This window comes from Paenisporosarcina indica (assembly GCF_001939075.1).
Classification (GTDB): domain Bacteria; phylum Bacillota; class Bacilli; order Bacillales_A; family Planococcaceae; genus Paenisporosarcina; species Paenisporosarcina indica.
On the sequence record NZ_MPTA01000001.1, the window covers coordinates 173,015 to 230,685 of the forward strand.

62 protein-coding genes, 1 tRNA gene, 1 pseudogene and 1 other annotated feature (2 of these 65 running past the window's edge) are annotated in these 57,671 nt (G+C 37.6%); of the genes and pseudogenes, 46 read left to right on the top strand and 18 right to left on the bottom strand.

The annotated features are described in order from the left end of the window. The 4 genes from GY23_RS00725 to GY23_RS00740 form a co-directional block, all read left to right on the top strand. Nucleotides 1-18, top strand: partial view of a DUF418 domain-containing protein gene (locus GY23_RS00725; protein ID WP_075617289.1) — the end only. 1,158 nt of this gene lie to the left of the window's left edge; 18 of the gene's 1,176 nt are visible here — the last part of the coding sequence; its start codon lies off the left edge, out of view; the stop codon is at nucleotides 16-18. 56 nt (nucleotides 19-74) lie between these two features. After that, entirely contained in the window at nucleotides 75-977 is a 903-nt protein-coding gene (locus tag GY23_RS00730) for a fumarylacetoacetate hydrolase family protein (RefSeq protein WP_075617290.1), read from the top strand. A gap of 105 nt (nucleotides 978-1,082) precedes the next feature. Beyond that, nucleotides 1,083-1,454 (top strand): YisL family protein, encoded by a 372-nt coding sequence (locus GY23_RS00735; protein WP_075617291.1) that lies wholly within the window; start codon nucleotides 1,083-1,085, stop codon nucleotides 1,452-1,454. A gap of 223 nt (nucleotides 1,455-1,677) precedes the next feature. Next, entirely contained in the window at nucleotides 1,678-3,132 is a 1,455-nt protein-coding gene (locus tag GY23_RS00740; protein ID WP_075617292.1) for an alpha-amylase family glycosyl hydrolase, read from the top strand. Nucleotides 3,133-3,192: 60 nt separating this feature from the next. Here the strand turns inward: GY23_RS00740 and GY23_RS00745 are convergent, their stop codons facing one another. From GY23_RS00745 to GY23_RS00755, 3 genes are read right to left on the bottom strand one after another with little or no spacing between them, the layout of a single operon-like run. Further along, nucleotides 3,193-4,521 carry a CoA-disulfide reductase gene (locus GY23_RS00745; RefSeq protein WP_075617293.1) on the bottom strand — a complete coding sequence of 443 codons (1,329 nt, stop codon included), beginning with the start codon at nucleotides 4,519-4,521 and terminating at the stop codon, nucleotides 3,193-3,195. Nucleotides 4,522-4,539: 18 nt separating this feature from the next. Then, nucleotides 4,540-5,394, bottom strand: a complete 855-nt coding sequence (locus GY23_RS00750; protein ID WP_075617294.1) for a DegV family protein — start codon at nucleotides 5,392-5,394, stop codon at nucleotides 4,540-4,542. Nucleotides 5,395-5,418: 24 nt separating this feature from the next. Further along, entirely contained in the window at nucleotides 5,419-6,225 is an 807-nt protein-coding gene (locus GY23_RS00755) for a Cof-type HAD-IIB family hydrolase (protein ID WP_075617295.1), read from the bottom strand. 137 nt (nucleotides 6,226-6,362) lie between these two features. Here GY23_RS00755 and GY23_RS00760 point away from each other — a divergent pair, with 137 nt between their 5' ends. The 3 genes from GY23_RS00760 to GY23_RS00770 all read left to right on the top strand — a co-directional run bounded on the left by GY23_RS00760 (nucleotide 6,363) and on the right by GY23_RS00770 (nucleotide 10,332). Further along, complete coding sequence (locus GY23_RS00760) at nucleotides 6,363-7,136, top strand: prolyl oligopeptidase family serine peptidase (RefSeq protein ID WP_075617296.1); 774 nt, start codon at nucleotides 6,363-6,365, stop codon at nucleotides 7,134-7,136. Between the two features lie 46 nt (nucleotides 7,137-7,182). Further along, nucleotides 7,183-7,491 carry a metal-sulfur cluster assembly factor gene (locus GY23_RS00765; RefSeq protein ID WP_075617297.1) on the top strand — a complete coding sequence of 103 codons (309 nt, stop codon included), beginning with the start codon at nucleotides 7,183-7,185 and terminating at the stop codon, nucleotides 7,489-7,491. Between the two features lie 726 nt (nucleotides 7,492-8,217). Beyond that, nucleotides 8,218-10,332 (top strand): ATP-dependent Clp protease ATP-binding subunit, encoded by a 2,115-nt coding sequence (locus tag GY23_RS00770; RefSeq protein ID WP_075617298.1) that lies wholly within the window; start codon nucleotides 8,218-8,220, stop codon nucleotides 10,330-10,332. A gap of 85 nt (nucleotides 10,333-10,417) precedes the next feature. On the opposite strand, the gene GY23_RS00775 is transcribed toward GY23_RS00770, so the two are convergent. Beyond that, the gene (locus GY23_RS00775) at nucleotides 10,418-10,606 is read right to left on the bottom strand and encodes a YjzD family protein (protein WP_075617299.1); all 189 of its coding nucleotides are present in this window, start codon (nucleotides 10,604-10,606) and stop codon (nucleotides 10,418-10,420) included. Nucleotides 10,607-10,797: 191 nt separating this feature from the next. Between GY23_RS00775 and GY23_RS00780 the strand changes: the two genes are divergently transcribed. From GY23_RS00780 to opp4A, 7 genes and pseudogenes are all read left to right on the top strand, one after another. Beyond that, complete coding sequence (locus GY23_RS00780; protein ID WP_075617300.1) at nucleotides 10,798-11,733, top strand: beta-ketoacyl-ACP synthase III; 936 nt, start codon at nucleotides 10,798-10,800, stop codon at nucleotides 11,731-11,733. A 125-nt stretch (nucleotides 11,734-11,858) separates the two neighbouring features. Continuing rightward, on the top strand, nucleotides 11,859-13,100 hold the full coding sequence (gene fabF / locus GY23_RS00785) for a beta-ketoacyl-ACP synthase II (protein ID WP_075617301.1): 1,242 nt from the start codon (nucleotides 11,859-11,861) through the stop codon (nucleotides 13,098-13,100). Between the two features lie 241 nt (nucleotides 13,101-13,341). Then, the gene (locus GY23_RS00790) at nucleotides 13,342-14,361 is read left to right on the top strand and encodes an ABC transporter ATP-binding protein (protein WP_075617302.1); all 1,020 of its coding nucleotides are present in this window, start codon (nucleotides 13,342-13,344) and stop codon (nucleotides 14,359-14,361) included. Continuing rightward, nucleotides 14,348-15,274 carry an ABC transporter ATP-binding protein gene (locus GY23_RS00795; protein WP_075617303.1) on the top strand — a complete coding sequence of 309 codons (927 nt, stop codon included), beginning with the start codon at nucleotides 14,348-14,350 and terminating at the stop codon, nucleotides 15,272-15,274. Before GY23_RS00790 ends, GY23_RS00795 begins: the two co-directional genes overlap by 14 nt. Nucleotides 15,275-15,287: 13 nt before the next feature. Then, entirely contained in the window at nucleotides 15,288-16,250 is a 963-nt protein-coding gene (gene opp4B, locus GY23_RS00800) for an oligopeptide ABC transporter permease (protein ID WP_075617304.1), read from the top strand. Between the two features lie 106 nt (nucleotides 16,251-16,356). Further along, a pseudogene (locus tag GY23_RS00805) lies at nucleotides 16,357-17,193 on the top strand (ABC transporter permease); the annotation flags it as partial. Between the two features lie 16 nt (nucleotides 17,194-17,209). Continuing rightward, the gene (opp4A, locus tag GY23_RS00810) at nucleotides 17,210-18,955 is read left to right on the top strand and encodes an oligopeptide ABC transporter substrate-binding protein (RefSeq protein ID WP_075617306.1); all 1,746 of its coding nucleotides are present in this window, start codon (nucleotides 17,210-17,212) and stop codon (nucleotides 18,953-18,955) included. Between the two features lie 293 nt (nucleotides 18,956-19,248). Here the strand turns inward: opp4A and trpS are convergent, their stop codons facing one another. Both trpS and GY23_RS00825 read right to left on the bottom strand, forming a co-directional pair. Continuing rightward, the gene (gene trpS, locus GY23_RS00820) at nucleotides 19,249-20,235 is read right to left on the bottom strand and encodes a tryptophan--tRNA ligase (RefSeq protein WP_075617307.1); all 987 of its coding nucleotides are present in this window, start codon (nucleotides 20,233-20,235) and stop codon (nucleotides 19,249-19,251) included. Nucleotides 20,236-20,280: 45 nt separating this feature from the next. Then, nucleotides 20,281-20,504: a binding site (T-box leader), on the bottom strand. A 54-nt stretch (nucleotides 20,505-20,558) separates the two neighbouring features. After that, nucleotides 20,559-20,906, bottom strand: coding sequence for a DUF3899 domain-containing protein (locus tag GY23_RS00825; protein ID WP_075617308.1), 348 nt, complete (start codon nucleotides 20,904-20,906; stop codon nucleotides 20,559-20,561). A 242-nt stretch (nucleotides 20,907-21,148) separates the two neighbouring features. On the opposite strand from GY23_RS00825, the gene GY23_RS00830 reads away from it, so the two are divergent. From GY23_RS00830 to GY23_RS18985, 11 genes are all read left to right on the top strand, one after another. After that, on the top strand, nucleotides 21,149-22,861 hold the full coding sequence (locus GY23_RS00830) for a peptide ABC transporter substrate-binding protein (protein ID WP_075617309.1): 1,713 nt from the start codon (nucleotides 21,149-21,151) through the stop codon (nucleotides 22,859-22,861). Between the two features lie 192 nt (nucleotides 22,862-23,053). Continuing rightward, on the top strand, nucleotides 23,054-23,986 hold the full coding sequence (gene opp3b, locus GY23_RS00835) for an oligopeptide ABC transporter permease (protein ID WP_075617310.1): 933 nt from the start codon (nucleotides 23,054-23,056) through the stop codon (nucleotides 23,984-23,986). Beyond that, the gene (gene opp3C / locus GY23_RS00840; RefSeq protein ID WP_075617311.1) at nucleotides 23,986-25,005 is read left to right on the top strand and encodes an oligopeptide ABC transporter permease; all 1,020 of its coding nucleotides are present in this window, start codon (nucleotides 23,986-23,988) and stop codon (nucleotides 25,003-25,005) included. Before opp3b ends, opp3C begins: the two co-directional genes overlap by 1 nt. A 17-nt stretch (nucleotides 25,006-25,022) precedes the next feature. Continuing rightward, nucleotides 25,023-26,078, top strand: a complete 1,056-nt coding sequence (locus tag GY23_RS00845; RefSeq protein WP_075617312.1) for an ABC transporter ATP-binding protein — start codon at nucleotides 25,023-25,025, stop codon at nucleotides 26,076-26,078. Next, nucleotides 26,078-27,019: an ABC transporter ATP-binding protein gene (locus GY23_RS00850; protein ID WP_075617313.1), complete on the top strand. Its 942-nt coding sequence runs from the start codon at nucleotides 26,078-26,080 to the stop codon at nucleotides 27,017-27,019. The genes GY23_RS00845 and GY23_RS00850 overlap by 1 nt, the downstream gene beginning before the upstream one ends. Nucleotides 27,020-27,184: 165 nt before the next feature. After that, the gene (locus tag GY23_RS00855; RefSeq protein WP_075617314.1) at nucleotides 27,185-28,393 is read left to right on the top strand and encodes a putative glycoside hydrolase; all 1,209 of its coding nucleotides are present in this window, start codon (nucleotides 27,185-27,187) and stop codon (nucleotides 28,391-28,393) included. An 808-nt stretch (nucleotides 28,394-29,201) separates the two neighbouring features. Further along, a complete protein-coding gene (spxA, locus tag GY23_RS00860) occupies nucleotides 29,202-29,597 on the top strand; it encodes a transcriptional regulator SpxA (RefSeq protein ID WP_169834549.1) in 396 nt (131 codons plus the stop codon). 272 nt (nucleotides 29,598-29,869) lie between these two features. Then, nucleotides 29,870-30,538 (top strand): adaptor protein MecA, encoded by a 669-nt coding sequence (gene mecA, locus GY23_RS00865; protein WP_075617316.1) that lies wholly within the window; start codon nucleotides 29,870-29,872, stop codon nucleotides 30,536-30,538. Nucleotides 30,539-30,609: 71 nt separating this feature from the next. Further along, on the top strand, nucleotides 30,610-31,773 hold the full coding sequence (locus GY23_RS00870; RefSeq protein ID WP_075617317.1) for a competence protein CoiA: 1,164 nt from the start codon (nucleotides 30,610-30,612) through the stop codon (nucleotides 31,771-31,773). Nucleotides 31,774-31,828: 55 nt separating this feature from the next. After that, a complete protein-coding gene (gene pepF / locus GY23_RS00875) occupies nucleotides 31,829-33,646 on the top strand; it encodes an oligoendopeptidase F (protein ID WP_075617318.1) in 1,818 nt (605 codons plus the stop codon). Nucleotides 33,647-33,811: 165 nt separating this feature from the next. After that, nucleotides 33,812-33,913: a transposase gene (locus GY23_RS18985; RefSeq protein ID WP_161487550.1), complete on the top strand. Its 102-nt coding sequence runs from the start codon at nucleotides 33,812-33,814 to the stop codon at nucleotides 33,911-33,913. A gap of 723 nt (nucleotides 33,914-34,636) precedes the next feature. Here the strand turns inward: GY23_RS18985 and GY23_RS00885 are convergent. The 3 genes from GY23_RS00885 to GY23_RS00895 all read right to left on the bottom strand — a co-directional run bounded on the left by GY23_RS00885 (nucleotide 34,637) and on the right by GY23_RS00895 (nucleotide 36,567). After that, entirely contained in the window at nucleotides 34,637-35,443 is an 807-nt protein-coding gene (locus GY23_RS00885; RefSeq protein WP_075617319.1) for a ClpXP adapter SpxH family protein, read from the bottom strand. Beyond that, the gene (locus GY23_RS00890) at nucleotides 35,440-35,838 is read right to left on the bottom strand and encodes a globin domain-containing protein (RefSeq protein WP_075617320.1); all 399 of its coding nucleotides are present in this window, start codon (nucleotides 35,836-35,838) and stop codon (nucleotides 35,440-35,442) included. The genes GY23_RS00885 and GY23_RS00890 overlap by 4 nt, the downstream gene beginning before the upstream one ends. Nucleotides 35,839-35,994: 156 nt before the next feature. Next, nucleotides 35,995-36,567, bottom strand: coding sequence for a CYTH domain-containing protein (locus GY23_RS00895; RefSeq protein WP_075617321.1), 573 nt, complete (start codon nucleotides 36,565-36,567; stop codon nucleotides 35,995-35,997). 111 nt (nucleotides 36,568-36,678) lie between these two features. Here GY23_RS00895 and GY23_RS00900 point away from each other — a divergent pair, with 111 nt between their 5' ends. The 4 genes from GY23_RS00900 to GY23_RS00915 are packed head-to-tail and all read left to right on the top strand — an operon-like array spanning nucleotide 36,679 to nucleotide 39,438. Continuing rightward, a complete protein-coding gene (locus tag GY23_RS00900) occupies nucleotides 36,679-37,065 on the top strand; it encodes a UPF0738 family protein (RefSeq protein WP_075617322.1) in 387 nt (128 codons plus the stop codon). 30 nt (nucleotides 37,066-37,095) lie between these two features. Further along, the gene (yjbM, locus tag GY23_RS00905) at nucleotides 37,096-37,776 is read left to right on the top strand and encodes a GTP diphosphokinase (RefSeq protein WP_075617323.1); all 681 of its coding nucleotides are present in this window, start codon (nucleotides 37,096-37,098) and stop codon (nucleotides 37,774-37,776) included. Further along, complete coding sequence (locus GY23_RS00910) at nucleotides 37,773-38,573, top strand: NAD kinase (protein ID WP_075617324.1); 801 nt, start codon at nucleotides 37,773-37,775, stop codon at nucleotides 38,571-38,573. Before yjbM ends, GY23_RS00910 begins: the two co-directional genes overlap by 4 nt. Continuing rightward, nucleotides 38,566-39,438, top strand: coding sequence for an RluA family pseudouridine synthase (locus GY23_RS00915; protein ID WP_075617325.1), 873 nt, complete (start codon nucleotides 38,566-38,568; stop codon nucleotides 39,436-39,438). The genes GY23_RS00910 and GY23_RS00915 overlap by 8 nt, the downstream gene beginning before the upstream one ends. Here the strand turns inward: GY23_RS00915 and prpE are convergent. Continuing rightward, on the bottom strand, nucleotides 39,435-40,178 hold the full coding sequence (prpE, locus tag GY23_RS00920; protein ID WP_139311057.1) for a bis(5'-nucleosyl)-tetraphosphatase PrpE: 744 nt from the start codon (nucleotides 40,176-40,178) through the stop codon (nucleotides 39,435-39,437). The two genes, GY23_RS00915 and prpE, sit on opposite strands and share 4 nt — an antisense overlap. Before the next feature lie 100 nt (nucleotides 40,179-40,278). Between prpE and mgtE the strand changes: the two genes are divergently transcribed. Together mgtE and GY23_RS00930 are read left to right on the top strand one after the other, a co-directional pair. Continuing rightward, nucleotides 40,279-41,652 (top strand): magnesium transporter, encoded by a 1,374-nt coding sequence (gene mgtE / locus GY23_RS00925; protein WP_075617327.1) that lies wholly within the window; start codon nucleotides 40,279-40,281, stop codon nucleotides 41,650-41,652. A 200-nt stretch (nucleotides 41,653-41,852) separates the two neighbouring features. After that, complete coding sequence (locus GY23_RS00930; RefSeq protein WP_245827532.1) at nucleotides 41,853-42,233, top strand: hypothetical protein; 381 nt, start codon at nucleotides 41,853-41,855, stop codon at nucleotides 42,231-42,233. A gap of 196 nt (nucleotides 42,234-42,429) precedes the next feature. Here GY23_RS00930 and GY23_RS00935 read toward each other — a convergent pair whose 3' ends face one another. Continuing rightward, a complete protein-coding gene (locus GY23_RS00935; RefSeq protein ID WP_075617329.1) occupies nucleotides 42,430-43,005 on the bottom strand; it encodes a CotY/CotZ family spore coat protein in 576 nt (191 codons plus the stop codon). Between the two features lie 126 nt (nucleotides 43,006-43,131). Here GY23_RS00935 and GY23_RS00940 point away from each other — a divergent pair, with 126 nt between their 5' ends. The 6 genes from GY23_RS00940 to GY23_RS00965 all read left to right on the top strand — a co-directional run bounded on the left by GY23_RS00940 (nucleotide 43,132) and on the right by GY23_RS00965 (nucleotide 45,841). After that, nucleotides 43,132-43,536, top strand: coding sequence for a hypothetical protein (locus tag GY23_RS00940; protein ID WP_075617330.1), 405 nt, complete (start codon nucleotides 43,132-43,134; stop codon nucleotides 43,534-43,536). Continuing rightward, nucleotides 43,536-43,991 carry a stage V sporulation protein AC gene (spoVAC, locus tag GY23_RS00945; protein WP_075617331.1) on the top strand — a complete coding sequence of 152 codons (456 nt, stop codon included), beginning with the start codon at nucleotides 43,536-43,538 and terminating at the stop codon, nucleotides 43,989-43,991. Before GY23_RS00940 ends, spoVAC begins: the two co-directional genes overlap by 1 nt. Next, nucleotides 43,985-44,989 carry a beta-ketoacyl-[acyl-carrier-protein] synthase family protein gene (locus GY23_RS00950; RefSeq protein WP_075617332.1) on the top strand — a complete coding sequence of 335 codons (1,005 nt, stop codon included), beginning with the start codon at nucleotides 43,985-43,987 and terminating at the stop codon, nucleotides 44,987-44,989. The genes spoVAC and GY23_RS00950 overlap by 7 nt, the downstream gene beginning before the upstream one ends. A 9-nt stretch (nucleotides 44,990-44,998) precedes the next feature. Then, complete coding sequence (spoVAE, locus tag GY23_RS00955) at nucleotides 44,999-45,364, top strand: stage V sporulation protein AE (RefSeq protein ID WP_075617333.1); 366 nt, start codon at nucleotides 44,999-45,001, stop codon at nucleotides 45,362-45,364. A 67-nt stretch (nucleotides 45,365-45,431) separates the two neighbouring features. Then, on the top strand, nucleotides 45,432-45,566 hold the full coding sequence (locus GY23_RS00960) for a YjcZ family sporulation protein (protein WP_075617334.1): 135 nt from the start codon (nucleotides 45,432-45,434) through the stop codon (nucleotides 45,564-45,566). A gap of 14 nt (nucleotides 45,567-45,580) precedes the next feature. Continuing rightward, nucleotides 45,581-45,841 (top strand): stage VI sporulation protein F, encoded by a 261-nt coding sequence (locus tag GY23_RS00965; RefSeq protein ID WP_075617335.1) that lies wholly within the window; start codon nucleotides 45,581-45,583, stop codon nucleotides 45,839-45,841. 35 nt (nucleotides 45,842-45,876) lie between these two features. Here the strand turns inward: GY23_RS00965 and GY23_RS00970 are convergent, their stop codons facing one another. The 3 genes from GY23_RS00970 to GY23_RS00980 form a co-directional block, all read right to left on the bottom strand. Continuing rightward, a complete protein-coding gene (locus GY23_RS00970) occupies nucleotides 45,877-46,305 on the bottom strand; it encodes a GNAT family N-acetyltransferase (RefSeq protein ID WP_075617336.1) in 429 nt (142 codons plus the stop codon). Then, nucleotides 46,306-46,824, bottom strand: a complete 519-nt coding sequence (locus GY23_RS00975) for a YjcG family protein (RefSeq protein WP_075617337.1) — start codon at nucleotides 46,822-46,824, stop codon at nucleotides 46,306-46,308. It abuts the gene before it with no gap. A gap of 164 nt (nucleotides 46,825-46,988) precedes the next feature. Further along, the gene (locus tag GY23_RS00980; RefSeq protein WP_075617338.1) at nucleotides 46,989-47,711 is read right to left on the bottom strand and encodes an alpha/beta hydrolase; all 723 of its coding nucleotides are present in this window, start codon (nucleotides 47,709-47,711) and stop codon (nucleotides 46,989-46,991) included. Nucleotides 47,712-47,818: 107 nt separating this feature from the next. On the opposite strand from GY23_RS00980, the gene GY23_RS00985 reads away from it, so the two are divergent. The 3 genes from GY23_RS00985 to GY23_RS00990 all read left to right on the top strand — a co-directional run bounded on the left by GY23_RS00985 (nucleotide 47,819) and on the right by GY23_RS00990 (nucleotide 50,421). Then, nucleotides 47,819-48,403: a phosphatidylglycerophosphatase A family protein gene (locus GY23_RS00985; protein WP_075617339.1), complete on the top strand. Its 585-nt coding sequence runs from the start codon at nucleotides 47,819-47,821 to the stop codon at nucleotides 48,401-48,403. A gap of 449 nt (nucleotides 48,404-48,852) precedes the next feature. Continuing rightward, nucleotides 48,853-48,975, top strand: coding sequence for a hypothetical protein (locus GY23_RS18900; protein WP_281251477.1), 123 nt, complete (start codon nucleotides 48,853-48,855; stop codon nucleotides 48,973-48,975). 363 nt (nucleotides 48,976-49,338) lie between these two features. Next, a complete protein-coding gene (locus tag GY23_RS00990) occupies nucleotides 49,339-50,421 on the top strand; it encodes an FAD-dependent monooxygenase (RefSeq protein WP_139311058.1) in 1,083 nt (360 codons plus the stop codon). A 279-nt stretch (nucleotides 50,422-50,700) separates the two neighbouring features. On the opposite strand, the gene GY23_RS18625 is transcribed toward GY23_RS00990, so the two are convergent. After that, complete coding sequence (locus tag GY23_RS18625) at nucleotides 50,701-50,937, bottom strand: FAD-dependent oxidoreductase (RefSeq protein WP_075617341.1); 237 nt, start codon at nucleotides 50,935-50,937, stop codon at nucleotides 50,701-50,703. A 331-nt stretch (nucleotides 50,938-51,268) separates the two neighbouring features. Between GY23_RS18625 and GY23_RS01000 the strand changes: the two genes are divergently transcribed. The 3 genes from GY23_RS01000 (at nucleotide 51,269) to GY23_RS18130 (ending at nucleotide 53,379) form a co-directional block, all read left to right on the top strand. Further along, nucleotides 51,269-51,511 (top strand): hypothetical protein, encoded by a 243-nt coding sequence (locus GY23_RS01000; RefSeq protein ID WP_075617342.1) that lies wholly within the window; start codon nucleotides 51,269-51,271, stop codon nucleotides 51,509-51,511. A gap of 17 nt (nucleotides 51,512-51,528) precedes the next feature. After that, nucleotides 51,529-52,098 carry a dihydrofolate reductase family protein gene (locus tag GY23_RS01005; RefSeq protein WP_075617343.1) on the top strand — a complete coding sequence of 190 codons (570 nt, stop codon included), beginning with the start codon at nucleotides 51,529-51,531 and terminating at the stop codon, nucleotides 52,096-52,098. 1,089 nt (nucleotides 52,099-53,187) lie between these two features. Beyond that, the gene (locus GY23_RS18130; RefSeq protein ID WP_075617345.1) at nucleotides 53,188-53,379 is read left to right on the top strand and encodes a hypothetical protein; all 192 of its coding nucleotides are present in this window, start codon (nucleotides 53,188-53,190) and stop codon (nucleotides 53,377-53,379) included. Between the two features lie 170 nt (nucleotides 53,380-53,549). Here GY23_RS18130 and GY23_RS01020 read toward each other — a convergent pair. Next, a tRNA-Val gene (locus GY23_RS01020) sits at nucleotides 53,550-53,622 on the bottom strand. Nucleotides 53,623-53,697: 75 nt separating this feature from the next. Continuing rightward, a complete protein-coding gene (locus tag GY23_RS01025; RefSeq protein WP_075617346.1) occupies nucleotides 53,698-54,222 on the bottom strand; it encodes a 2'-5' RNA ligase family protein in 525 nt (174 codons plus the stop codon). Between the two features lie 155 nt (nucleotides 54,223-54,377). Between GY23_RS01025 and GY23_RS01030 the strand changes: the two genes are divergently transcribed. Together GY23_RS01030 and GY23_RS01035 are read left to right on the top strand one after the other, a co-directional pair. After that, entirely contained in the window at nucleotides 54,378-55,223 is an 846-nt protein-coding gene (locus tag GY23_RS01030; RefSeq protein WP_075617347.1) for a DNA-3-methyladenine glycosylase family protein, read from the top strand. Between the two features lie 166 nt (nucleotides 55,224-55,389). Continuing rightward, on the top strand, nucleotides 55,390-56,667 hold the full coding sequence (locus GY23_RS01035) for an MDR family MFS transporter (RefSeq protein ID WP_075617348.1): 1,278 nt from the start codon (nucleotides 55,390-55,392) through the stop codon (nucleotides 56,665-56,667). 48 nt (nucleotides 56,668-56,715) lie between these two features. On the opposite strand, the gene GY23_RS18400 is transcribed toward GY23_RS01035, so the two are convergent. After that, nucleotides 56,716-56,859: a hypothetical protein gene (locus GY23_RS18400; RefSeq protein WP_169834544.1), complete on the bottom strand. Its 144-nt coding sequence runs from the start codon at nucleotides 56,857-56,859 to the stop codon at nucleotides 56,716-56,718. A gap of 148 nt (nucleotides 56,860-57,007) precedes the next feature. Between GY23_RS18400 and GY23_RS01040 the strand changes: the two genes are divergently transcribed. Further along, nucleotides 57,008-57,671 carry the 5' portion of a Gfo/Idh/MocA family protein gene (locus GY23_RS01040; protein ID WP_075617349.1) on the top strand. Its footprint extends 275 nt past the window's final position, so the window shows 664 of its 939 coding nt (coding positions 1-664); the start codon lies at nucleotides 57,008-57,010; its stop codon lies off the right edge, out of view.

The following is a 57,671-nucleotide window of genomic DNA, read 5'->3' on the forward strand; positions in this document are numbered from 1 at the left end:
AAAATGGATGAAAAATAAGTCGAAGTAAAGTAGACTGAATAAAACAAATTCTAAATTCTGAGGAGTGTCAGAGAATGAAAATTCTATCTTATCGCTATGAAGGGCAAGTTCGTTTTGGTCCAAAGGTCAAAAAAGAAGAAGCAGTTTGGGATGTATTAGCGATACAAGAGACGCTCCAAGTGTTTCCAAGTTTCCCTCAAAAGATTGTTGAAGGAATTGAAGAAGGAATGGATTTTGTCGAACAAATGCGTAAGCTGGCAGAGACTGCATTGAATTCTGAAGAACCAGAACAGTTCAAGCTTTCGTTCTCAAGCATTGAATGGCTATCGCCAATTCCTCGTACCCCGAAAAATATTCTTGCAATTGGTCGTAATTATTCAGAGCATGCAAAAGAAATGGGTTCACAGGAAGCTCCTGAAAACATAATGATATTTACGAAGTCTCCTACATCGATTGCTGCGGATGAAGAAACGTTGCCAATACATGCGGATGTGACATCATCATATGATTACGAAGGTGAATTAGCTGTAGTGATTGGTAAAAAAGGCGATAATATTCCGAAGAAATTAGCATATGACCATGTATTTGGCTATACCATTGCCAATGATTTAACAGCACGTGATCTACAATCAAAACATCAACAATATTTTCTTGGGAAAAGTTTAAGAGGTTCATGTCCGATGGGACCATATTTGGTAACAAAAGATGAATTGCCAGATCCACAAAACTTGACCATTGTGACAAAGGTGAATGATGAAGTTCGTCAAAATGGCCAGACAAATGATATGATTTTTACGGTTGAAGAACTAATTGCACAAATCTCTGCTCTTGTTACGCTTGAATCTGGAGATGTGATTTTGACAGGCACGCCATCAGGAGTGGGGAAAGGTTTTAATCCACCTAAGTTCTTATCAGCTGGAGACACAGTGAAAGTGGCGGTCGAGGGAATTGGTACATTAGTTAATCGCTTTGAATAACAAGTTCATCGAATGGTCAACATCTCTTATCTTAATAGTTCTTATAAGAATGCAAGATATGTTACGATATAGTAGATTAAGTAATAATTAGAAGAGGTGACGATTTTGGATTTTTTAGCTAACATTGATTTACACATTGCAACTTGGGCAATTGGCATCATTTTATTTTTTGTCGCAGTTATCATGGCTAAAGGCAGTAAAGGACAAAAAATCACACACATGATTTTACGTTTGTTCTACGTTTTCATTATTTTAACAGGTGTAGCACTATTCATTGATGGAATGAAATTAGATATGGGTATGCAGTATGGATTTAAATTCTTAGGCGGTATTTTAGTCATCGGAATGATGGAAATGATCTTGACACGAATGAAAAAACAAAAACCAACAACAATGTTCTGGGTATTACTGTTTGTCTTCTTGTTCATTACCATGTTCTTAGGTTTCTTCATATTGCCAATGGGCACGAACTTATAAGACTAAACCAAAAACCATTTCATCTGAATTTTAGATGAAATGGTTTTTTCTTTGGGTTCAGTTTAATGTTTGTTTCTTATTTAATGGCAATTCTATGTTGATTGTAAAAAACTTGAATTTCACACTTTAGACGTAAATTTAAGGTATTTCCCTATTATTCATGGCTAGTCTTAGCTCTGTTTGGTAAAATTACGATTGAAGATTCGTTAGAGGAGGACCTCACGTGAAGATAGGAATATGGATAAAAACAGCTATTACTTTAGCGTTAAGTATAAGTTTGATCCCACCGATTGCAACACAAGCTGCGGAAAAACAAACCATACAAGACGAAAGTATATATGACTTATTAGTCGATCGATACTTTAATACAACAATTGAAAATGATTTCGAAGTGGATACGAGGAAACCGAATGCATTTGCAGGTGGAGATTTATTGGGAGTAGCAGATAAATTGGACCACATTCAAAAACTTGGTTTTACAATGATTTCTCTCGGACCCATATTTTCAACAGAAACATATGATGGCAAAAGAGTTTTGGATTACTCCACGATTGAACGTCATTTTGGAACATCTGAAGAAATGAACACCTTGCTCGAAAAAACTCATGATAACCAAATGAAAGTGATTGTAGACTTTCCTATGCAAAATGTCAGTGCTGACCATGTGTGGGCAGTTGATTCAGCAAAATCATCTTGGGTGATTAACAATGAAGATGGGTCCATTTCATGGGATTACTCCAATGAAGATGTACAAAAAGCTGTACAAGAGGCAGCAAGTACGTTTGTCCAACAATACGACGTTGATGGCATTCGTTTAACCGCGATCGAAGGAATCAATACAAATATTATAAATCAAATGATCGATTCTCTTAAAGAAGTGAATAAGGATTTATATGTAATCAGTAATGAAGAGAGTAACGCTAAATTTGATGCGTTATTGTTAAATGAACAAGAAAATGTTTTCCGCAATATCTTCAAAAATGTGGATTTAGATACATTACAATTGTCAGAACTTACAACACAAGAATCTGTAATAAATCGAACGGACTCACTAGAAAGTCGCCGTTTTACAGCAGATGCGGCTGAAGAAAATATGTTTCCACCTATGCGCTGGAAAATGGTTATGGCAACATTACTGTCGATTCCGGGTGTACCAATCATGACATACGGCTCAGAAATTGCTGTGAACGGGGAAAAACCACCAGAGTCACATCCAATCTTGAACTTTAAAACCGATGAGGAGTTAATCGAATATATCGGGGATGTTCAATACCTTCGAAATAACTCAGCAGCGCTTCGAACGGGCCAGATGGAAATGTTGCATAATAAAGACGGATTTATGATTTATAAACGATGGAACGATGAGGAAACATGGATTGTTGCCATTAACAATACAAGCGGCACACAAAGCTTTGACCTTTCAAAAGAAATAATTGGAGATAATCAAGAGCTCCGCGGATTATTCGAGAGTGATATTTTGCGTCAAAGAGACGATGGCAATTACCGACTTGTCATAGATAGAGAAATAGCAGAGTTCTACACAGTAAAAGATAAAGTAGGGATAAATAAATCTTATTTAGCTGCTCTTGCTTTAGTGTATCTTTTATTTATGGGATTTATTTACCTAGTATGGCGTAAGGGGAAACAAAGAAAGCATAACAGGGTCGAGGAAAAGTAATTTCCAGCAATAAATAAAAATCGCTTGAGACTTATCCAGCCTCAAGCGATTTTTTGTATTTTAAGTTGCACGATACCCAACCATATTCACTGGATCTTTAGGTGAAGAGTAGGGAGGAGCATAGGCTAGTTCAAGTGCTTGTAAATCATCCATTGTAAGCCCGGCATATATGGCGGTTGATAAAACGTCGATCCGTTTGTCAACGCCTTTTCCACCTACAGCTTGAGCACCCAAAATTTTTCGAGTAGATGGATCGAAATGGATTACTAAATAAATTTCCGCATGATCAGGATAATAACCAGCATTTGACTTAGATTTTTGAACAATTGTTTCAAAGTCAATTTGACGATCAATTAATGTTTTCGCATTTAACCCAGTAAGCGCAACTGATTGAGAGAACACTTTGCAAATGGATGTGCCAAGCAATCCTTTGAAAGGAATTTTTTCGCCAGAAAGATGCTTGGCAACAATGTAAGCTTGCCTATGAGCAGGCCAGGCCAAAGGAACGCGTTTTGCCGCACCGGTAATGAAATCAATATTTTCCGCAGCATCTCCGATTGCATAGATGGAGGAATCATTGGTTTGCATGTATTCATTTGTGTGTATGCCTTTCGTTTCACCAATAGTTAATTGAGCTTTTTCAGCCAATTCGGTACTTGGTGAAACTCCGATGCTCATTAAGATGAAATCGGCTTCTAATTGTTCGCCGTTTTCAAGTTCGATCTTCTGTCCATTGACGTTGGAAATGTACGTGTTTTTAAAAACTCGTACACCATGACTTTGTAGTTCCTGCTCGACCAAAGCGGAACAATCGACATCCATTATGTTCATTACTTGAGGTGATTTTTCCACAATGGAAACGGACATTCCAAGTTTAGTAAAACTTTCTGCCATCTCAAGTCCAATAAAGCCAGCCCCAACAATCACACAGCTTTGCGGATTTTCTTTCTTAATAAAATCATTGATTTTTTTCATGTCACTGAAATTCCGTAATGTGAACATGCTCGTACTTTCTAATCCGGGCGTTTCTGGAACAATCGGCGTTCCACCAGGGGATAGAATAAGTGCATCATAGGGTTCTTCATAAGATTGCTGTGTATGGATGTTAAGTACTTCAATCACTTTACGCTGCCGATCTATATTCGTTACACGGTGTTTTAAATGAACCTCAATATTTCGTTTACTTTTAAATTCTTCTGGCGTAGCAGCAATCAAGTGATCCGCTTGTTCAATTTCTCCACTAATAAAATAAGGCATCCCGCACGCACCATATGACATCGTTTCATCCTGGTCAAACATGACAATTTGAGCTTCTTTATCGTAATACCGAATTTGTGAAGCGACTGTGGCTCCTCCAGCGACAGCTCCGATCACGACAATTTTTTTCATGCACGTACGCTCCATTTCTTATGGCTGTAATTGATTTAAAAAGAACACGCCTAAAGTACCAGGTCCCACATGAGCACCAATTACAGATCCAATCATTTGAATGTCAATTTGTTTTGGACTGAACGCATTTTGAATCATTTCTTGCATTTCTAGTGCAAACGCCTCATCGTCGCCATGACAAATCGCGATGGTTTGCTCTTGAAAACGCTCTCCGCGCTCTTCTATTAATTCAAGCATGCGTTTCAAAACTTTTTTTCGACCTCTTAACTTTTCAATAGGTATGAGTTTTCCGTCTTCTACATGGAGGAGAGGCTTAATATTTAATAATCCACCGATCACTGCACTTGTCTTGGAAACACGTCCACCTCGAGCCATGTAGTCTAAATCTTCGACTGTGAATAAATGCTCCATATGTCGTGCGTTAAAACGAATGTTTTCAACGATTCGATCTAACGTTTCGCCAGACTTTTTCAAATGTACAGCTTCTTTTACAAGTAAGCCATACCCAAGAGAGGCACACTTTGAATCAATAATTGTTAACTTTAATTCTGGATAATCTTCTTTTACTTGATCGCGAATCATCACAGCGGTGTTATGAGTTCCAGAAAGTTCAGATGAGAAAGAGATATATAATCCTTCTTCACCAGACTTGGCAAGCTCTTCAAACAATGTGATAAATTGTTCGGGTGAAGCTTGCGATGTTTTCGGTTGTTTCCCTTTGCGAATTTCTGCATAAACACGAGTAGAATCAATGGTCAAAACGTCCAGATATTCTGTATCCTCAATTTGGACACGCAATGGAATCAGTGTTACTGAATTTGTATCAAAAAAGGATTTCGGTAAATCACAGGCACTGTCAGCAAATATTCTCATTTGAATCCCCCTAATGTCTCTTTTTCATAATTTTAATCTTTCAAGCAAGAATTCTGCAATACCATCTTCATTATTAGACCCAGTTACTTCATTGGCAATACTTTTAAGTGGTGAAATGGCATTGCCCATCGCAACACCTGTTCCTGCGTATTCAATCATTTCCAAATCATTATCTTCATCGCCAAAAGCAATAATGCGTTCTTGTGGAATATTTAGATGTTTTGAAACGTGCGTTAATCCAACCGCTTTATTAAGTCCACTGCGTACGATTTCGATTACATGCCATGGCGCACCCCATCGTCGGTGATCAATTACTTCAGCATGGACATCGTGCAAATGTTGTCTGATTCCAGCAACTTCCTGTTCTTCTGCATGAATGAGTAAACTTGTAGGATCTGTTTTTAAATATTGGCGAATGTCGCCAGTGGTCACTTGAGGTTTACCGAAACTAAAGATATCCAGCAGTTTTTCATCATGATGATGAAGATAGACATCATCCAAAACTTCAGCAATAATATTATAGAATTTATAGTCATGAACGGCATCAATGACTTCATTCACCACATTTAGTTTAATGGGTTCATGAATTGGCTTAAACGTGTGGTCATTCGGATGATGAACAAATGCCCCATTAAAATTGACGATCGGTGTTTGCATTTTTAGTTGATGATAGTAAACTTCACTAGCTCTGTATGGTCTGCCGGTTGCAATCATAATTTCATGACCTTGTTCTTTTGCCTTAAACAACGTATGTAAAGTCTTTTCTGAAATGATTTTTTCATCAGTTAATAAGGTTCCATCCAAGTCTAAAACAATTAAATGTGGTTGCATTGCATTTAGCCCCTTTCTCTCTAAAATAAAGTGTATCGCCACTTATAACCTTTCGTCAAAAAAATCAATCTTATTTTTGAACTTTTTCAACTATTTTGCTACGATAATAATGAATCGAAGTGAAGGATGTGGAGAACATGATAGTAGAAAATGAACAATGGGGACATATCCCGCTGTTGCATGTATATAAAGAAAAGGTTAGAAATGAACAAGTTCCTATCGTGATATTTCTTCATGGTTTCACAAGTGCGAAAGAACATAACCTACACTACGCCTATCAATTAGCGGAAAAAGGGATGCGTGTTTTGTTACCGGATGCCCATTTGCACGGCGAGCGAGATGAATCATTAGATGAGGTCCAATTGTCCTTACGCTTTTGGGAGACTATCTTGACAACGATTGAAGAAGTGAATTTTTTACATAACGAGTTAAAACATAGGCATTTAATAGAAGATGATACAAAGATCGGGCTTGCAGGTACCTCAATGGGTGGAATCGAGACCTTAGGTTGTTTAAATGTGTACCCTTGGATCGATTCGGCAGCAGTCATGATGGGTTCTCCAAGCTATGTATATTTAGCAGAAGCGCAGATGGCTCAATTTGAGGCTGGTGGATTCAAGCTACCAATTACCGATATTGAACGTAAACAAATGCTAGAAACGTTAAGTAATTTTGACATTACATTAAACCCTGAAGCATTAAATGGACGACCGGTATTCTTTTGGCATGGTGTTCAGGACAGTACTGTTCCATATGAACCGACATTTACATTCTTTAATGAAATGAAAAAAATGTATGCACATGATCCAGAGCGTCTACAGTTTATGACTGATAAAAAAGCCGGTCATGCGGTTTCAAGACATGGGATGCTTACTGCAACCGATTTCATTGCACACCATTTGTCTCAGTAAGCTACATTTGTTATGATGAACATAAGAAGTAGAAAGGGGTATGAACATGGATCAAGATATGCGCGATAGCATGATGGGTGCATTAGAAACTGTAATCGACCCAGAGCTTGGAATTGATATTGTGAACCTAGGGCTTGTCTACGATGTGGATTTAACGGAAGATGGCTTTGGAGTAGTAACAATGACATTAACATCAATGGGCTGTCCTATGGGACCCATGATTGTTGACCAAGTGAAAACAGCTTTGTATGAGCTACCAGAAGTAAAAGAAGTAGATGTCAAAATTGTATGGACTCCAACTTGGTCAAAAGATAATATGTCCCGTTATGCCAAAATGGCACTCGGTGTTCGATAAAAAGAATGATGCTCCACTAACTGTTGAAGATGAACAGTCAGTGGAGCATTTTTTTGTGAAATATAAATTATTAAATTAGGGCCAATCCAATTCCAGTATTCAAAAGCTTTTGCTACTCAATATAGAGGCAAAGTTCACCATTTTAGATTGTACTAAGTATCTCCTATAATCCCGCTTCGGCGCTTTGTGAATGCCTCTTGCAAGAAGCCAGGCAGAAATTCACTGCCAGCCTTCTCGCTCTGTCTACCACTTGAAAAGCACCTACGCTGGATATGAGAAAAAGTAAAAAATGCTTTTCCTAATAAGAAGGTGCAGCTTTTGTGTTGGCTAATTTAAAGCAGGCTTGAGAAATTGTATATAACACGAAAGAGTGCATTTTAACATAGCCCAGCTTTTCTGCGACGAGATTGCGCAGGAGCAAGCCTCATGAGCGTGGAGAATGAGAAGCACAAGTATGAGGTCTTCATACTTGTTAGCTCATGCGGAACGTGCGGCAGTGCAAAATGTACGATAAACAACAGTTGAGTTTAACCTGGTTTCTTTGTGAAAAAGAAGTGTTTCATATTGTTTATAACGCAATCGATGCCGATTAAATCTAGCGGAAGCGATTCGTGACACAGACATTTTACTAGAATGCTCCAATCACATTTCTTTACAAATTTCCAATAGGCATTCTATAATAAAAGTAATTAGTCAAAAAAGGTCAAACTATGAGGTGAGATATAGATGCAACAGCAAGAACAAAAAAGTCCACTTGAGTTATATGGTCGCAATTTAGTAGAGCAAGCTAGAAATGGAAAGATGGATCCTGTCATTGGTCGCGATCAGGAAATCCGCCATGTCATTCGAATTCTTTCTAGAAAGACCAAAAACAACCCGGTTCTTATTGGAGAACCGGGAGTAGGAAAAACGGCAATTGTGGAAGGATTAGCACAACGAATTGTCCGTAAAGATGTTCCGGAAGGATTAAAAGAGCGCGATATTTTTGAGCTTGATATGAGTTCATTAATCGCAGGAGCAAAATATCGTGGAGAATTTGAAGAGCGTTTGAAAGCAGTATTAAAAGAAGTGAAAGACAGTGAAGGACGCATTATCCTATTCATCGATGAAATCCACACCATTGTTGGTGCTGGAAAATCAGAAGGGGCGATGGATGCCGGCAATATGCTTAAGCCGATGTTAGCACGCGGAGAACTTCATTGTATTGGAGCAACAACACTTGACGAGTACCGTATGTACATTGAAAAGGATGCAGCACTTGAACGTCGATTCCAACAAGTGTTAGTTCGCGAGCCGTCAGTTGAAGACACGGTGTCCATATTACGAGGATTAAAAGAACGCTTTGAATTGCATCATGCGGTACGCATTCATGATCGTGCGATTGTTGCAGCTTCACAGTTAGCCGATCGTTATTTAACCGAACGATTCTTACCAGATAAAGCGATTGATTTAGTGGACGAAGCGTGTGCGATGATTCGAACTGAAATTGATTCGATGCCACAAGAACTTGATGAAGTGACACGGAAAATCATGCGACTTGAAATTGAAGAGCAAGCATTAATGAAAGAGAAGGATCAAGCAAGCCAACTGCGTTTAGCCAATCTGCGAGATGAACTGGAATCATTTAAATCTTCCAGTGAATCCATGCGTAATCAATGGACGAATGAGAAAGAATCGCTACAATATATCCAAAAAAAGAGAGAGTTACTCGATGAATATCGTCATGATTTAGAGGATGCTGAAAACCGCTACGACTTAAATAAAGCGGCGGAACTCCGTCATGGCAAGATGCCGACACTTGAAAAAGAAATTGCCAAACTAGAAATGTCATTAGAAACTAGCGGTGACAATCGGTTGTTACGTGAAGAAGTAACATCCGAAGAAATTGCTTCTATTGTAGCGAGATGGACTGGCATTCCCGTTACTAAACTGCTTGAAGGAGAACGCGATAAACTCCTTCGTCTAAAAGAGACGTTACAAGAACGCGTGGTAGGTCAAGAACAAGCCGTCCAATTTGTAACCGAAGCTGTTTGGCGTGCCCGTGCTGGTATTAAAGATTCGTCAAAGCCCATTGGTTCCTTTTTGTTCCTAGGTCCAACAGGAGTAGGGAAAACAGAACTGGCTAAAGCATTAGCAGCCAATTTATTTGATTCGGAAGATCATTTCATTCGCATTGACATGTCTGAGTACATGGAAAAGCATAGTGTCTCACGATTGGTCGGAGCACCTCCTGGTTATATTGGTTATGAAGAAGGTGGACAGTTGACGGAGGCTGTAAGGCGTAATCCGTATTCAGTTGTGTTACTCGATGAAATTGAAAAAGCACATCCAGATGTGGCGAATATCTTACTCCAATTATTAGACGATGGACGAATTACAGATAGTCAAGGCCGTGTTGTATCCTTCACGAATTCAGTTGTCATCTTAACTTCAAATATTGGTTCTCAGTATTTACTCGATGACAGTGAACAAGCGGAAGATTTAGTCATGTCATCACTTCGTGCACATTTCAAACCTGAATTATTAAATCGGATGGATGAGATTGTCTTATTCCACTCGCTTAAAGGATCGCATTTTACTACGATTACAGAGAAGTATTTAGCTCAATTGGCTAAACGATTAGTGGAACAAGAAATCAACATATCTTTTTCAAAGGAATTAATAGATTGGGTTGTCAATGAAGGGACAGATGCTGCATTTGGAGCAAGACCTTTGCGCCGCTTTATTCAACGACATGTTGAAACCGCTGTTGCGAAGGCTTTACTTGGTGGGGAGATTAAGGCAGGTAGCATTGTCGAGGTTACGCTAACGAACGGAGAACTGGTAGTAACATCAAAATAAAAAAACGGTTTCTGAGAAGGACTATCCTTCGCTGAAACCGTTTCTTATTATCCAGCACTAATCGCATGGATTTTGTGCGATTTTATTAATGGCTTTCGTGAACTACTGGGTCATTAGGGATAATTGCAGAAATAACGAAAACAAGAATCGTCACAACAACCGAAATAATGGCACCTAATAGGAAGTTAAATGGTACGGCATTAATCGAACTAACAACGTAATTTAACATTGATATAAGAAAGAATGACCAAATAAATGTAAAAACAAATTTCATGTGAATTCACCTCTAAACAGACTATTTACTAAGAACATCATACCATATACGGTCCAGTGTGATAAAGTTTCTTTTCAACTTCTCAAGAGAAGTTTGACTAATTCTTGTCGATGTGTTGATAAATCCAACATAATTCGTTATGATTGTTACCAGGTACTAATATAAGATAACAATGGGAATGAGGTTGGCTCATGAATGCTGGAATTATTGGTTTAGGAAGACACACACCAGAAAAAATTGTGACAAACTTTGATTTGGAAAAACTTATGGATACATCGGATGAATGGATTCGTACACGAACAGGTATAGAAGAGAGAAGATATGCGAGCGATGATGTCGATTCGTCAGATATGGCTTTTGAAGCCGCTAAAGAAGCAATCAATGATGCAGGAATAGATGCAAGTCAAATCGGATTAATTCTAGTGGCAACAGTTACACCAGATACGCCATTTCCAAGTGTATCCACGATGATCCAGGCAAAACTTGGAGCAACCAATGCTGCAGCTATGGATGTTTCAGCGGCTTGTGCAGGATTTATGTACGGGGTTATTACAGCTAAGCAATTTGTTGAATCTGACACTTATCCTTATGTTTTAGTAGTCGGAGTTGAAAAACTATCAAAAATTACGAACTTCGAAGACCGCAATACGGCAGTATTATTTGGAGATGGAGCGGGTGCAGTTGTCATTGGTAAAGTTTCTGAAGGTCGTGGCATATTGTCCTTTGAACTTGGTGCTGATGGTACTGGAGGTAAGCATTTATACCAAAATGGTCCATACCTTGAGATGAATGGTCGTGAAGTATTCAAATTTGCAGTTAGACAAATGGGAGAATCTGCAGAACATGTTATTACAAAAGCTGGACTTTCAAAAGAAGATGTAAATTTCTTAGTTCCGCATCAAGCTAATATTCGGATTATGGAGTCATCTAGACAACGTCTTGGTTTGCCTGAGGAAAAAATGTCCAAAACGATCAATCAATTTGGTAACACTTCTTCAGCTTCCATTCCAATTTCACTTAAAGAAGAAGTATTAAATGGCAAAATAAAAGACGATGATGTGATTGTATTGGTCGGCTTTGGTGGCGGCTTAACCTGGGGAGCAATCTGCATGAAATGGGGCAAATAAAGGGATTTTGAACTTGTCCAGTTGAATAATTGGATAATAAGTTCCGACCATTCGAGATGATTGAGGTTGAATCACAGTCACTTGCTACTTGAAATTTAGTTTATACATGAGGGGAGAATAAAATCATGACAAAACGTCGTGTTGTAATAACAGGGATAGGAGCGGTAACCCCGCTTGGCAATGATATTGAAACAACATGGGCTGGTATTCTGGAAGGGAAATCGGGAATTGGACCAATGACACGTGTTAATCCTGACGATTTCCCAGCAAAAATCGCTGCTGAAGTAAAAGACTTCGATATTGAAACTTATATTGAACGTAAAGATGCACGTAAAATGGATCGCTTTACACATTTTGCTTTAGCTTCTTCGATCATGGCAGTAAAAGATGCAAATTTAGATATAACACCTGAACTTGGTCTTCGTACAGGTGTATGGATTGGTTCTGGTATTGGTGGCATGGAGACATACGAAGCTCAATTTAGAACATTTCTTGACCGCGGGTATCGTCGAGTAAGTCCATTCTTTATTCCGATGATGATTCCAGATATGGCAGCTGGACAAGTGTCAATCCATTTTGGTGCAAAAGCGATGAACTCATGTACAGTAACAGCTTGTGCTTCAGGTACAAACTCGATTGGTGATGCATTTAAAGTAGTTGAACGTGGAGATGCGGATGTCATGATTACAGGGGGTGCTGAAGCACCGATTACAAATATGTCGGTTGCAGGTTTCTGCTCGAACACAGCACTAACACTTAATCAAGACCCGAAAACTGCTTCACGTCCATTTGATGCTAATCGTGATGGGTTTGTTATTGGTGAAGGTTCAGGAATTGTTATTTTGGAAGAGTATGAACACGCTAAAGCACGTGGTGCAAAAATATATGCTGAGATCGTCGGTTATGGTTCTACTGGAGATGCGCATCATATTACTGCTCCAGCTCCTGAAGGAGAAGGTGCAGCAAGAGCGATGGAACAAGCACTTTCCGATGCAGGAATCGAACCATCTGCTATTGACTATATCAATGCACATGGAACAAGCACCCCTTACAATGACCAGTTCGAAACTTTGGCAGTTAAATCGGTATTTGGAGAACACGCTTATAAGCTGGCAATGAGTTCAACAAAGTCGATGACTGGACATTTACTTGGAGCAGCTGGTGGAATAGAAGCAATTTTCACAGCACTTGCCATTCAAGAAAATGTCTTACCGCCAACAATGAATTTAGAAAATCCAGATCCTATCTGTGATTTAGACTACGTAGCGAATGCATCACGTAAAAAAGAGATTGCCTATGCCATGAGTAACTCCCTTGGCTTCGGCGGGCATAATGCTTCAATAATATTAAAAAAAGTTAACGCTTAATGACCAAAAACCGCTAAACATTTAATTGTTTAGTGGTTTTTTTGTGGATTTTCAGTTGAGGTAGAATATTTTTCTCTATTATTTTAACCCCCAAAATATAAACCAAAGTTTGTATTAATAATAAAACCTTAACATTAATATAATGATTATCATGTGCTTCTAATAAATTTTCAAAATAGACTTTCTATAGACTGAAAAAATTAAGTATTTTATTCTCGAAATATAAGTGGGAGGCGTTAGTTTGGGTAATCCTGTGTTAAAGATTCGCAATCTTTCAGTATCGTTCAAAATTAAAGATTATCATTATCCAGCTGTAGATGATGTAACACTCACTATTAACGAAGATGAAGTACTTGCCATTGTAGGGGAGTCTGGTTGTGGCAAGAGTGCATTGGCGCTTTCAATCATGGGTCTGCATCCAAAAGGTAGAACTAAAATAGACGGCGAGATAAATTATCAAGATCAAAATATATTGCGATTAAACGATGCAAGTTTAAATAAAGTTCGTGGAAATGAGATAGCTATGATTTTTCAAGATCCTTTGACGGCACTAAACCCATTAGTCCGTATTGGAAAGCAAATTGAAGAATCCATGAAATATCATACGAACTTTTCAGCGAGTCAGCGCAAAAAAAGGGCTTTAGAACTTCTCGGAAAAGTGGGTATCCCATACGTGAAACGAGTGTATGCACAATACCCGCATGAATTGTCGGGTGGTATGAGACAACGCGTGGTTATTGCAATTGCACTAGCATGCAATCCAAAAGTACTAATTGCAGATGAGCCCACAACAGCACTTGATGTAACCATACAAGCACAGATCCTCGATTTGATGAAAACTCTACAAGAAGATACTATGGCTGGCATCATTTTGATCACTCATGATCTAGGAGTCGTTGCTGAAATGGCCGACCGTGTTGCCGTTATGTACGCTGGGCAAATTGTCGAAATAGCCGATGTAGACACGATATTAAAGAAACCGTTACATCCATATACTCGTTCTTTACTCAATTCAATCCCAAGCAAAATGTCAAATAAAAGTCGATTACATGTAATTGAAGGGGTTGTTCCAACCATTCAAAATTTAAAAAGAAATGGATGTCGATTTGCTCCTCGAATTAAATGGATTGGTGGAAGTGAGCATCAAGAAAATCCTCTATTAGAAGAAGTAGAACCTGACCATTGGGTACGTTGCTCTTGCTATCGTAATTTCTACTTCCCAAAAGGTAAAACAGGAGAAAAACACGATGTCCTTACTTAAAGTGAACGATTTAAAAGTTCATTATCCAATCCTTGGAGGATTTTTCCACACTGTGATAGACCATGTACGTGCCGTTGATGGAGTAAGCTTTGAACTTCGACCAGGAGAAACTTACGGGTTAGTGGGGGAGTCTGGGTGCGGTAAGACGACAATCGGTCGTGCGATTATCGGTCTGAATAAAGCAACATCAGGAGAAATCAATTTTAACGGAACAGACTTGACTCAGTTGTCTAGGGGACAGCGCCGACAATATACGAAAGACATCCAAATGATTTTCCAAGATCCATACTCTTCATTGAATGCTCGTAAACGGGTGCTTGATATTGTGGCAGAACCAATTCGGAATTTCGAACGATTGTCATCAGAGGAAGAACGTAAACGTGTACAGTTTGTCATTGAAAGAGTTGGCTTGAATCCTGAAATTATTTATAAGTATCCACATGAATTTTCAGGTGGGCAACGTCAACGAATCGGTATAGCACGTGCACTTATGCTAAATCCAAAGTTGATTATTGCAGATGAACCCGTATCTGCACTTGATGTCTCGGTACAGGCTCAAGTTTTAAACTTTATGCAAGATATTCAAAAAGAGTTTAACTTAACGTATTTATTCATTAGTCATGATTTAGGGATCATTCGCCATATGTGTGACCGAATGGGCATTATGTATCGAGGTCGATTTGTAGAAGAAGGTACAAGTGAGGATATTTACAATGAGCCTCAACACATTTACACAAAACGCTTAATTGCTGCCATTCCTGAATTGGAAACGGCAAACCGCAAAGAAAAAACACATATTCGTAATCAAATTGCAGAAGAGTATCGTCAAACAAAACATCAATTTTTCGATAAAGATGGCCGTGTCTTTTCTTTAAAGAAAATATCAGACACGCATTCCGTTGCGATGCAATAAGGGGGACATACCAATGTTGAAATTTCTTTTACGTCGAACACTGATTATGATTCCTCAACTATTTATACTCAGTGTTCTAATCTTCCTATTAGCTAAATCAATGCCCGGCGATGCATTAACAGGACAAATTGGACCACAAATTGATGCGGAAAGACTTATAGAGCTACGTGAAAAAGCGGGACTGAATGACCCATGGCATGAGCAATATGCTCGCTGGATTGGAAATGTGATTCAAGGAGATTTTGGGAAGTCAGCTATTTATCAACAGAAAGTAACGAACTTAATTGGTGATCGATTGGGCAACACACTCTTATTATCAGCAAGTATATTATTAGTGAGTTATTTAATTGCCATTCCGCTTGGGATTATTGCAGGAAGATGGACCGATTCATGGGTAGACAAGCTAATTGTTTGGTACAACTACCTCGCATTTGCTACCCCGTTATTCGTATTTGCCTTAATAATTCTATTTATTTTCGGTTTTACACTTCAGTGGTTCCCGATAGGTGGATCCGTTGATATACAAGCCGACAAAGGAACAATGGATTATGTGTTAAGTAAAACGGAACATCTTGTTTTGCCTACGATGGCAGGGTCGTTACTGGCCACATTTGGGACTATCCAATACTTACGAAATGAAATTATTGATACGAAAATCAAGGATTTTGTAAAGACTGCACGATCTAAAGGAGTTCCTGAGCGTAAAGTGTATTCACAACACATTTTCCGTAACTCTTTGTTACCGATTGCGGCTTTTTTAGGCTATGAGATTACTGGACTAATCGGAGGTTCCATCTTTTTGGAGTCTATCTTTAGCTATCCTGGTTTAGGTCAACTCTTTCTATCATCTATTAGTTCGCGAGACTTCAGTGTAGTTAACATACTTGTGTTAATTTCCGGGTCTGCTGCCATTGTTGGCACCATGTTATCTGATTTAATCTTAAGTTGGGTAGACCCACGCATTCGGGTTGATTGAGGATACTGGATTGGGAGGGAGAAAAATGACAGTTAATTTGAGTAGTAGCACACCAGTTTCGGATAGCATGCAACCCAAAACAACCTACGCATCATTGGGAAACACGATGTGGAGTGAAATTAAAAATGACAAAATGGCATTATATTCTTTAATTTTATTAACTGCCATTCTTGTGACGGTTTATACTGGATCCTTCCTATTAGATTTAGAAAAAATAAATAGAATTGATCTGTATAATATTTATGCCAAACCATCGACCGACAATTGGTTAGGTACTGACTACGGTGGGCGAGATATTTTGGGTACATTAATAATCGGAGCAAAAAACTCCATTACGATAGGAGTTGTCATTACCTTAATTTCAGGTTTAATCGGTTTAACGGTTGGATTGATATCTGGCTATTTCGGTGGCATTATCGATAACGTGATTATGAGAATCATCGATTTCATCATCATTTTACCGTTCTTGATGATCATTATCGTGTTAATAACAGTCGTCCCGGTGTTTAATGTTCCCGTATTCATCACCATGTTGTCCATATTCTTATGGACAGGAAAAGCACGATTAATACGATCGAAAACACTTGCTGAAAGCGAACTAGATTATGTAAATGCTTCAAAAACGTTAGGTACACCAAACTGGAAAATTATCGTGTTTGAAGTTTTACCTAATCTGAGCTCTATTATTATCGTAAACTTGACGTTAACTTTAGCTGGTAATATTGGGATTGAAACGGGATTAACTTATCTTGGATTTGGTCTACCTGAAAGTGTTCCATCTCTTGGAACACTAGTATCTTACGCCTCAAATCCAGATGTTATCCAACATAATTGGTGGGTATGGTTGCCAGCATCATTACTAATTTTAGTCATCATGCTGTGTATAAATTTCATTGGCCAAGCGTTAAAACGTGCGGCTGATGCGAGGCAAAGATTATCCTAAGAAAGGAAGTACAACATTGAAAAAGAAGAATTTGTTGTGGATGCTTTGCTGGATCTTAGTGCTTAGTTCATTTTTAGCAGCTTGTACAAAAGACAAAGAAAAAGTGAAAGCAGAATTAACTTTTCCCACAGCTGTTTCTTCAACTGGTGAAGCAATTGGTGGGGGAACCGTAAACTTTGGTTTAATCTCTGATACACCATTTGAAGGGACATTAAACCATGTTTTCTATACAGGAAAACCGGACGCACAAGTACTTCAGTTCTTCGATGAAAGTTTGTTATACACTAATTCAGATTATGAAATTACAAATGAAGGTCCAGCAACATTTGAAATTTCTGAAGATAAAAAAAGCATTACTGTAACAATTAAAGATCAAGTAAAATGGCACGATGGCGAACCAGTAAAAGCAGATGACTTACTTTATGCTTATGAGTTACTTGGTCACCCAGACTACGAAGGTTCTCGCTACTCTGGATTAATTCCAATGGTAGAAGGTATGAAGGAATATCATGCGGGTAAAGCGGATACGATTTCTGGTATTAAAGTTAATGACGATAAAACACTTACGATTTCATTTACAATTGCTAGCCCATCCTTAACAACAGGTTTCTGGGCATACCCAGTGCCACGTCATTACTTAGGTGATATGACAATTGGTGAAATCGTTGAATCAGACAGAATTCGTACTACACCAATCGGCTTTGGTCCATTTAAAGTCAATAAGATGGTGCCAGGTGAGTCAGTTGAATTCGTCCGTAATGATGATTACTGGAGAGGCATCCCTGCTCTAGAATCGATTGTTCTAAAAGTGGTAAGTCCAAGTGTTGCAGTAAGTGCATTGGGAACTGGCGACATTGATATCGCCGATGTTCCCGCAGATCAATATCTAGCTGTAGAAGAACTCAAAAACGTTGAGTTACTTGGTCAAATTGATTCGTCCTATACTTACATTGGGTTTAACCTTGGGAAATGGGATGCTATAAAAGGCGAAAACATCATGGATAACCCCAAATTAGAAAACAAACAATTACGTCAAGCGATGGCTGTAGCACTAAATAACGAACCTGTTGGGGAGAAGGTATATCATGGTTTACGTTTCCAAGCTTCAACATTAATTCCGCCTTCTTTCCCTGGATATCATGACTTCGATGCGAAAGCAATCGAATATAATCCGGAAAAAGCAAAAGAAATACTAGCTGAAGCGGGATATAAAGATACAAATGATGATGGTTTTGTAGAAGATCCAGAGGGTAATGATTTCAAATTAACATTTGCAAACATGTCAGGTTCTGACATTGCTGAACCGATAGCTCTTCACTATATTCAAAACTGGGCGGATGTAGGCATTAAAGTTGAATTATTGGAAGGGCGTTTACATGAGTACAATTCATTTTATAAACGCATAGAAGCAAATGATCCAGCAATCGATATTTACCAAGCTGCTTGGGGTACTGGTTCCGATATCGATATGAAAGGCTTATATGGTCGTAATGCAATGTTCAACTACACCCGCTGGACTAATCAGAAAAACGATGACCTTCTAGCTGCTGGTGTTTCTGAACAAGCATTTGATACGGAATATCGTCAAAAAGTTTATAAAGATTGGCAAGCACTTATGAGTGAAGAACTTCCCGTCATTCCGACTCTGTTCCGTTACAGCATAACAGCTGCTAACAAACGTGTTCTAAACTACGATATCGCAGGTGGCTCAAAAAACGGTTGGGATACTGTAGCGGTATCTGCAGACTCTCCAATCAAATAGCACAATAAGAAAAGCTTCATCTCCTATTGAGATGAAGCTTTTTTAAATATAGAAAATATCTGTTAATGGACTAATAGAGACCCTTGTATTCATATAGTGGTGTAAAAGGATGCTTGGTATGACTAAATGGATACTGTTTGGAATTAGTTACATATTTATTGTGATGAGCCTATTACAAATACTTTTATATATGAATTATTTTTCTCTTGGCTATAGGTGGCAAACGGTATGGCGATTTATTATTCAAACACCAGATTTCGCACTATTTGTCGGGTCATTTATTGTGTTGACCTTTATCGTTTTCTACCCAGGCCCATCGCGTTCTCCATTTTTCTAAGGGTTTTTGAAGCGATTGCATTTGCTTTTGCTGCTCCTTCATCCAAAATGGCATCTAACTCGTCAGAAACCAATAGTGCTTCATATCTCTCTTGGATTGGAGTCAAATGGTTAATAATCGCGTTCGCAACGGATGCTTTGAAGTCCCCGTAACCGACTCCATTGTATTTTGCTACTAATGATTCAATCGTCACATCCGTCAACGCAGCTTCAATCGTCAACAAGTTGGATACACCGGGTTTGTTCTCTACATCGAATGCGACAACACCATCAGAATCGGTCACGGCACTTTTTACTTTTTTCTCGATTTCTTTAGGAGAATCCAGTAAAGAAATCGTACCTTTTTTATTTGGATCAGACTTACTCATTTTCTTAAGTGGGTCTTGAAGGGACTTGATGCGCGCACCATTAACCGGTAACCTGATTTCAGGAATCGTTAAAACGTCATTATAGCGTTTGTTAAAACGTTCTGCTAAATCACGTGTTAATTCAACGTGTTGTTTTTGATCGTCCCCTACAGGCACTATATCGGTTTGATAAAGGATAATATCTGCTGCCATAAGTGGCGGGTAAGTTAACAATGAAGCAGATACCCCATCTTTACCAGCGGATTTATCTTTAAATTGAGTCATACGTTCAAGTTCACCGATATAGGAAATACATTGCATCAACCATCCTGCCTGAGCATGTGCAGGAACTTCAGATTGAATAAAGAGAATCGCTTTCTTAGGGTCGATACCAACAGCTAAATATAGGGCTGCTAACGAACGAATGGTTTTACGTAGCTCTAATCGGTCTTGAGGTACTGTAATCGCATGTTGATCTACAATACAAAAAATACAATCATATTCATCTTGCAATGTAGTGAATTGACGGAAAGCACCAATATAATTACCAAGTGTTACCGTTCCTGTAGGCTGGACGCCTGAAAAGATTTTCTTCATCTGTTTTTCCTCCTTCATATAAAAAAACACATCACTCTCCCTAGTAAAAGGGACGAATGATGTGTGAATCCGTGGTACCACCCAGATTGCCAAATAATATTTGGCCTCTTTAACTTCGTAACGTGAAGGGACGTGATAAGCTACACCGATTTCGGTTTCGCAAATCAAGCTCGAAAGTCCATTCCGATTGAAGGGAAGATCTGTTTTCACCAACCACAGACTCTCTGGGTTTCCCACACAAAAGTACTATTCTTTGTCTTAGCGTTTCTTGTATATATTTTTTGTCATTATAATATAGAAGAAAGTCGAAAATCAAGCACTATTTAAATAAAATAATAAAAAAATAATGCAATAAACATTACTCCTAAAACACTGCCACCAACTTGAAAAAATGGGAGCGTCGGAAAATCTAACAATTCTGATGGAGCACGCATCGATTCAACATCCACTAAACTTCGTCTGAATGTAAAAACTTTTCGCATACTCATTGTAAAAATGTCGAAAAATCCGTTTGATACGATGTAAACTAATAAACCAATAAAAACGAGAGTTCCTCCAACAAAAAATGACATATTTATAAAAGAGGTAAGTGACAGTTCTTTATAAAATAGTAACATTAATGCAACAATCAATATCTGTGCAATTACAAAATATAGCATCTTCTTTTTCATCTAATCCACCTCACTCTTTTCATAGTGTAGAAGAATTGACGGAAAAAATCAAAATTTCGGTAAACGAATTAATAATTCGCAATTCTTTAAAAATCCTATCATATCAAGGTTTTGATATGTCTTTGTAATATACTTGTTACAGGAATGTAAAAATTATTCAAAAAAAGACTGTACAGATTTTTTAGAATATGTATAATTAAGCTTGTACCAATTTTTCAGAATATTTAAGGAGGTCGTTTTAAGTGAAGAAGAGCAAATTAGTTTGGCTATTAAGTCTTATGTTAGTACTTAGCGTTTTCTTAGCAGCTTGTGGCGAAGATGAGAAACCAGCAACATCTGAACCAAAGACTGAAGACAAAGATGCTGGCACAGAACCAAAAACAGAAACACCAGTAGTTGAGGAAGATCAAATCCTTAATCTAGTCATGGGTGCTGAGATTCCAACAATGGATTCATCACTTGTAACAGATTCAGTTGGTTTTGACCTTCTAAACAATACCAATGAAGGTTTATACCGCTTGAATCAAGAAAACGTAGCTGTTCCTGCTCTCGCTGAAGCAGAACCTACAATTTCAGAAGATGGTTTAGTTTACACATTCAAAATCCGTGATGCTAAATGGTCTGACGGATCTGCTGTAACAGCAGGAGATTTCGAATTCGCTTGGAAACGTGCGATGAATCCTGATACAGCATCTGAGTACGGTCCATACATGATGTCTGGTGTACTTAAAAATGCAACTGCTATTTCTGAAGGAACTGTTGATTACACTGAATTAGGTGTTAAAGCAGTCGATGAAAAAACTCTTGAAGTAACATTAGAAAAACCAACTCCTTACTTCTTATCTCTAATGTCTTTCGGAACTTACTTACCATTAAATGAAGCTTTCGTTACTGCACAAGGTGACGCTTATGCTACAAATTCTGAAACAGTTTTATCTAACGGACCATTCAAACTAGAAGCTTGGGATGGTACTGGATTATCTTGGAAATTGGTTAAAAATGATCAGTACTGGGATGCAGCTACTGTAAAACTTACTGAAATTAACTATGACGTAGTTAAAGAAACTGCAACTATTGTTAACTTATACACAACTGGTAAAAAAGATCGCGCTGGTCTTTCTGGTGACCTAGCAATGCAATATGCTGATGATCCTGATTTGGTTCGAGAATTAGATACAGCTGTATTCTACTTCAAATTCAACCAAGAGCGTAATGGTGAGAAAACACCTCTTGCAAACGTAAACATTCGTGAAGCAATCGCTAAAGGTTTCAATAAACAAGATTTAGTTGATGTAGTACTAAATAACGGTTCTGTTGTTGCTAACTACTTAGTACCAGCTGAATTCACTTTCACTGAAAATGGTGAAGACTTCCGTGCTGTAAATGGCGATATGGCTGTTCACAATGTTGAAGAAGCTCAAGCAGCTTGGAAAAAAGGTTTGGAAGAACTTGGTAAAACAGAACTTTCTCTTGAAATTCTAGGTGGAGACTCTGACCTTGCTAAAAAAATGGATGAGTACTTCAAAGATCAATTAGAGACTAACCTTGAAGGTTTAACAATCACACTTAAAGAAGTACCATTTGCTGTTCGTTTAGATCTTGATACGAACCAAGACTATGATATTCAAAATGCTGGATGGGGTCCTGACTTCCAAGATCCATACACATTCATGAACTTATGGTTAACAGATGGCGGAAATAACCAAATGTCATATTCTAACCCTAAATATGATGAACTAGTTAACTCTGCAGTTGGCGAGTTAGCACTTGATGCAGATGCTCGTTGGGCGGCTATGGCTGAAGCTGAAAAACTTCTTATTGAAGAAGATTTCGCTATTGCACCAATCTACCAACGTGGAACTATGTCACTTGTTAAACCATACGTAAAAGGTGTAGTTACTCACTCATTCGGTGGAGATTATAGTTACAAGTGGGCTTACATCGAAGGTAAGTAATCTATTACTTTCGAATTAGAAAATCTCATAGTGAGAGAGTATATGGTATCCAATTGGACCATATACTCTCTTTTTAAATGAGAGGCAATTAACTAAAAATTCATTTTTTAAATTTGATTTTGATAATTACAAATGTAGTTTGTTTGTATATAATAGATTGATAACGTATATATTCTTTTAGGAGGTGCAAAGATGGCTAAGTATATTGTAAAACGTGTTTTTTATATGTTCATTACTCTTTTCCTGATCGCGACTGCAACATTTTTCTTGATGAAAACGCTACCAGGTTCCCCTATAAGTTCCGCTTCGAAACTTAACCCTCAACAGCTTGCGGTAGTAGAGGCAAAGTATGGTTTGGATCAACCTCTCCCAGTTCAGTACGGAAAATACATGCTGAATTTGGTACAAGGTGATTTAGGGAATTCATATCAATTTAAGGGTGCTGATGTAACGGATTTAATTATTAGCCGTTTAGGACCTTCGTTTATCCTAGGTGCACAAGGGTTAATTCTTGGTGTAGCCATCGGTATCATCTTAGGTATGATTGCTGCATTAAAACAGAACACCATATGGGATTATGGTAGTACGTTTATCGCTATTATCGGAATCTCGATCCCTTCTTTCGTTTTCGCTACATTCCTGCAATATTGGCTGGCGATCAAGTGGGAATTACTCCCTGTTGCCTTATGGGATGACGGATGGAAGTCCAGTATCATGCCATCAATTGCTTTAGCAATGGGACCACTTGCAACAGCCGCTCGTTTTATTCGTACTGAAATGATTGAAGTGTTAAGTTCTGATTACATAACATTAGCCAAATCAAAAGGTGCTAGTAGTTTTGAAGTCGCATTTAAACACGCTTTCCGTAATGCATTAATTCCACTTGTAACAGTTTTGGGACCTTTAGCTGCTGGTCTATTAACTGGTTCACTAGTTATTGAGAATATTTTTGCGATTCCAGGAATTGGTGAACAATTTGTAAAAGCCATCATGGTAAGTGATTTCTCAGTTATCATGGGGACAACATTGTTCTTCTCAGTATTCTTGATTTTTGTTATTTTAGTCGTCGATATTCTTTATGGAATTATCGATCCACGCATTCGTTTGTCAGGAGGTAACAGCTAATGACTCAAAATCTAGATAAACTACCTACTGAATCTTTTAAAAGAATAACCATTGATAGTAGTCAGGCAGAAAAAATTTCAAAACCAAGTTTAAGTTTTTGGCAAGATGCATGGTTGCGGATTCGTAAAAATAAAGCCGCTATTGTTAGTATGGTGTTATTAGTATTAATCATTGTCATGGCATTTCTAGGACCAGTCTTAAGTCCGCATGATGCGGAAAAGCAAACGATTACTCATGCGAACCTGCCACCAAAAGTTCAAGGTATTGAAAAACTTGGATTCATGGATGGAGTTGGGGTTGTCGGTGGTAAAGAAATGGATTTATATGAACGGAAAAAAGTAGACGAATATTATTGGTTTGGTACGGACGGTTTAGGGCGTGATATGTTTTCACGTCTATGGGAAGGTACACAAATCTCATTATTCATCGCGTTTGTTGCAGCGTTTATTGATTTGGTTGTAGGTGTAATCTACGGAGGAATCTCAGGTTACTACGGTGGTCGTGTCGATGATGCTATGCAACGTGTTGTTGAAATTTTGATTGGTATTCCAAACTTGATTGTCGTTATTCTAATGATTTTGGTAATGAAGCCAGGGATTACGGCCATCATCATCGCAATCACCTTAACCGGGTGGATTGGGATGTCGCGTATTGTGCGTGGGCAAATACTCAAATTTAAAAATCAAGAATTCGTGCTGGCATCTCGTACTTTAGGTGCAAGTAACAACCGTATTATTGCTAAACATTTAATTCCAAACATTCTAGGGGTAATCATTATCAATACAATGTTTACAATTCCAGGTGCCATTTTCTTTGAAGCTTTCTTAAGCTTTATCGGTTTAGGCTTACAACCACCAGCAGCATCACTTGGGACATTAATCAATGATGGATTCCGGTTGCTTGAATTCCAACCTTATATTCTGTTATACCCATCCCTTGTCTTGAGTTTATTGATGGTTGCATTTAACCTATTGGGTGATGGATTACGTGATGCATTTGATCCGAAAATGAAAGACTAAGAAGGAGGAAAGCGACTATGGAAAAAATCTTAGAAGTAAAAGACCTTCAGCTTTCCTTCCATACTTTTGCAGGCGAAGTTCAAGCCATCCGTGGCGTTAACTTCGATTTGCTAAAAGGGGAAACGCTTGCGATTGTTGGTGAGTCTGGTTCTGGGAAATCAGTTACAACAAAAGCAATTATGCGTCTTTTACCAGAATCAAGTTCAGAATTTAAAAGCGGTGAAATCTTATTTAACGGAAAAGATTTAACTAAGCTTTCAGATAAAGAAATGCAAAAAATACGTGGGAAAGATATCTCGATGATTTTCCAAGATCCAATGACATCTTTAAATCCTACTATGACAATTGGTCGTCAAATCACTGAACCTTTGTTGAAGCACCAAAAAGTAGGGAAGACTCAAGCAAAAAAAGTGGCAATTGACTTATTACGTATGGTTGGTATGCCGAAACCTGAATTACGTATCAAACAATATCCACACCAATTCTCGGGTGGACAACGTCAGCGTATTGTAATTGCGATTGCATTGGCTTGTAATCCACAAATTTTAATTGCGGATGAACCTACAACTGCACTTGATGTGACGATTCAAGCTCAAATTTTGGAGCTTATGAAAGATTTACAAAAGAAAATCGATACTTCGATTATTTTCATTACTCATGATCTTGGGGTTGTAGCTAACGTTGCAGACCGTGTAGCGGTTATGTATGGTGGTCGTATTGTTGAAATGGGAACTGTAGATGAAATTTTCTATAATCCACAACATCCTTATACTTGGGGCTTATTGAGTTCTATGCCATCACTTGATACGGCTGAAGAGAAATTATATGCAATTCCGGGTACACCACCTGATTTGTTAGATCCACCTAAAGGGGATGCATTTGCACTTCGAAGTGAATATGCACTTGCAATCGATTTAGAGCAAGCTCCACCTGTATTCAAGGTGAGTGACACTCATTTTGCAGCCACATGGTTGTTACACCCTGATGCACCTGAAGTTGATCCACCATTATCAATTATTGAGCGCATGAAAAAGTTCCCTGGAAGTCGCTATTATGAAGGAGTTGCGCGCTGATGGCTGAAAAGTTGCTAGAAATTAAAAACTTAAAACAATATTTCAACCAAGGTAAACCAAATGAAGTGCGTGCTGTTGATGATATTAGCTTTGACATTTACAAAGGGGAAACTCTTGGTTTAGTAGGGGAGTCTGGTTGTGGAAAATCAACAACTGGTCGTTCTATTATTCGTCTATACAATGCAACAGCTGGTGAAGTGAAATTTGACGGCGTAAACGTACATGGAAAAAAATCAAAATCTGATTTGAAGATATTTAATCGTAAAATGCAAATGATTTTCCAAGATCCATATGCATCACTTAACCCGCGTATGAAAGTAATGGATATCATTGCTGAAGGATTAGATATTCATGGGTTGACGAAGTCAGCTAAAGAGCGAAAAGACCGTGTGCATGAACTTCTAGAGACGGTTGGACTAAATAAAGAACACGCAAACCGTTACCCACATGAATTCTCAGGTGGACAACGTCAACGTCTTGGTATCGCACGTGCACTAGCAGTAGATCCTGAATTCATTATTGCTGATGAACCAATTTCTGCACTTGACGTTTCCATACAAGCTCAAGTTGTAAACTTACTAAAAGAGTTACAAGAAGAAAAAGGTTTAACGTACTTGTTTATCGCCCACGATTTATCGATGGTAAAATACATTTCTGACCGTATTGGCGTTATGTACTTTGGTAAATTAGTTGAGCTAGCACCAGCTGAAGAATTGTATAACAATCCATTACACCCATATACACAATCACTATTATCAGCAATTCCACTTCCAGATCCTAACTATGAGCGTACGCGCGTACGTAAGTCATATGATCCGGCATCACATAACTATAAAGACGGTGAAGAAATTGCAATGCGTGAAGTAACGCCTGGACATTTTGTATTTTGTTCTGAACGTGAATTTGAAGCATTAAAATTAACATCGGCTGCACGCGTATAATAATAGATAGGTTCAGCGGGGATGCCCCTGTTTGAATTAAAGTGAGAACGCGCCATTCCTTGTGTAGGGAATGGCGCGTTTCATTGTAATTATGTCTTTTTAACCTTTTAATGTATGAGACTGCTTGTTAAAATGGATTTGTATAGAAAGGATGATACTACTATTATGGCAATGAAAAAATGGATCAGAACCAGTGTGTTAGTCGCTGCTTTAATCGTCCCTTCATCTGCAGCATTTGCTGAAGAAGGAAATACGGTAGCGAATTTTACGGAACGCACATTTGGATTTACATCGATTGACGAAGGACTAGTTGCAAACTCTACTTTATTCCGATTTGATTCCGGTTTTACTTTTACATATCCAGATGCCATTCGTGGTGTTTACGTTACAGGACATTCTGCTGGTGGAGAACGATTTAACAGTTTATTGAACTTAATGGATACAACCGATCTAAATGCGATGGTAATTGATATCAAAGATGATTTCGGCGATCTAACATACGTTCCAGCAGATGACTCGCCATTAAAGCCATTAAACATCGGAAATTCATATATAAAGGATCCACAAGCTATGCTAAAAGTTCTTGAAGAGAAACAGGTATATCCGATTGCACGCGTTGTTGTTTTCAAAGATTCTGAACTTGCTAAAGCCAAGCCTGAACTGTCGTTTGTCGAGGGCTCGGAAGTGTGGAAAAATGGTCGGGGTGAATCTTTTGTGAATCCGTTCATGAAGGAAGTATGGGACCATAATGTAGCCATTGCAATAGAAGCCGCAAAAATGGGATTCCAAGAGATTCAATTTGATTATGTGCGATTCCCTGAAGGATTTGAGAACCGTGAAAATGAATTAACATACTCGATGGGAGATTATGAGAACTCCGAATTAGACTCTGTACAGCGTCGTGTGCAGGCTGTAACAGATTTTGTTGTCTATGCACGAGAGCAATTAAAACCGTATGATGTCAAAGTATCTGTCGATATCTTCGGATATACAGCAACATTGCCTGAAGCACCAGGAATTGGACAAAATTTCGGGAAAATTTCTGAAAATGTGGATGTCATCTCTTCAATGATCTATCCAAGTCACTGGACATCTTACTTTGGCATTGCAAAACCGGATTTAGAACCATATCGTCTAGTAAAAGAATATGCCCTCATGGAGAACGCTAAAATGGCTGAGCTTGAAAATCCGCCAATTTCTAGACCTTGGTTACAAGATTTCACAGCTTCCTATTTAGGATCAGGAAACTATTTAAAATATGGTGCTGCTGAAGTCGAAGCTCAGATTCGAGCATTAAACGAGGCTGGAATAAAAGAGTATTTATTATGGAATGCAGGAAACAAATATTCACCTGGAGTGGATTACACACCTTAATCTTTAAAAACCCACTTGCCTTTAAGACCACCAGAAATTATAGCCTGGACTAAGTATTTCCTACAATACTCGCTTTGGCGTGTTATAGCCGCCTCCCAAGAGAAGCTAGGAAGAAAATCATTACCGGTCTTCACGCTGCATACGCTACTTTTTCCTAGGCAGATTGAGCCATCTAATTCAGTACAATGTAAACCAATAACTAACGAGCATTCCCTTGATTTTATCGAAGGAAGGCTCGTTTTTTTGTTGTATATTGAGGATAATAATATCCATTGGTGTTTCGATAATTACCAAGTATTGATTTGTAAATCTTAGCCCAATAATGGCGATTTACGATATGGTTATGCAAAGAGATAATAAGCTTTGCTAAAACAATGAACTTATCGTTTTTTCTTTAATGCCCAGAGATTGAAAAAATTAAAGAAAAATGAGTTTTTTTTCGTTGAAAATGAAACCTTTTCCAAGTGTAATACGTATAATTAATGAAGAGAAAGGATGAATTTTGTCATTTTCATTTCCTAATTGAGAATTGCAAAAGATGTCTAACTGGTATGTTTAAAAAAGTGAATGTGTGGGTATATTTTAAATGTAAAGAAAAGAAATCATTCAACAACGTAAGGATATCAACATTTTATGACTAAATCATGGCGCTCAATTAAAATACTTGACTTTTTATTCATAATCTATATTAAATTGGTCAAAATAAGTGTATAATAAAATTTATCAACCTATATTAAAGTCATTCTAAACAAATAGTTGTACCAATAGATTAAACTTGTTTATATATTTGAAAGGAAGTGTTCCTATGATGGTAACATTGTTTACTTCTCCTAGCTGTACGTCATGTCGTAAAGCGAAAGCATGGTTAGAAGAGCATGAAATTCCATATACTGAGCGTAACATCTTTTCGGAACCGCTAAGTATTAGCGAGATAAAAGAAATATTACGAATGACTGAAGATGGCACAGACGAGATTATTTCTACTCGTTCTAAAATATTCCAAAAACTGAACGTTGATGTAGAAAGCTTACCTCTTCAACGCTTATATGAGTTAATTCAAGAGCATCCTGGACTATTACGTCGTCCGATCATATTAGATGAAAAACGACTACAAGTAGGGTATAATGAAGATGAAATTCGTCGGTTCTTACCTCGAAAAGTTCGTGCTTATCAATTGCTTGAAGCCCAACGCATGGTTAACTAAATTAGAATATTAATTGACAATAAAAATGACTGATTGATTCTTCTTCTTACCTAAGATGAGAAGAATGATCAGTCATTTTACATTTTCTAATTGCTAATGATTGCGATCTCATATACTATTCTATAAAATGTATTTTTCCAGAGTATAAAAGTATATCCTTTTCATTTCTTCTGGACCGTCATACAATAGAAACAGACACTGTATCGGAAGCGGCTTGAAGTGTTGCTTGAAAGGGGCATCCCTTATTAAGCGATAGAAGGGAGATGTGTAAAATGGATATCGAACGTATTAATGAAAACACAGTCAAATTCTACATTTCATACATCGACATTGAAAAAAGAGGCTTCAGCCGAGATGAAATTTGGTTTAATCGAGATAAAAGTGAAGAACTCTTTTGGGAAATGATGGATGAAATTAATGACGAATCTGACTTTGAAGTGGAAGGTCCACTTTGGATTCAAGTTCATGCAATGGATAAAGGACTTGAAGTAACAGTAACTCGAGCACAAATTAGTAGTGATGGTAAGAAGGTGGACTCACCATTTGAAATGGATGATAAGGGTCAATACTTCTCTAATATGTCAGAAAGTTCGACAGATGAGGAATCTGTGGATGACTATAGTGGTCTTTTTGCTGGAACTGAAGAATCACAGGAAGAGTTTACATTCTTTGTAAATGATTTTGAAGATTTAATTCCTTTAGCTAAACGTATTGAATTGCCTTCGTACGTATCAACGTCTTTATTCGCTTATAAAGACCGTTATTACCTTTATGTAAAAGCAGACGCTGAATTGATTAATGAAGAAGAAATAGAAAATATGCTAAGTATTCTTACGGAATATACAGCTAGATCCACTGTCACTGTCCACCGTATGCAAGAATACGGAAAAGAAATCATGGCCGATGAAGTTTTTGAACAAATCATAAGACATTTCAGTTAAACTCCTCCCTTCACGGGGAGGTTTTTTTTTGCATTTTTAACTGAATATTCATAAAATGGGATAAAGGAGGAATGTTTATTTTAACCGCAGTTAAAGATCATTCAGAAGTCTTCACAATCACACAACATATGTCACGAGAACAATTACTACAATTGCGAAACACGAGTCAATTTACATGCCCCCAATGCGAAAATCCACTTCGCTTAAAAATTGGCAAAGTCGTGATTCCTCATTTCGCTCATATTGTAATAAACAACTGTTTAACTTCATTTTCAGAAAGAGAATCCCCCGGACATTTAAAAGGAAAACAACAGCTCACCGAATTTTTTGCACGTACAGGTTGTGAAGTGGCAGTCGAGGCATATTTGCCGAAAATCGCACAGAGACCAGATTTATTAATACAACAAAAAGGTAAAAGGTTTGCCATTGAGTTTCAATGCAGTGTGATTTCCAGTGAAGATGTAGCAAAAAGAAACCAAGGTTATAAAAGTATTAACCTACCTTCAATTTGGTTGCTTTCCACACCAAATCATATTCATGAATTATCTATGGGAATCTCGTATGTAAAGCTATCCAAATTCGTTCAATCCTTTATTAACAAGCACCAAGTAACCGGAGCAACAATCATCACTTATGATACAACAACTGAGCAATTTGTTTACATATCACAGTTGATGCATATTGGTGGGACAGCATTTGTTGCGAAGGTACTTTCCTTGTCCGTCGATCAACAAACTTTTCCGTTTGCACGAGTAAAACCACTTTCAATCCCAGATAGACAACGGTATTGGCATATTTTTCAACAAAAGCGAGCAAGATATTTAAGAAATCGGATTTTTTCCAGTAAATTCGGAGCCCAAGACCGTTTTCTGAAACAATGTTATGTACAGCAAATCCGTCCAGAAAATTTGCCTCTGTATATTGGTTTTCCAATCGAAGATTCTGAAACGATTCAAGATCATCTTGTTGAATGGCAGATGGCACTGGTTTGTGGACTTAGTCGGAGTAAAATTGATTTGAAATATGTAAGTAAAGAATGGATAGAAATGTTTACTGTTAATCACTGTAAAGTTTTTAATCGTAACAAAGCAGTCGAAGTTGTCAGTCGTTATTGTGAGTTTCTTCTTGAGCTTGATTACCACACTTTTCAGTCGATTACACACCAACCCATGAATCAAATAAATTTATTTAATCATTTTCATAAGCTAATAGTTGCAAAACGTTGTGAGAATTGAGAAAATATAGTCGTTATTCGATTTTTCAATTAAATCGATACGAGGGGGATTGCAAATGACAACAGAAGCAAAAAACAAAGTGCTTACGAGAAGTGAAGTACCAACTGATTTAACTTGGAAACTTGAAGACATTTTTGTAAGCGATGAAACTTGGGAAAAAGAATACAAAGAAGTAAGTGAACTGGCGGAGAAAGCTGATTCCTTTAAAGGGACTTTTCAAAATGGTCCAGATGCATTATTTAAAGCATTGACTTATAAAGATGAAGTGCAAGAACGTATTTACCGTTTATACACCTATTCTCATATGAGATACGATCAAGATACAACTAATAGTCATTATCAAGCAATGGATAGCCGTATTAAAACGTTACTTGTGAAAGTATCGACTGGTCTATCATTCATGACACCAGAGATTTTGTCATTAGAAGAAGACCAATTAACAAGTTTCGTAGCCGATCATGAAGGTCTACAATTATATAAACAAGTATTAAAAGAAATCAATGAGATGCGGCCACATGTACTTCCAGCAGAACAAGAAGCATTACTAGCACAAGTATCAGAAGTGGCAAATGCATCCTCTCAAACTTTCAGCATGTTAAACAATGCTGATTTAGAGTTCCCATCGATTGTTGATGAGAATGGGGATGAGGTTGAATTAACTCATGGTCGCTATTCACGCTTTTTAGAGAGTGAAGACCGTCGTGTACGTGAAGATGCCTTCCGTGCGATGTATGGCACATACGGAAAGTTCCGCAACACCTTTGCATCCACACTAGCTGGAAATGTTAAACGCGACAATGTGAATGCACGTATACGTAACTACACGTCTGCTCGTCATGCAGCTATGTCTGAAAATCATATCCCAGAGCAAGTCTACGAAAATCTAGTAAACACAGTGAATAAGAATTTAAACTTATTGCATCGTTATGTATCTTTACGTAAAAAAGTACTAGGCGTTGATGATTTGCACATGTGGGATTTGTACACACCACTTGTCAAAGAAGCGAAAATGGAGATTCCTTACGATGAAGCAAAAGACATCATGTTAAAGAGCTTTGCGCCGCTTGGTGAAGAGTATGTGTCGATTGCGGCAAAAGGATTGAATAATCGATGGGTTGATGTAGTTGAGAACAAAGGGAAACGTTCTGGTGCTTATTCATCGGGTGCGTATGGGACAAACCCTTATGTCTTGATGAATTGGCAGGACAACGTAAACAATCTATTTACTTTGGCGCACGAATTCGGCCATAGCTTACACAGCTATTATTCTCGTGAAAATCAACCGTTTACATACGGTGATTATTCGATTTTCGTTGCGGAAGTTGCATCAACATGTAATGAAGCATTATTAAATGAGCATTTGTTAAACACAATCGAAGATGAGCAAAAACGTATTTACTTATTAAACTATTGGTTAGAAGGGTTCCGTGGAACGGTCTTCCGTCAAACCATGTTCGCTGAATTTGAACATTTGATTCATAAAATGGATCAAGACGGGGAAGCTTTAACTGCCGATAAATTAACGGAAGTTTATTATGAATTGAATAAAAAATATTTTGGAGAAGACCTAGTGGTTGATGAAGAAATTGGTCTAGAATGGTCTCGAATTCCTCATTTCTATTACAATTACTATGTTTATCAATATGCAACAGGTTACAGTGCAGCTGTTGCGTTAAGTAAGCAAATTTTATCAGAAGGCCAACCAGCCGTGGATCGATATATTAATGATTTCTTAAAAGCAGGTTGTTCAGATACACCAATCGAAGTATTGAAAAAAGCTGGAGTCGATATGACATCTGCTACACCGATCGAAGAAGCTTGTAAAGTATTTGAAGAGAAACTTGTCGAGTTAGAAAGTTTGCTATTAAAATAAGAAAAAAAGGGGCTGTCCCAAAAGTCATAGAAAATGACTTTTAAGGGCAGCCCTCTTTTTATATAAAAATGACGCTGTTGATTTCCGTTACAGGAGGACGCTTTCCGCGGGGCGGGCGGTGAGCCTCCTCGGTCGCTTCGCTCCACTCCACTGCGGGGTCTCGCAGTGTTCGAATGCGAAGACTGTTCAGATTGTCCGTTAAAAGCACTCTGTACAAAAGCCAAAGGCAATCGCAAGGACAATGGAACCCTATTTTTGAGGAAATGAAAGCAAAGGTAAAAGCAGCCCTTGAATGTGAAATGAAAACACTTTCTACGCGCAACGTAAAATTGACGTAGAAAGTGTTTTTGGTTACATCAAGGCAATCGGTCGCTGTGCAGACTTTTACTACAGGGCCTCGAAAAGGTCCACACAGAATTTGGGATTGATGGCATTAGCCCACAACCTATTGAAAGTAACAGGCATCCGCCAGTTAATTTCGAGGGGGTAAGTGAAAAAATAAAAAAGGTGAAGAAAAACGACTCGTTTTTCTTCACCTTTTTTATTTTAGGGACTTATTAGACAGCCCTTTTTTTATATTAATTTATGTTATACTATCTTGGTTTGATAATCGTACATTTTAGCTCTTGCGGCATGCATGGGGAATTATACTCTCACCTTTTTTATTCAACATGATTCTTCAACTTATCTTTATATTAAAATAGTAATAAATAAACTGTATGATTGAGGCTCTTTAGTAATGGAAACGCTTTCTCTATGACAAATTTGTGAAATAGATTGTGAAAGATTGATTTATTCATTATGGCATGATATCGTTTAGATGTGAAATAAATCACATACAAACTTACACCCCTTTGTTTGAACGTGAACATTTCTCCCATCCCCTTTGTAAAAAAAGAACCGCCACTCTATAAAAGGAGTAGGCGGTTCTTTTGTGTTGCGCATAAAAAACTTGCCTTCGACTATCAAAGAGTCTCAGGCAAGTGGATTTTATTTAGTTAAGGTTTTCAGTCTCCATTGAGTGGTACCAGCAAATGGAATACGCTCTATTTGTTGCAGTAATGTTCGCTTTTTTAACTCGCGTTCTGCGGCATAATTCGTAACGCCATAAATAGATGCGACTTCTTTAGTAGATAATGTATTGTATCTTAAAAATAGCTCATCGAGTGAAGGCGGTTCTTGGCGATTTAACTGGAAATCCAACATCTCAGCTAAAATTTTCTCATATACATCGTAGGAGTAAATCCCACATACTTTTAGGCCTTCATCTTCAATACGTTCATTGAAAAAAACAATACTTGGGGATTCAGTGACATCCATCTCACGTCGAATGTAAAGATCACACTGGAAGGCATGGATGGCTTCTTTTGAATGTATATCCGATTTAAATTCCTCAACATCTAATTGTGCCTGTTCAGCAATCGATATCAAGCTAGAGTAGTTCGCTACATTTTTTGTATCTAAAAATAATTGTTCTTGTAATTTTAGTAAAAAACGAATACCAGCTCGTTTCCCTTGAAGTTCAGCCGCTTTAATGGCAACGGAAGGGAGGGCAGGGTGGATAAAATCATCCTCATTAATCGAAAGATTTTTAGAAAATGAATTAAGAGTAGAAAGCTGAGTGCTAAGAATAACGCGTAAAGTAAAGTACTGTTCGTACTCGACTTGTAGCTTTCTTAAAATCGGTTGTAAATCAAAGCAAGAAGAGCATAACGGATCAATAAATGCATAAATTTCCATTGGCTTTGTTGAACTTGAAGAAACAATCGTTTCGGAAGGAATCTGCAAGTTAGTCACTCAACTTCCTCCTCGGGATTTATTCTGTTCGTCATATGGTGAGCAGTCAGGACAAGACGATGATAAAAATCTTCGCGAATTTTACCTTCTAAATTCACTTCATCCATTGCCTCCGCCATACACTCTAACCACGCCTGGGCTCTTTCTGGTGTAATGGGGAAGGGCATATGTCTAGCACGTAACATTGGATGTCCATGTTCTTGCGAATATATATTAGGTCCGCCTAAATATTGCGTCATAAATTGTTTTTGTTTACGAGCAGTTTCTGTTAAGTCATCTGGAAATATTGGCTTAAGCTTTGGGTGTGCCGCGACTCTTTCGTAAAATGCATCAATAAGTTGCGACAATTTATCCGGACCAATTTCCTCGTAAGGAAGTATAGGTTTTCGGGTCATGTTATGAACTCCTTTGCTTTAGCTGTATTCTCATTCTATCAACCTAACGACTTTTTCTCAAACAAATTGAATTTGCAATCTCTTTCAGTCGGCGGACTTTCAACATTTTTCACAATTCCAACACTTATCAAGTGAGTTTTAGAACATTCATACACTTTATTTTTGTTGTGCCATTTTCATGAATCGCGCGATTTTTTTGGGTGTATTCCGTATTGGTATTTGATATGCCCCCAGCAATGAAAGAAAAATTTGTTGACCTTTTTCTGCATCAGTTACTTCATATTCCACTTCATAATCAGTATGCCCCAAATAATCGGAACAATCGAGAACGAGCGAACCACCTTGATATGTCACTTCTGCACGTTTTGTGCGCAATGAACCAAATGCCTCCAGTGCATCTGGTAACTGTTTAAATTCGTCATATGAGTGGGTTTTTATCGTCCCGAGATCCAGGATTTGATCACGTTCTTGTGTATCAATACAACGTGTGATTTCAATCATTGTATGAACATTGTCACCTGGTGATTTTAATGTTAATTCATTGCGGTTTTCAAGCACTCTTAAACGAAACCCCATTGAAGCATTACGTAACTTGAAATCTATGGTATCGAAATAAGTATTGGTTTGAGTATGGAAATCTTTCGGTGAAATATCAAAGCCACTACATAATCGATGAAACTCGTCTTTTTCTAATAGGTTTTTAAATTCTATTTCTTTTTGAATCGACATTTTCCTTCACTCCCTTATTATCATTATTATCCTAAAAAATTTGCAAACTGCAACATGTGAGCAGCTGTGATAAAATATGTGGTAAGTAATGCTAGAAAGGACGAGTGTATTTTGCGTAAATTATATATCGTTGATAGCGGTGTTCAATATGGGGCGGACATTCGATTTTTGTTACAAGACGCCCCAATTAAGCATGCAGTGAAAGCAGCTGGTAAATTATTGACTGATTCCGAGAACAATGCCTTTATTTATATCATGGACGACTCAGAAGGCTATACATATGTCCAATTTCCTCAAACGGTGTGGCCGCTCCTTGCAGATAGCCTGGGTGCAGAAACCGAACCCATTTTAGTTTGGGGCGACACCGAAATTTCACTCCTTCATTTCCGAGAAGAACTATCGATGCTCATTTTTAATATTGAAGGAAATCATAATTACGGTTCTGAATTTTCAGCAGCAGTAGAACAATCATTTAAAGAACAACTAGCTATATATTAATTATTTTGGCAGTGGCAGGAGGATTTATTCATGGGGCAATGGGAACGTTTTTTAGAGCCTTATAAACAGGCAGTTGATGAATTGAAGATAAAGTTTAAAGGCATGCGAACACAATTTGAAAATGAAAATACAAACTCACCGATTGAATTTGTTACAGGTAGAGTAAAACCACTCGCAAGTATTTATGATAAAACGCTCGAAAAAGGAATAATATTTGAACCTTCAGAGCGACTTGTACATGAACTTCAAGATATCGCAGGACTACGTATGATGTGTCAGTTTGTAGATGATATTGAAACCGTAGTAGAATTATTACGGAATCGGCATGATATTAAAGTGATTGAAGAGCGAGATTATATTTCGCAAGAAAAACCAAGCGGTTATCGGTCATATCACATGATCGTGGAGTATCCAGTACAGACAATTCATGGTGAAAAGAATATATTGGTAGAAATTCAAATTCGTACACTGGCGATGAATTTTTGGGCATCGATTGAACACTCTTTAAACTATAAATACAAAGGGAAATTCCCTAAAGAAATAAAAAATCGTTTGCAAAGTGCTGCAGAAGCTGCTTTTCGTTTAGATGAAGAAATGTCTCTTATTCGGGATGAAATCCAAGAAGCACAAAAATACTTTAGTGAATACAAAGAAACGGGAAATGCTAATTTCCCTTCAAACTCTCAAGAAAGTAGGTCGAACCGTTCATGAAATTTGCCATTCAATCACGTAATGATGAATACTCGAATGAACTGATGGACCGTGCCAAAACCTATTTATCTGATTTCGGCTTAGAGTGGAATGAACAATCACCGGATATCGTTATTTCTATCGGGGGAGATGGAACATTGCTTCATGCTTTTCATCGATATCGTGAACAACTATCAACCGTAGCATTTGTTGGGATTCACACTGGTCATTTAGGTTTTTATGCAGATTGGAAACCTTCCGAAATCGAGAAATTGGTCATCTCAATTGCTAAGCATCAGTTTGAAGTCATTCAGTATCCGCTTCTTGAAGCTACGATAAATTATCGAAATACGGAAGAGCAAAGTGTTTATCTAGCTTTAAATGAAAGTACGATTAAATCACCCGACGTGACGTTAGTAATGGACGTAGAACTCAATGATAGCCACTTTGAACGCTTTCGTGGCGATGGCCTTTGTATGTCCACTCCTTCAGGGAGTACAGCCTATAATAAAGCTCTAGGAGGTGCTGTGATTCATCCTTCACTCGAAGCGATGCAATTAACTGAAATGGCCTCCATCAATAACCGTGTCTTCCGCACAGTGGGAGCACCACTTGTTCTACCTGCACATCATGTATGTGTGTTGAAGCCAGTAAAAGCTCCTGATTTTATGGTGACAATCGATCATTTACAATTGCTGCATAAAGACGTCAAATCTATCCAATACCGTGTTGCCAAAGAAAAAGTGCGATTTGCAAGGTTCCGTCCGTTCCCATTTTGGACTCGCGTGCACGATTCGTTCATTGACAGCGATGTGTAAACAATTTCAACTTACTTTTGAAGCAATCGAGGAGGTCTTACTACGGGAGGCCTTATCTAAATGGGGAATATCAAAACGAACTTTAACTTCTATCAAATTTGGCGGGGGTTCCCTACTTGTTAATGGTCACGAAAAGACGGTTAGGCATCCACTTTCGAAAGGAGACATCGTGACCGTCATTTTTCCTTTTGAAGAAGTAAGTTTAGGTTTAATTCGACAAAAAGGAAATCTTGAAATTATCTATGAAGATGACGTATTATTGATTGTCAATAAACCTCATGGCCAAAGCACGATTCCTTCCAGGGAACATCCGTCAGGAACTTTGGCAAATTTTATCGCTTATTATTATGAACAAATGTCGATTCCTTCTACCGTGCATATTTTGACACGACTCGATCGCGATACATCAGGTATTGTGTGTCTGGTGAAAAATCGGCATATTCATCACATCATGAATCATGGCCATGTCATGAATAAAACATATGAAGCCATAGTCCATGGCAAGCTTGAACGAACTACTCAAGAAATCATCAAACCAATTGGTCGTAAAGGAAGTAGTATTATTGAAAGGGAAGTGCGTGAAGATGGACTATTTGCGCATACCGATGTAAGCGTAATCCGTCAGTATGCAGATTTTTCGCATGTGAAGTGTCTACTCCACACAGGGAGAACACATCAAATTCGTGTGCATTTAGCACATATCGGTCATCCAATAGTTGGAGATGATTTGTATGGAGGGAAATTAGACCGTATTAATCGTCAGGCACTTCATTGTGCTTCAGTGGATATTACGCATCCACTGAGTGGTAAAAAGATGACCTTTACTAGTTCACTACCTGAAGACATCCAAAAATTAATTCCTTAGTCCAAGTAATCATGGAATTTTTCTTCCATAAAAGGCTGGAGTGAAGGTACCGAAACAACTTCTATTTCTGGGTAGCGAAGAGCCGATAATTTCCCACCAAAAACACAGCCAGTATCGATATTAGCGGTACGGTTTTTAAAACGGACATTTCGTATAGGTGTATGTCCGTAAATGATCCATGCAGAACCTTTATAATGCTTAGCCCAGTCTTTTCGTAAAGGTCGACCGTCAGCAAGAAATTCGCCCGTGATATCACCATATAGCACAAACGTTTTAATTTTTTTGTTTATTGGTATTCCTAACAAATCCTCTCGAATTCCGGCATGAACAATTACAAGTTGATCTTGATCAAGTGATTGGTAAGTAGGCAACGCCTCATAAAAAGCAATATATCTTTTTCGGAATTGTTGGCGTTTCTCTTTTGGATAGTGTTTGAACTCTTCGACAGTTGTCTCCAAACCATGTGTGATTTGAACATTACTTCCTTTAAAAAAGCGGTAAAGTTTATTACAGTGATTTCCCGGGGAATAATTTAAGGCGTTTGCATCTTGTAGTGCGAATAGTAATTCTAGGACGGCAAGTGATTGTGGACCTCGATCTGTAGCATCACCGACAAATGCAAGTTGACGACCTTCTGGATGAACGAAAATACCTGATTTCGGTTGATAACCTAACTTTATGATTAGAGTCTTTAATTCATCGAAACATCCATGAATGTCACCGATTATGTCATAAGCCAAATTAATCATCTCCTAATTAATGTATTGCCATATTATAAGTGTAACCGATACAATGAAAAATATTAAAATGAAAACATCATATAGAAAGGAGGGGGTATACATGCTAGAAGATCGTAATAGTAATGAAGAAAACCAAGTTGATACAGAACAATTAAACTCATTATTAAATGACCATCAAGTGGATGAATTCAGGGAAGTGTTTTTATCCTTACATCCGTATGAACAATCACAATTTTTTGAGAAGGTTGGTCCTGACCGCAGGCAAATAATCTATCAGTATCTCTCTCCAAAAGAAATGGCGGAAATTTTCCAGTCCATTGAACTAGATGATGATGAATACGAGCCATTCTTAAAAGAAATGGAAACGACTTATGCTGCTGATATGTTATCCGAAATGTATGCAGATAATGCAGTTGATGTGTTGAATGAATTAAATAAAGATCAAGTTGCAAGTTATTTAACCATTATGGATGATGAGTCGGCTCAAGAAATTAAGGACTTGCTACACTATGATGAATATACAGCAGGTTCGATTATGACGACAGAATATGTAGCGATACCAGAAAATTCGACTGCACGTTCTGCTATGACTATCTTGCGAAATGCAGCACCTGTAGCCGAAACCATCTACTATCTTTTCGTAGTTAATGATGATCATCAGTTGACAGGAGTTGTGTCACTACGCGATTTAATCATCGCAGATGAAGATACGTTGATTAAATTTATTCGAAATGAGCGTGTTGTTAGTGTATCTGTAAGTGAAGACCAAGAAGAAGTAGCTAGAATGATCAAAGACTATGATTTTTTAGCCGTTCCTGTAGTCGATTTCCAAAACCATTTACTTGGGATTATTACAGTCGACGATATATTGGATGTATTAGAGGAAGAAGCGAATGACGATTACTCGAAATTAGCTGCCGTTTCAGAAATGGATACGTTTGACAAAGGACCATTAACAGCTGCTAAAAAAAGACTTCCTTGGTTAATTATTTTACTATTTCTGGGTATGTTAACTGCTAATTTAATGGGCATATTTGAAGAAACATTAGATGAAGTGGCAATTTTAGCTGTATTTCTTCCATTAATTGCAGGTATGGCCGGTAATAGCGGAACTCAAGCATTAGCTGTTGCAGTTCGAGGAATAGCTACAGGGGATATTGCAGAGCAAAGTAAAATAAAGTTATTAATCAGAGAAGCTGGAACAGGACTAATAACTGGAATTGTTTGTGCTGTGATCGGAGTGGGAATTGTTTATTTCAGTCAACATGATTTGATACTTGGGCTGTTAGTAGGAGCTGCCATTTTTGGTTCCATTTTTGTGGCTACGTTGTCGGGTTCATTTATACCACTTCTTATTCATCGAATGAAGATTGATCCCGCTGTCGCATCTGGTCCATTTATTACAACACTGAATGACATTATAAGTATATTGATATACTTAGGTCTAGCCACTATGTTCCTTTCACAACTCTGAACTCATCTCATGATTTCAGTTTGATAAAAAGGGGTGTCAGTAAATTGAATGGTTAGATTGACGTATACGGCAACTTCGACACAATTCCTCAATGTTTCCGTTGCTTTCACACTCAGTAACCCAACCGCATAAAATAAATCAAAAAGGATGTGTATTAGTCATTGGCAAATGATCCGCTCCTTTTTGTCCAAGGTCCGCCGGTGTATAGACATATTAAAAAAGTTTCACATTGGCAAGAAGAAAGTACGTCCATATTTCCTGATCCTGTAATAAAAGCAGTTGATGAAGTTAAAGAAGTGGCTAAAACTGAACAACTTCAAACAGGTAAAGAACCTAACGAGGATGTTACAGACTCAGTGATGTGGAGAAGATTACGGTTTTTATCGACAGATTTCGCAAAATATGTGTATAAACCACTACGTTTTCATTTACACAATGGAGATCAAATTTTTGGTTTTGTTGATCAATTATTTCCATCAAGTGTTCAAATTAAATCACCTGGTAATGAAGTAATCGCTGTCGAAATTCAAGAAATTCAAGAAATTTGGTGGGGAGGAAAAATCCTGCCTGTTCGATTTTAACGACAAAAAACATCCATTTTAGCAAGTGGGTGTTTTTTTGCGTTTAGTCACTTTTATTAATGTGATGGGTACATCAAAAAAACACACATGATTTCTATCAATATTCACAAACTAAAAAAATCCATAAATCAAGCCCGACTTCCTAGTTTTAGGAAATCGGGCTTATTAGACACTGCACGCTTGAAGTGTTTATTAATTAATCACAAACACCTAGAAATACGTCTGCTACACATTCAATTCCGCAGAAACAATTCAAATCAACTGTAACACAGCTGTTGGAAAGACGGAAATCACGAACATTACAAATCTCATTAAGATCTAGCTTTCCATCTTTGTCAATTAAATTTACCTCATCATCTTTACGATCAAAGGGCACTAATACCCGAAGAGTTGCACAGCAACCATCAAATATTTCTTCTACACGGAAGAATATTGAAAAACAGCTTTCTTTTTTATCATCGTGTTTGTCTTTCTTATCCTTATCACCACCGTGACCATGACCATTGTCAAAGCGATCGAAGTGACGGAAAAATGCTTTGAATGGTGTACCGTCTTTTGTTAATAACATGAATACACGAGTATCTGCTTGATGACGTGAAGGATTTACCATTCCTCCAAGTGGCTCCATAAAGCAACTTTGACATCCTGCACATTCATTATCGGTTGCTGCATCTTGAATGTCCTTAATTGCTCGAACTACATCACAAATGCATCCTTTGTTTGAAAAGCCATGACCAGAAGACGATGAATCGAAGTTACGCCCACATCCCATTTTGTTTTCACCTCTCTTTCGTTCTTTATAAAGTATGTCGTTTGTGATATAAGAGCAGGGCGGGGAAACCAATTAATACATAAAGTTTGTGAAAAAAACCATACTAGGAGAAAAGGTGATTGTGACATGAAAAAATTATGGTTCATTAGTTGCGTTTTACTGTTAGTTGGTGGTTGCTCTGAAAGACCTCAAGTTACTTCCTACCATGTGGAAGACAATCAACAAGAACTTGAAAAACTCGAAGAATTCATAGCTGACCAAGAAAAGATTAGTGAAGGATCAGCTGTTTTTTTTGATCATGAACTTGTCGTGACAATTCAAGTGAAACCACTGTCAAAATTCAGTAAAGAAAAAATCACCAAGTCTTTCGAAAAAGAAGTGAAATCCCTATTTCCAGATCACAAGGTATTCGTATCGAGTGATTTGAAAATATCGTGGGAGCTAAAGAAAATCATTGAAGAACAACCTGAAAAAGATAAAGTGAAAAAAGACCTTGATAAGTTACAAGCACTTTCGAAGGAGGCAACGTAATGGATGCTAAAACATATCAACAAACGGTGGATCAACTTGCACCAAAGCGTCCCGTCTTGAAAAATTGTTTGACCGCTTTTCTTACTGGCGGCATTATTTGTGGGATTGGTCAAATCATTTCATTCATGTACATGTATTTTTTCCCTTTTACAGAACGAACGTCAAGCAACCCCACTGTTGCGACGATGGTGTTTATAGCTATGGTCTTGACGGGATTGGGCATCTATAAGAAAATCGGACAATTTGGTGGAGCAGGCTCAGCTGTTCCCGTCACCGGTTTTGGGAATGCCGTTGTTTCTGCAGCGATCGAACATAAATCAGAAGGTTTTATCCTAGGAGTTGGGGGAAACATATTTAAACTTGCTGGATCCGTCATTGTGTATGGGGTATTCTCAGCATTCGTTGTAGCACTAATCAAAACAATACTTGTCCAAGTGGGGGTCATCAATTGGTGAAAAATGCACGAACATATCAGTTTGCTTCTAAGCCAAGTATTGTATCGACTGCTGTTGCAGTGGGACCACTTGAAAAACAAAGTCCATTTCTTCCACATTTTGACCTTGTATATGATGATGAACGATTTGGTCAAGAAACGAATGAAAAAGGACATGCCTATTTAATAGAAGAAACATGCAAGCTGGCTATCATGAAAGGTGGATTTCAAACGACAGATATCGATCTTTTTTTAGCAGGAGATTTGGTCAATCAAATGACACCTACAAATTTTGCAGCTCGAGAATTAGCTACTCCATTCATGGGGATGTTTTCAGCGTGTGCAACTAGCATTTCTACATTAATTACGGCAAGTTTTTTTCTTGAAACAAATCATATGGAACGAATACTATTTGGATCGGCAAGTCAGCACAATGCGATTGAAAGACAATTTCGATACCCGATTGAATATGGAGCACAAAAACCTCCTACAGGACAATGGACGGTGACTGGTGGAGGCTTTGGAGTACTCTCACACTATCAAAGTGATAAACCTTACGTGCATTCTGCGACGATTGGACAAGTGGTTGATTGTGAATTAAAAGACCCACTAGACATGGGAAGTGCAATGGCAGCGGCGGCATTCGATACGATTCAATTTCATCTATCGCAAAATAAAGGAACTTCCTACGATTTTGTAATGACAGGAGACCTTGGTAAAACTGGATCAGCCATTTTGAAAGAACTAATCCGTACTAGTGGGGTGTCTTCATATTTTGTTGATCAATACCGGGATGCTGGTGCAGAATTTTACGGAAATAACGATAAGTTATTATCAGGGGCAAGTGGCGCAGGATGTTCAGCGACTGTTTATTATGGTCCGATTTATGCAGAACTTTTAAAGAAACAATGGAAAAAAGTTTTACTTGTGGCAACAGGTGCATTACTATCCCCATTATCATTTCAACAAGGCGAGTCCATTCCCTGTATTGCACACGCTGTTGAATTGTCGATGGATTGAGGTGACAATATGATATTTTCAATCATTATTGCTTTTGTAGTAGGTGGACTAATATGTGTAGTAGGTCAACTTCTTTTTGATGTAGCGAAATTAACGCCTGCACATACATTAAGTTTATTGGTGGTCATTGGTTCAGTACTAGATGGCTTGGGTTTATATGAACCATTTATCGATTTTGCAGGAGCAGGAGCCACGATCCCAATTATGTCTTTTGGTAATTCATTAACACATGGTGCTTTGGCAGAAGCGGAAAAACACGGACTAATAGGTGTGTTAACGGGTATGTTCGAGGTAACTAGTTCGGGAATTAGTGCAGCAATCGTCTTTGGAGTTATCGCAGCTCTAATTTTTAAATCCAAAGGGAAAGTGTCCTGAGGAATAAGCCCTTTTCATTTGAACATTCTTGCATATTCTAGTTCGAATGGGAAGGGAGAGCATCAATATGTACGATAGTTGTTATCCTTACGGTGAATATGCACTAATGCATGCTATTAAGGCACCTAATCAAGGGTCAACATTTGTCCTCATTATTGTACTTTTCATCCTATTAATCATCGTAGGTAGAAGTTATGTATGATAGGAGGAGAACAAATGCACGACTCTTTTTTTAAGAAAATCGAGCAAAAAACCGGAGTTTCAATGGATGAGGTTTTTGCATTAGCAAATGCGATACAATACGCTGATTTTTCAGATGAAAAACAAGTGAAAAAAATTGTGCGTAAAGTATCTAAGGTTGCTGGGAAGTCGATTTCAAGTGATTTTGAAGATCAAATCGTTAAGTCAGTTATCTCAAAAGGAAATAAGCTTAATCTAAATGAGATTGCTTCCATGATGAATCAGAAAAAAGAATAAGAAAAAGCACTTGTTCAAATGAACAAGTGCTTTTTTTACAATTCTTTCTTCATTGCACGATGGGGAATTCCAGCATCCATAAATTCTGGTGATGTAATCTCATACTGAAGTTTTTCATAAAAAGGAACTGCATAGGATTGGGCATTGAGTTTGACAGATGTCAAACCTGTTTCTTTTGCATATGATTCCATTTTCTCCATCATTAAATTCCCTAAATGTTTTCCACGATAGTTTGGCAAGATACAGACACGTTCCACTTTTGCAATGCCCGGTTCAGGTTCACGAATACGGCCTGCCCCGATTGGTAATTCGCGATCATAAGCGACAAAGTGGACTGCAGATTGATCAAAATCGTCTAATTCTAAATGTACAGGAACACCTTGTTCTGCCACAAAGACTTGCTGACGAACAAGAAATGCATCGTTTTTTTCTTCTTCAGTTTCAACACGCTTAGCTGTTATCAATTAATTCCCAGCTCCAGTCAATCGGAATGTTTCATAAACCGTCCAAGAGCCATCTTCTAGTTGATAAAGCAAGTGTAGTCGGTCAATTATTTCTTCGTGATCGACACCAATCATTTTTAATTGACCATAAATATCATCATGTTCACCTGACGACATTTTTTGAGCAATTGTGATATGTGGAACGAAAGCATATTCCGAATCTTTACCAATTTCCTCTGTGTGAAGATCTTCTTGAAGCTTCAACAATTCTTCAGTAGGTGCTACTTTAAAATAAATAGCATTTGTTACTGGTGAAAATGAGCTCAATCCTCTAACATGCAGCTTGAAAGGTTTATGACGTTTCACAATGTCGCCAATTTCGCTAGCTAGTTTTTCGATTTCAGTGTCATCTGCTTCAAAAACTCCTTTAACCGTCATGTGGGGAGTAATGAGAGCATAATGTGGATCATAACGTTTGCGGTAGGAATTAGCCAAATCTTGTAATTTTTTTGATGGGAATGCAACGACTCCGTATTTCATCATAAAAACCTCCTTTTTAGTTGTGTAAGTGCATACATTGATTATAGCAAAGTTAATGGACTTAATTTAATTTAAAGTGTTAGAAAGTGAGAAATTCAGATATCGGTATATAAAAGAGCACAAGTTTGTTCAACAATATGTACACACTATGTGATTCTTTACGATTAAAGACTGAAATTCATTTTGATTGCACGTTTTAAATCCGGTTGCCAATGCTTCCAAGTATGGTCTCCTTCAAATTCGTCATAGAACAAGGAAAACCCTTTTTCTTTCATCAAAGAATTCAACTCACGGTTCGGCTTTAAGAAATTCTCGATTTTTCCAGTGGTTGTTTTCACTTCATTTTCTCGGGTGCCAATAATGTGATAAACCGAGAACAAATGGGGTGTTCGAATGTTTTCAACTTTAGATAAAACGTCTTCATTCACCATTGGGGAATGTAAAATAACTTTTCCGAAGATATTTGGATATTTAACGGCTGCGAGTAAGGACACTGTTGCCGCTAGAGAATCGCCCACGAGTGCTCGACCCATGCCGATTTGATAAGTTGGGTACTTTTCATCTAAATAAGGAACAAGCTCATGTGCTAGAAAACGTAAGTACGCATCATGCTGCTCACCTAAAGGATGGTATTTTTTTCGGCGATCCTCAACATTTTTATAGGGAACACCTACAATAATCATGTTTTCAATTTCTTTATTTTCAAGAAGTTCATCAGCGACTCGCGGGATTCTCCCTAATTGGAAGTAATCTTTCCCGTCTGAAGCAATTAACACTGTATATTTATAAAGTGGTGAATAATTTGCTGGTATATAAATCAGCAGTTGCATATCTTCTTGTAAGGCGTCACTAAATAACGTGACGTCTTGAACTGTACCTCTCGACATCGGACAGTACCCCCTCTGAATCTTGCTACAGAAATTGTACCATAATGCAGGAGGAAGGTATAATGATGAATAACGATACTAAGTGTTGAAAGAATGGAGCTGGGGTCATGGATAGAAATCAAGGGCGTATTCACTCAAGACAAGTGTATGAAGCAACAAAAGCAGCATTAGAACGACGCGGGGTCACGACTGAAGAAGTGGCGAAAATTGTGTTCGAAATGCAAATTGCATATAATGTTGGATTAACGCTTGAGCACTGTATAGTGTCAGTAGAAAGTGTCTTGAAAAAAAGGGAAATGCAGCACGCTATTTTAGTTGGGATTGAACTAGATGAATTGGCCGAGAAGAAAATGCTATCATCACCACTTCAACAGATCGTGGAATCCGATGAAGGGTTATTTGGGGTGGATGAAACGATTGCTCTAGGCTCTGTCTTTACATACGGTAGCATTGCAGTCACGACATTTGGACACTTAGATAAAAACAAAATAGGCATCATCAAAAAATTAGATACAAAAGTAGGGAATGGCGTTCATACGTTTTTGGATGATTTAGTTGCAAGTATTGCTGCTTCTGCATCTTCACGAATTGCACACCGCACACGTGACTTAGAGGAACAAAATGAAACATTTGCAGATATTGAACCAGAAGAAACGGCTCCTGAGACGAATATTGAAGGAACAACAACTTAATTGTGTTTTTATCGGTGTCGTGGAGCACACGTTCCGTCGTATCAACATTCAATATTTATGATTACATTAATAGAATCGAAAGATCTCAATGGTGATTTACTCCATTGAGATCTTTTTTTAAATATAAGGAAGCATAAAATTGGGTACTACTATGAACCAAGCCAGTGTTCTAAGATTTTCGCGCACCCCATTTTTATTAGATCCTAGTGCCGCATTCAGACAACTATAGCTACCTGGGAACCTGGATGTAACAGTGGTCATGGTAAGTTTCCATTCACAATATAAGAACTGGCGTCATATTGCCAGGTATTTCTTACAGTAGGTATAAACACTAAGTCGAGTTGCCCATCCTAGTTACACAAATAACTTTTTCCTTAAATGTCTATGGACAACCCTTCAGTGAATAAACTGTATGAGTTAAGGAATTCGTTTAACAAGGAGGAAAACAAATGGAAGACCGTCTTATTGAAACGCTAGGTCATTATTTTGTCTATCATAAAATTAGAGAACGCTATGGGTTGACCTTCGAACAGTTCGTAGATAAGTGGCAACGCGGTGTTTGGGAAGCATGAATAGTGTGATTTTTGCATAGAAAAAAGCATCATCTCAAAAGAGATGATGCTTTTTTTGGAAGAATCTTTCGTTCCTTAAAGATTCTCGTGGGTTTGGCACCCAATGATACCGACTCGGTTAAACAATTTATTTATAATAATGAATCGAGATTGTTGGACGTCAAATCAACGCTATTTACATAGTATAGCATGTTTTTGATGTTATTACAAGGCAAGATTGCTAGTTTCAACATTCTTCATTGTACATGATCAGTCAAGCTCATCAGTTCGACAATTTGTTTTTGATGATGATACTATTATGAGAAGGAGCTTGAAAAGATTGGATTATTAAATATCAATTATTTGAAGTAAAAGTGAGGAACGGTGACGATGAAAGTAGATGTATGTATCGTGGGAGCAGGTCCAGGAGGTGCACTTCTTGCCTATTTATTAGCCAAGAAAAATGTTTCAGTAATGTTAATCGAGAGAACAAATCAAATCGGTAAAACGTTTCGCGGGGAGCATTTAAATGAAGAAGGAGAAAGCATTTTAAAAAAGCATTATTTATTTGACCGCGTTGAAAAGCTCGGACTATTACGGATGGAACAGCTTGAGTATTGGCATAACGGTGAGCTGTTTAAAACGATTTACCCAGATCCAAATGTCGGGCATCTAGGCATACACGTGCCGCAAGCCCATTTATTGCAAGTCATAATTGAAGCAGCCAAGGAATGTCCTTCGTTCCAGTTTATGTTGAATACGAAAGTTGACGAGCTCGTACAAGACGAGAATGGGTTGTATTGCGGAGTCAAAGCTGTGCAGGATGGAAGAAAAGTATTAATTGAAAGTGAACTTGTAATTGGAGCGGATGGTCGTTATTCGACCGTTCGAAAAAAAGCAAATCTTGATTATACAATCCGTAATCACGGATATGATTTGCTTTGGGCAAGAATTCCAGCACCAGAAAACTGGACACCGTCCATAAAAATGGCATTGATTGGTGAGATGCAGTTGTCATTATTTACACAGGTAAAAGGATTTATTCAAATCGGTTGGAGTATTGAAGAGGATTCATATGCACAATTGAGGAAGCAACCATTTACGCCATTTATAGATCAGTTAATCCATGCATTTCCTGAGCTGGAACAAACGGTTCGGGAGAATATTACTTCGTGGAAAGATTTCGTGTTATTAGATGTATTTAGTAGTACGAGTAAAAACTGGGGTGAGAAAGGGGTAGCATTAATTGGTGACGCGGTACATACGATGACACCAACAGGTGCCTATGGAGTAAATAGTGCACTAAAGGATGCAGATACTCTCGCTTCGTTAATCGATCACAATACGATCACACAACTTGATTTAGCTAGTTGTGCGTCAGAACGAAAACAAGAAATTGCAAGAATTCAAGCGCTGCAAATTGAAAAAGAACAAGCCTTTGTTTCTCATTTTACGGTAATGGTTTAATGACTAAAGAAGGATGTATACTTATATGATTGAAATTCAACGAGGGCACCTGACAGCATCACGCTGTTTGGGTGTCCTCTTTTTTAGTAAAGTCTATGTAAAAGAATGCTGTTAAAGTTGAATAACCGCACCATAATTAAATGAAGTTTTAGAGTAAAGGAAAATAAGCAAGACAAAAAAACTTTGTTATGTACAATAAATTGTAGACTTTTGGCTTGTTAAATTTATTGCGTATAGATTAACAGTTCTTTAGTGTAAGTACTATCCATTAAAATCTCATCATTGTTGAATAATTATTTCTAATTCCTTTAAAACAGATTCACCTACCCCATCCTGATAAAAAGCGTGCACTCCTAAATTCAGCATGGCCCTCTTCTTTCTTGTTGTCAGACCGCGCCCGCCCAATTGTCTGGATTTTTCCAAAAGAATCACAGAGTAACCGGCCTTGGCTAGATAAATAGATGCTACTAACCCTGAAATCCCCCCGCCAACAATTGCAACATCATACTGTTTCATAAAAAACACTCCATTCTTTGTTTACTAATAAGGCGATTGGAAAGGGTATTTTGTGACAAGAACATTGAAAAAAATTTGGTTTTGCACATCCTTGAACAAGATAACTGCTTGTTTCCGAGTGGATAAGCTTTAAATATTATTAAACTCAATTTAATATGTTACGGTGAGCCGTATCATAAATATCAAGGCTAATTAATACAAAGAATTAATATTCGTTCTTCCGCAATTGGGCGCAACTAAAAGGGGCGTCGATCCAACAAGGGATTGATGCCCGCTTTGTAGAACTTGTTTAGCTAGAATATATTGAGAAATAAACTGGGGATAGTACATCATGAAAAAACAATTCTTGTTATCTATTATTAATAGTGCCAATATTGTTAATATCAATATTACCAGTAGCAGAAGAAACACCAACAAAAATAATGTGGGGAAAGGCAGAAATAATAATTGGGCAAATTGGAAAGGTAACAGTATTGAGTTCTGCACCGACTTATTAAATGAAAACGTTTATATAAATTCGCTGGATATTCTTTATTCATCGGGTAGAAGAAACAATATAACAATATCTGAATGATAATAGGAGGAAGAGCTATGTCAAATAACGCAAAACAGAGAAGAATAATTCTAGATTTAGCTGTTACTTTAGATGGTTTTATTGAAGGGGAAAATGGAGAAGTTGATTGGTGCATCATGGATCCTGATATGGGGTTCACTAATTTCTTGAATCAAATTGATACTATTTTATATGGGAGAAAAAGTTACGATTTATGGGGACAATATATTCCGAAAACTGAAGACGCTGATAGCGAAAAAGAAATTTGGGACTTGGTTCATAGTAAAGAGAAATATGTGTTTTCCAGAACACAAATAGGGACTGATAATCGAGCAAGATTTATAAATGGAAATATTCTTGAAGAAGTAAATAAATTGAAGAATAAGCCTGGTAAAGACATCTGGCTATACGGGGGAGCAAACCTCATTACAACTTTTATAAATTTAGGGCTTGTTGATGAATTTAGATTATCTATTCACCCTGTTATTTTGGGAGAAGGAAAACCGATGTTTATTGATATAAAACAGAGGTTAAACTTAAAAATGGTTAATAAAAGAACGTTTTCTTCAGGCGTTGTGCAACTAATCTATCATTGGAATGGTAATTAATAATATCGTTTATTAAGATGATAAATTATAGTGAATATCATAAGCTAATACTCGATAGTTGCTGTCACTTAATCTACTATTGGATTGAGTTATTGCAATAAGAATGGGAAACCCTAATATAATGGGTTCCCTTAAATTTATCATTAGTATATAATATTGAGTTAAAATTTATAATATCTTATTCAACTAACGGGTGCTTTAGTTGACTAAGAAAAGACATAAAACATAGTGGTCCTTTTGTTTATTGGGAATTATTTCCATTTAAATAAAACATACATTCTTAATTGAGGGGTTAATGAGATAATCTTTTAAAGTCAATGCTTAATGGGCAATTTATTGATGTCATGTATATGCCTAAGAATGGGGAAGTTACGAAACGAAGATTAAAGGTCTTAAAGGTTTTCGGTGATTCATTCCAAGCTTATTGTTTCTTGAGAAACAATAGACGCACTTTTTTAATTGATAACATACTTGCATTGATTCCAGTCGTGCAAAAGGAACGAAATGTGATATGAGCCAGGAAGAATTTCAATAGGAGTTCATGGGAATTTACAATGCAGCATAGTATACTGATCGCGGAAATAAAAAATGGACAGCAATGATGTTGCCGGAGCATTTAAAAGTGCTGCGTCAAGACGAAGAGAACTATGAAAAAGTGAAAAGACCATAATTAGACGAATATGACCTACAGATCATGCAAGAAGAGGTTCAACGTGCCTTAACTGGCAAACTTGAGACGCGTATTACTTCGTGAGCAGAAGACAGATACACATTTCATCGTGGCATTGTGCAAGAAATCAGTACACAATATTTAAGTTATGAAGATTCTTTTGGTGAACATCGAATTGCAATACCAGACATTGTAGCACTAATGATAATGGAATAAGTTTTATATATTAACCACCCTAAATAGTGGTTTTTTTTGCACAAAAAAAGAGAAGGCGCTAGTCCTCTCAGTCAACCAAATAACGATAATCCACCTGCCATACGATTAAACTTTAGATGATTATTACACGAAATTTCATATGATTGAAAACGTGGTCGTTAGAATGAATTTTTATTCTTCTGATATATGGAAACAAGTTTATTTTGAATGAGCCAAAAGACATTCTTGCATTAGTGGGCATTACTCCACGGGACAGTTTAAATGTGGTAGCAAAAAATGACGGTACTGAAAAATATTCCTCTGTTAGTGATCAAGTCGGTGAGGTATGGGCAACTTTAGACAATAACACCGTGGACATTCTCAAGGTGACGTATAATTTTAATTATTTCAATTAATTAAAAATAGTTCTACCACGGTGACTTGTGGAAGGGCTTTTTGTTTTTGGTCACTCAAAATAAAAAGGGTCACTTTTCGGTCACTTTGACCCAAAGTCAATGAAAAACACCACCTCAAAAGAGATGGTGTTTTATCTTTAAACCCTTAATACTAATGGGTTATTAGAGTATGATCCCGACTGGGCTCGAACCAGCGACCTCCACCCTGTCAAGGTGGCGCTCTCCCAGCTGAGCTACAAGATCGTTATTACTAGGACAAATTCTATTATAGCCTCTATAGAATAATAGTCAATGCCCTAATAAAGAAATTCGCCTGGATTATTGTAAAAAGTAGGTCCAGTCGGTTTGAGCACGATTGTTCACGATTGTCCAACATTCAAGAGCCACAGCTTTCCCTGCAAGTGGTTCAAACGCTAAACTAGCTCTTTGGAATAAAGGACCCCAAACTGTAAGCGGGACATGATTGATCAGCGTCACATGAGGTACCCACTGACCAGGTAGATAAGGAGAGATTTCAGGTGTATGTAAATTTGAAATCATCGAATACAGGTCACGGTGGAAAGTTTCAACTTCTTTTGTGACAACTGGAGCGGCAAAGAATGTTCCATGTTGTTTAAAAAAGCCTAATGATGATAATGAAATATCAATTTGTTTTTGAGTCTTACACCATTGCTGTACGCGTTGGCTTAGTTCCACTGGATTCGCTTGATCAAATGAAAATAGGCTGATATGAGGAGGGAGAGGTGTTTCTTTCCCTCTATTTGAAGCATTATATAAATCTTTACTATCCTGTTCTAACTTCGTCGACAGTTTGTAATCCAATCGTAATACTAATAATTGCATGATCGATAGCTCCTTTACAAAAAAAATTTATGCGGATATCAGTTTTTCAATTATACTTTATAGAATAAACTGATTCTTTTTCATGGTGAATAAGGACTACTATATCGTATCATAATCTGCTAATCTAATATATCTGAATAGAAAGGAAATATACTATGATAGTAAATTTGCAATTACCTTTTCCATATGATTTCGAACGTGTACTAGAACGGCTTTCAATGGACCCAATAATTTCTTTGAATAAAGAGCAACGTTTTGTTTTAGTTCAAACGAATGAAAAGAAAATCTGTAAAATCCAAGCTACTGGGACAACAGACAACCCATCATTTCAGATTGAAGGAACTTTTAGCGAATCACAATTACAATCTATAAAAGAAATATTTCATTTTGATCGTTCCTTACAACCCATTCACGACCATTTTGCAAACACTAATTTAGCCAAGCTCTTTGAAGAGCATCGTGGGACACCGATCATTCGGGAATTTTCTTTGTATGCAACGCTAGTAAAGAGCATTATTCATCAACAATTAAACCTATCCTTTGCCCATACACTGACCACACGTTTTGTCCAAACGTTTGGTGAAGAAGTAGAAGGCGTTTGGTTTTATCCACAGCCTGAAATAATCGCTCAATTAACAGTTGAAACGCTGCGTGAACTTCAATTTAGCACGAGGAAAGCAGAATATGTGATTGGCATTTCGCAGGCCATTGCCAGTGGGGAACTTAATCTTGAGGAGTTAGCACATCAAGAGGATGAACGGATTATGCAAACACTTGTGAAGTATCGTGGAATTGGCCCATGGACAGCTGGTAGCTTTTTGTTGTTCGGTTTAGGCAGACCAAATCTATTCCCACTGGCAGATATCGGTTTGCAAAATGCTTTGAAAAAGCAGTGGAATCTTGTGGAAAAGCCAAAAGCTGATGAAATTTCGGCACACTTTCCAAAGTGGTCACCTTATTTAAGCTACGCTTCCCTCTATTTATGGAGAAGCATTGAATAACTCAGTCTAAATTAGTATGTAAAAGGTACTGACCTTCATGTTAAAATATTTAAAGTTAGAGTTGTTCAAAAAGTCAGGCAAATGTTTGTTGGGGTCGCAGGGAGGATGCTGAAAGTGCACCTTTTTGAATACTACTAAAAGTTATACATCTTAGGGAGAAAACATCATGAGAATAAAAGATTGGGATCGAAGTTTGAAAGCAAGGTTAATTGGAGAAGCATTTATGAACATTACGTTTTGGATGTTTTTTCCGTTCCTTGCCATTTATTTTGCTGAAGAATTTGGCAAAACTACAGCGGGTTTATTACTGATTCTATCACAAGTTTTTTCAGTAGCTGCTAATTTAGTCGGTGGATATTGTGCAGATCAGTTTGGTAGACGAACGATGATGGTATTATCCTCTTTTGGGCAAGGAGGAGCATTCTTCTTATTTGCCTTGGCTAACTCACCACTCCTGGATTCACCTGGTTTAGGGTTTATTGCCTTTACAATTGCAAGTGTTTTCGGTTCGCTGTATTGGCCTGCAAGTCAAGCGATGGTCGCTGATGTTGTTCCAGAAGAACATCGAAGTGACGTTTTTGCAGTGTTTTATACTTCGGTAAATATTGCAGTAGTTGTTGGTCCAATTTTAGGAGGCATTTTCTTTTTCAGTTATCGATTTGGATTGATGGTAGCTTCAGGTCTTGTTTGCATATTGCTTGCATGGATTTTAATCAAATTCACAAAAGAGACTTTGCCGATTAATCCAGAGCAATTAGCAAATGATGTGCCGAAAGGATTTATGTATGCGATTCAAACACAGGTAAAGGATTATGGAGTCATTTTGAAAGATAAACTCTTTTTACTGTTCATTATTGCAGGAATTTTAAGTGCTCAAACATTTATGCAATTGGATTTGTTACTACCTGTTTATGTGAAAGAAGTGATTGGTAATCAATCACTTGGTACATGGTTTGGCAATGAAGTTAAGTTAACAGGAGAACTAGCATTTAGTCTATTAATATCAGAAAACGGTTTGCTAGTGGCGATACTGACAGTTGCCGTTACTCGATTTGTTTCTTCTTTCAGTGAAAAGAATGTGTTTTTTGTGTCCTCCATTTTATATACGATTGCGATGGTCATTTTTTCTATATTCGATTTGTTCTGGATCTTTGTATTAGCCATGGCAATCTTCACGTTTGGGGAGTTGATGATCGTTGGGTTACAGCAGAGCTTTATTTCTAAGTTAGCCCCAGAAAATATGCGAGGGCAGTATTTTGCAGCAGCTAGTCTTCGATATACGATTGGACGTATGATCGCTCCGCTTTCCATTCCGATGACGGTGTGGTTTGGATTCTTTTGGACTTTTACAATTATCGCGATTTTGTCTGTTATCAGTGCGTTTGTTTATTACCTCATGTTTTATTTATTTGAACAAAAAAAGACCGCCTCTCCTAGTAGTTAAAGGGGAAGCGGTTTTATGTAATAACTTTCATTATCTGTATGTTCAAATTTAGTGTTCCTGGGTATCGTTTTCTTCAGTATCATTAAAATAAATAAAGGACTCTTCCTCAAGTTCACTTAATCGTTCTTTATTAATTCCTAAGCTTAAATTTCCTGAAAAAATAGGTTCCCACCAATTTTCTGTTTTAATCATGTCCATTTCCTCCTTTTATACCGTTCTAATGAGTTGATTGTTCTTTACCCTAAAAAGTTACGATGCAAAACGACTTTATATGATAAATACATCAAAAGACCTGAAAACCGACGACCCAAAAGTCTTATTACCTAGAGGAGTGTTTTTTATGAAAAAGACAACATTTGCAATTATTGGAACTGGCATAGTTGGTGAACGTATCATTAACCAACTTTTAGTAAATCCTAATTGTGAAATCGTAAGTACCTTCGATGAAAATAATCAACGATTAGTAGAAGTACAGAAAAAATATAATTTGCCAATCGCTACATCTTTAGTAGAATTATTCGATACAAAACCTGATTGGGTGTATATTGGAACCCCTCCTAATAGTCATGCCCAACTAGCAAAACTCGCTGCCAACCACGGATGTCATGTCCTTTCTGAAAAGCCATTGGCACATAATGTAGAGAGTGGTGTGGAAATGGTTGAGTGCACGAAAGAGTCAAACGTACTTACAGCGATGCATTTTCCACTTATGTATAGCCCAGCTATTCAAACATTAATGAAAGAAGTAGCGGACGAAACATTAGGGAATATTCTTCGTGTTGAACTTCATACATATTTCCCGCATTGGCCAAGGAAATGGCAACAAAATCCATGGATTGGTTCTCGTTCACAAGGTGGGTTTATAAGAGAAGTATTTCCACATTACTTTCAAATCATGTATCGACTTTTCGGGAATTTTTCTTTTTCGGCTCATCAAACGGTCTTTCCGCAAGATCAAACTTTATGTGAAAATGGTACTACAGCACTTGGTAATACAGACTCGG

Bases quoted from the DNA above. Each gene is read 5' to 3' on its own strand.
- GY23_RS00730 (WP_075617290.1), top strand. From the start codon at position 75: ATGAAAATTCTATCTTATCGCTATGAAGGGCAAGTTCGTTTTGGTCCA.
- GY23_RS00745 (WP_075617293.1), bottom strand. From the start codon at position 4,521: ATGAAAAAAATTGTCGTGATCGGAGCTGTCGCTGGAGGAGCCACAGTC.
- GY23_RS00750 (WP_075617294.1), bottom strand. From the start codon at position 5,394: ATGAGAATATTTGCTGACAGTGCCTGTGATTTACCGAAATCCTTTTTT.
- GY23_RS00755 (WP_075617295.1), bottom strand. From the start codon at position 6,225: ATGCAACCACATTTAATTGTTTTAGACTTGGATGGAACCTTATTAACT.
- GY23_RS00760 (WP_075617296.1), top strand. From the start codon at position 6,363: ATGATAGTAGAAAATGAACAATGGGGACATATCCCGCTGTTGCATGTA.
- GY23_RS00765 (WP_075617297.1), top strand. From the start codon at position 7,183: ATGGATCAAGATATGCGCGATAGCATGATGGGTGCATTAGAAACTGTA.
- GY23_RS00770 (WP_075617298.1), top strand. From the start codon at position 8,218: ATGCAACAGCAAGAACAAAAAAGTCCACTTGAGTTATATGGTCGCAAT.
- GY23_RS00775 (WP_075617299.1), bottom strand. From the start codon at position 10,606: ATGAAATTTGTTTTTACATTTATTTGGTCATTCTTTCTTATATCAATG.
- GY23_RS00780 (WP_075617300.1), top strand. From the start codon at position 10,798: ATGAATGCTGGAATTATTGGTTTAGGAAGACACACACCAGAAAAAATT.
- fabF (WP_075617301.1), top strand. From the start codon at position 11,859: ATGACAAAACGTCGTGTTGTAATAACAGGGATAGGAGCGGTAACCCCG.
- GY23_RS00795 (WP_075617303.1), top strand. From the start codon at position 14,348: ATGTCCTTACTTAAAGTGAACGATTTAAAAGTTCATTATCCAATCCTT.
- opp4B (WP_075617304.1), top strand. From the start codon at position 15,288: ATGTTGAAATTTCTTTTACGTCGAACACTGATTATGATTCCTCAACTA.
- trpS (WP_075617307.1), bottom strand. From the start codon at position 20,235: ATGAAGAAAATCTTTTCAGGCGTCCAGCCTACAGGAACGGTAACACTT.
- GY23_RS00825 (WP_075617308.1), bottom strand. From the start codon at position 20,906: ATGAAAAAGAAGATGCTATATTTTGTAATTGCACAGATATTGATTGTT.
- opp3b (WP_075617310.1), top strand. From the start codon at position 23,054: ATGGCTAAGTATATTGTAAAACGTGTTTTTTATATGTTCATTACTCTT.
- opp3C (WP_075617311.1), top strand. From the start codon at position 23,986: ATGACTCAAAATCTAGATAAACTACCTACTGAATCTTTTAAAAGAATA.
- GY23_RS00845 (WP_075617312.1), top strand. From the start codon at position 25,023: ATGGAAAAAATCTTAGAAGTAAAAGACCTTCAGCTTTCCTTCCATACT.
- GY23_RS00850 (WP_075617313.1), top strand. From the start codon at position 26,078: ATGGCTGAAAAGTTGCTAGAAATTAAAAACTTAAAACAATATTTCAAC.
- GY23_RS00855 (WP_075617314.1), top strand. From the start codon at position 27,185: ATGGCAATGAAAAAATGGATCAGAACCAGTGTGTTAGTCGCTGCTTTA.
- spxA (WP_169834549.1), top strand. From the start codon at position 29,202: ATGGTAACATTGTTTACTTCTCCTAGCTGTACGTCATGTCGTAAAGCG.
- mecA (WP_075617316.1), top strand. From the start codon at position 29,870: ATGGATATCGAACGTATTAATGAAAACACAGTCAAATTCTACATTTCA.
- GY23_RS00870 (WP_075617317.1), top strand. From the start codon at position 30,610: ATGTTTATTTTAACCGCAGTTAAAGATCATTCAGAAGTCTTCACAATC.
- pepF (WP_075617318.1), top strand. From the start codon at position 31,829: ATGACAACAGAAGCAAAAAACAAAGTGCTTACGAGAAGTGAAGTACCA.
- GY23_RS00890 (WP_075617320.1), bottom strand. From the start codon at position 35,838: ATGACCCGAAAACCTATACTTCCTTACGAGGAAATTGGTCCGGATAAA.
- GY23_RS00895 (WP_075617321.1), bottom strand. From the start codon at position 36,567: ATGTCGATTCAAAAAGAAATAGAATTTAAAAACCTATTAGAAAAAGAC.
- yjbM (WP_075617323.1), top strand. From the start codon at position 37,096: ATGGGGCAATGGGAACGTTTTTTAGAGCCTTATAAACAGGCAGTTGAT.
- GY23_RS00910 (WP_075617324.1), top strand. From the start codon at position 37,773: ATGAAATTTGCCATTCAATCACGTAATGATGAATACTCGAATGAACTG.
- GY23_RS00915 (WP_075617325.1), top strand. From the start codon at position 38,566: ATGTGTAAACAATTTCAACTTACTTTTGAAGCAATCGAGGAGGTCTTA.
- mgtE (WP_075617327.1), top strand. From the start codon at position 40,279: ATGCTAGAAGATCGTAATAGTAATGAAGAAAACCAAGTTGATACAGAA.
- GY23_RS00935 (WP_075617329.1), bottom strand. From the start codon at position 43,005: ATGGGATGTGGGCGTAACTTCGATTCATCGTCTTCTGGTCATGGCTTT.
- GY23_RS00940 (WP_075617330.1), top strand. From the start codon at position 43,132: ATGAAAAAATTATGGTTCATTAGTTGCGTTTTACTGTTAGTTGGTGGT.
- spoVAC (WP_075617331.1), top strand. From the start codon at position 43,536: ATGGATGCTAAAACATATCAACAAACGGTGGATCAACTTGCACCAAAG.
- spoVAE (WP_075617333.1), top strand. From the start codon at position 44,999: ATGATATTTTCAATCATTATTGCTTTTGTAGTAGGTGGACTAATATGT.
- GY23_RS00960 (WP_075617334.1), top strand. From the start codon at position 45,432: ATGTACGATAGTTGTTATCCTTACGGTGAATATGCACTAATGCATGCT.
- GY23_RS00965 (WP_075617335.1), top strand. From the start codon at position 45,581: ATGCACGACTCTTTTTTTAAGAAAATCGAGCAAAAAACCGGAGTTTCA.
- GY23_RS00975 (WP_075617337.1), bottom strand. From the start codon at position 46,824: ATGAAATACGGAGTCGTTGCATTCCCATCAAAAAAATTACAAGATTTG.
- GY23_RS00980 (WP_075617338.1), bottom strand. From the start codon at position 47,711: ATGTCGAGAGGTACAGTTCAAGACGTCACGTTATTTAGTGACGCCTTA.
- GY23_RS00985 (WP_075617339.1), top strand. From the start codon at position 47,819: ATGGATAGAAATCAAGGGCGTATTCACTCAAGACAAGTGTATGAAGCA.
- GY23_RS18900 (WP_281251477.1), top strand. From the start codon at position 48,853: ATGGAAGACCGTCTTATTGAAACGCTAGGTCATTATTTTGTCTATCAT.
- GY23_RS18625 (WP_075617341.1), bottom strand. From the start codon at position 50,937: ATGAAACAGTATGATGTTGCAATTGTTGGCGGGGGGATTTCAGGGTTA.
- GY23_RS01000 (WP_075617342.1), top strand. From the start codon at position 51,269: ATGAAAAAACAATTCTTGTTATCTATTATTAATAGTGCCAATATTGTT.
- GY23_RS01005 (WP_075617343.1), top strand. From the start codon at position 51,529: ATGTCAAATAACGCAAAACAGAGAAGAATAATTCTAGATTTAGCTGTT.
- GY23_RS01025 (WP_075617346.1), bottom strand. From the start codon at position 54,222: ATGCAATTATTAGTATTACGATTGGATTACAAACTGTCGACGAAGTTA.
- GY23_RS01030 (WP_075617347.1), top strand. From the start codon at position 54,378: ATGATAGTAAATTTGCAATTACCTTTTCCATATGATTTCGAACGTGTA.
- GY23_RS01035 (WP_075617348.1), top strand. From the start codon at position 55,390: ATGAGAATAAAAGATTGGGATCGAAGTTTGAAAGCAAGGTTAATTGGA.
- GY23_RS18400 (WP_169834544.1), bottom strand. From the start codon at position 56,859: ATGATTAAAACAGAAAATTGGTGGGAACCTATTTTTTCAGGAAATTTA.